Consider the following 56,231-nt stretch of genomic DNA (forward strand, 5'->3'; position numbering starts at 1 on the left):
TGCAGAGCGAGGGATTTGGCGTGCTGGACATGCTGCAGACGGTTGCCCGCGACGACGGCGTTTCTGTACGCACCACGCGCTCGCCGGTTCGTATTGACGGGCAGCGGCCAAAATTCGAACGTGCAGCCCCGCATGTCGGCGAGCATAATGCGGCGATCTGGGAAGAGTTCGGCCTCGGGTGAGTGTCGGAGAGATCGCCCGACGGAATTAGAAGGAGTTTTCCCATGACGCGCATCACCAACCTCCGCGTATTCGATCTGCGCTTTCCGACTTCGCAGAGCCTCGACGGCTCCGATGCGATGAATCCCGATCCGGATTATTCGGCTGCCTACGTGATCCTCGATACCGACAAGCCGGGCCTCGAAGGTCACGGCCTTACCTTTACCATCGGTCGCGGCAACGACATCTGCTGCATGGCGATCGAGGCGATGCGCCATCTGGTCGTCGGCACGGAGCTTGCCGGCGTGTTGGAAAATCCCGGCAAATACTGGCGGCATCTGACCAGCGACAGCCAGCTTCGCTGGATCGGCCCGGAGAAGGGCGCGATGCATCTGGCCACCGGCGCCGTCGTAAACGCTGTCTGGGACCTGCTCGCCAAGGAGGCTGGCAAGCCGGTCTGGCGGCTGGTGGCGGAGATGGATGCGGAGCACATTGCCGATATCGTCGATTACCGCTACCTGACCGACGTTTTAACCCGCGACGAAGCCGTCGCTATCCTGAAGAAGGCCGAGGCCGGCAAGGCGGAGCGTATCGCCACCCTGGAGCGTGAAGGTTATGCCTGCTACACGACCTCGGCCGGCTGGCTCGGCTATGATGACGCCAAGCTGCGCCGTCTTTGCCAGGAGGCAATCGATGCCGGTTTCAATCATGTGAAGATGAAGGTCGGCCGCGATCTTGCGGACGATATCCGGCGTCTCACCATCGCCCGCGAAGTGATCGGTCCCGATCGCTATTTGATGATCGATGCCAACCAGGTCTGGGAAGTGGGCCAGGCGATTGATTGGGTGCAAAAGCTCGCCTTTGCGAAGCCCTTCTTCATCGAGGAGCCGACCAGCCCCGATGATGTTGCCGGCCATCGCAAGATCCGCCAGGCGATCGGGCCGGTAAAGGTCGCGACCGGCGAGATGTGCCAGAACCGCATCATGTTCAAGCAGTTCATCGCCGAAGGCGCCATCGACATCGTGCAGATCGATTCTTGCCGCATGGGCGGGCTGAACGAAGTCCTGTCCGTGCTTCTCGTTGCCGCGAAATACGGCCTGCCTGTCTGGCCGCATGCCGGCGGCGTCGGCCTCTGCGAATATGTGCAGCACCTGTCGATGATCGACTACGTCGCCGTCTCCGGCACCAAGGATGGTCGCGTGATCGAATATGTCGACCACCTGCATGAACATTTCATCGACCCTTGCGTGATCCGCGACGCCGCCTACATGCCGCCAAGTCTGCCTGGCTTCTCGATCGAGATGAAGCCTGAGTCGATCGCCGCCTATACGTTCAAGGGGTGATCCGTCACCTGAAGGTTCCAATTACAAGAGTTGAAGCGCTCAGTTCGAGCGCTTCAACCATGCCTGGATGATCGGCACATCCGCGTCTGTCAATTCGTGGCCGTAGGGGATCGTTTGCTGGTTCATCGTCGCGCCGCCGGCATTAAGCCGTTCGGCGAGCGGTTGCGCGTGGTGTCCATAGTCGTCCTTCTCGCCAGCGATGATCAGTACATCGGCGTTCGACATGTCCGCCGGCGGCGGATCGGTCAGCGCGGCCATGGAGCGTAGCAGCACAGCGCGGCGGATGAGATGCGGCTGCAGCGACAGCATGGCATTGATGAGGTTCGCGCCGTTCGAATAGCCGATATAGACGATACGCTCGGGATCGAGGTCGTAGGCGCGGATCGCGCCATCGATGAAGGCGGCGAAGGCTTCGGCTTCGCTGGCGATGTCGGCCTGATCGAAGGAGAAGGGCGTGATGCGGCGGAACCAGCGCGGCGAGCCTTCCTCGAGCGCGCGGCCACGCACGCCGAGCAACGTTGCCCGCGGGTCGATCTTATGGGCAATCGGCATCAGTGACGTTTCGCTGGCGCCCGAGCCATGCAGCAAGATGAAGACGGTACCGTCCGGCTCCTCCGGCGTGAAGAAGCGATGCACGAACGGCAGATCGCGATAGATGACGCGCGGCTCGCCGGGCATTGAGAATTGCGGCAGGATCACGCTCAGCTCCGCCAGCCGTTCCGGTTTGTCATCGGGGGCGAACAGGCGCGTGCCGAGTGTTGCCTCGTCTTCGTCGATCAGCATGCCCGGCGCATCGGTTGCGAGTTCGAACAGGATGCGGCCGGGTTCCCGGACATAGAGCGAGCGGAAATATTTGCGATCATGCATCGCTGTCGGCCAGGAATTGATCGCCTGCAGCGCCGTACGCACCGCTTGCAGTTCGGCATCGTCGGAGGCACGAAACGCCACGTGGTCGACCGTGCCGGTTCCCGGCGCACTTGCCCAGAAACCACGGGCATCGCGGATGTCGATGATATCACCGGGTTCGGAAATGAGGCGGCTGATCGCCCCATCGACCGCTTGCAGCCGGTAGCCGAAATGCTCCAAGAGAAGCTTTTGCGTCTCCTCGGGCGTCTCGCTGAATAGCGTCGCGCCGCGAATGCGCCGGATGGCATGTTCTGGCGGGATTTTGTCGCTTGCCCAAGGTGCGGCCGATTGTAATTCACCTACGCCGACAAGTTTGATGACAACGCCATCCGGGTCTTTCAGCCGTAGAACCGGTTCGCCGAATTCCTCGGAAGGGCCTTCGGGTTTCAGCCCTGCGCTCAAGGCGCGCGTCAGCCAGAAACCGATGCTCATGGGATCGATGGCCAGCGAGATTTCGCCGACTTGTCCGACGCCGGGACGTCCCGGAGAGCCGTCCTCCCAGACAAGGAAGGTCACCAGCGAGCCCGGCGATCCGATCGCGTCGCCATAGATGAGGTGCAACTGCGTGGCGTCTTCGAAGCCGCCGGTGCGTTTGACCAGCCGTAGGCCGAGAAAGCCGGCGTAGAAATCGACATTCGCCTGCACCTTGCGAGTGATGAGCGTGATGTGGTGAATGCCGGCGACCATGACGATGCTCCAGATGGATTGTGCAATTGGTCGCTATTTAGGGCGGAAGCCTCCGCCAGTTCAATGCGCAGTCCGTGGAGGCTGTGTTCACCAAAAGCGCAACGTCCGCCTCTGAACCGTGCCAGGCACGGATCAAGTTTTGCCTATTTGGCTGCCTTGGCCGTCTTTCGTTTGGCCTTTGTCTTCGGCTCCGGTGGCGGCTGAAGCGCCTCTTTCTCGAGGCGCAGTTCCCTCAGGCGTGCCGTTTTGCGTTCGCGGGTCATCTGTTCGCTGGCGATGATTTCCTTGACGGTGGAGTCGAGCTGGCTGGACTTGACCAGCGCTGCCTCTCTCTTGGACCCGAAAAGATTGTCTTTATTGGGCGGCGCCATCTTGGCCTCCAGGGTTTGTGTCGGCGTTGGCGTTTCCTGTGGGTTTGAGCGGGTAAGCATCCGCGCCCACAAGGAGGGAGATCCATCCTGTATCGGGTGGCATTCGTATTGCTGGGAATTCCAGCGCTCCCCGGAAATAAGGCGGAATTGCCGCAATGAAGCCGGGGGGACGTAAAAAGAAAAGTGCCGATGAATCTTATATAGGACGACGCAAAAAACTCGGAAATAGCTACAAAAAGACTATTCGAATTTGATCCTCGATAAACGATAGTTTTATGTCACGCGAGTCGATTTATGCGAAATATCTAGTCATTTTCGATATTTCTGATATTTCGCCTTGTGGGGTATCCAGCCCTCAGCTATAAGCTGTGCATCGATATTGGTGAACGAACTTTGCCTCGACGCACTCTGCGCGACATTGACGAACTTCCCTCTCAAAATCGGTCTACTGCACCAGACGGTTGTCTGGATGCGATCTCTACATGAGTGATTGAAAGGTCATTGTTATGAGCACAGGTACTGTAAAGTGGTTCAATGCTACCAAGGGTTTTGGTTTCATTCAGCCTGATGACGGCGCGACGGACGTCTTCGTGCATATTTCCGCGGTTGAACGCGCTGGAATGAGCACTCTTCGTGACGGCCAGAAGATTTCCTACGAGCTTGTCAAGGACAAGCGCTCGGGCAAGATGTCGGCTGACCAGCTCGAATCCCTGTAAGGCATTGCTTTCGGTCTTTGACCATGGATGTACTGGCAAAGATCGTTGAGGCGATGAAGGAAGAGGTCGGGTTAGCCCGGCCTTTTTTGTATCTTGTTCCTGGCGAGCTTTTCGACACTCGGGGAATCAGTGTCCCCCGAGTGAATCCTCGGGCGATTTCTTGCGGTGGCCACTGATCTCCGTGCCGGCGGTGCGCGAAAAGCTGGCGTTCCAGATCACCGCGAGCAGCGCAATGGCCGTGACGACGATGAAGGCGACGGAGAAGTCGATCATCTCGGCCTTCGCATGGCCGCCGAACTGCATCGAGCCATGCAGGGCAAGAGCGGCGACGCAGATGCCGAGCGAGAGCATCAACTGCTGGAAGGTCGAATAAAAGCTGGTCGCGATGCTCATCCGGTCACGTTCGATCTCGTCATAAGCGATCGTGTTGTAGGCCGTGAACTGGAACGACATGAAGAAGCCGCAGAAGAACAGGATCACGAAGATGACAGGCAACGGCCAATTCGGCTGGAAAATGGCGCACATTCCATAGCCGAGCGTGCCAATCAGACCGAAGACGATAAGGGCGGTGCGGAAGCCGAGCGTGCGCAGGATGCGGACCTGAAAAGGCTTCATGGCCATGGAGCCGAGCGCGGTCGCAATGGCGATCTGGCCGGCTGTAGCGGCCGAAAGACCGAAGCCGAGCTGCAGCATCAGCGGGATAAGGAAGGGATGGGCGCCCTGGCTGATGCGCGTCAGCGAGCCGGCGATGACCGAGGTGCGGAAAGTCGGCACCTTCATCAGCGAGAAATCCATGATCGGCGACGGATGCTTGCGGGCATGTCGCAGATAGGCGATGCCGAACAGTAGGCCAATCGAGATCAGGAAGACGGCCAGAAAGCCTTCGCCTTCGCGGCTCGACATTTCGAAACCGAAGAGCAGCGAGCCAAGCGAGATGCCTGACAGGATGAAGCCGGAAAGGTCGAAGCGGCCATTGCGCGGCCCTTTTACCTCTTCGATGAACATCGACACCAGGATAAAGCCGATAACGCCGATCGGCACGTTGATGTAGAAGATCCAGCGCCAGTCGAGATAGGTCACGAACATGCCGCCGACGGGCGGGCCGAGAATTGGACCGACAAGCGCCGGGATTAGCAGCCAGGACATGGCGTTGACCATGTCCTTGCGAGCGACGCTGCGCATCAATACGAGACGTCCGACCGGGAGCATCATCGCGCCGCCGAGACCCTGCAGCAATCGCGCGATCACGAGGAAGAACAGGTTCGGCGCCTGCGCGCACAGAAGCGAGCCGACAACGAAAACCGCGATGGCGGATCGGAAGACGGTGCGCGATCCGAAGCGGTCTGCAATGGCGCCGCTGGCGGGAATGAAGATCGCGAGGCTGAGCAGATAGGACGTGAGCGAAATACTCATCGCTGGCGCGCTGACGCCGAAGTCTCTCGCCATGGTCGGCAGCGCTGTGGCGAGCACGGTCGCGTCAAGCTGCTCCATGAACATGGCGCTTGCTACGATAAGCGCGATTACACGAAAATTAGGTACGGCCCGCCGGGTTGGGGCGGCCTGGAAAATCTGGTCCGACATTGTCGGGGATCGCTCTCGATGGCGCGGTGGGGTCCAAAGACAGAACCGCAAGTCTGGTGACGGCGCAAAGGCCGATTGGAACGGGGCCCGGTATACTCCCGCTCACGCGGGATGACTATATCCGAATTTGCAAATCTTATTGATCGAAATGGAAAAAACGTCGCAGCCGGGCAGGAATGTCACAGCCGATGAATGCCAGATGAACAGGTGATGGCGGCAGCGGCGGTTGCATCGATCACAGTCTGTTTTCCCGCGTAAGATGGTGTGTCTCGATTGTTGATTCTACGTCATGAATAAGCTGACATAACGGCACTTAAGTCATGAGCTATCCTATTGCATGATGTTTACGAAGCCAAAGCGGGGCCTGCCATGAACATTCTCAGGAAGTGTTGCATTCGTCGCCGCGCCGCGTGATGCGGGCGATTTTTGACGGCGTACCGGCCCGCCTGACTTCCAAAACCTAACAACATCTTCAAGGAGAAGATCATGTTTGCAATCACTGCCGTCACTGGCAAGGTCGGTGGTACGACCGCACGCGCGCTCATTAGCGCTGGGCATAGGGTCCGGGCCGTCCTTCGCGATCGGGCGAAGGGCGCGGAATGGGAAAAGCTCGGCGCTGAAGTCGCCGTCGCCACCTTCGATGATGCCGATGCGCTGGCGCGAGCTTTCGACGGTACCGAAGGCGTCTTCGTCATGGCCTCGCCGAATTTCGCGCCCGATCCGGGCTTCCCGAGCGCCCGCAGGGATGCGGCGGCGCAGGCGGCCGCCATCCAGCGCGCGCAGCCGGGCAAGGTCGTGATGTTGTCGTCGATCGGTGGCCAGCGTACCTCCGGCCTCGGGCTCATCACTCAGGTTCACATGCTGGAAGAGGCGCTGGCGCCACTGACCATGCCGGTTGCCACTCTGCGGCCGACCTGGTTCATGGAGAATTCATTGTGGGATATAGCGCCGGCGCGCGCGACCGGTGAAATGCCGAGCTATCTGGCACCGCTCGACAAGCCCTATCCGATGATCGCCACCGCCGATATCGGCGCCATCGCCGCCAGGACGATGGCCGAGAACTGGACCGACCGCCGGGTGATCGAGATCGAAGGGCCGAAGCGCTATAGCCAGATCGAAATCGCAACCCTGATCGGCCAGGCCATCGGTCGTCCGGTCGTTGCCAAGCCTGTCCCGCGCGCCGAGTGGGAAGAGCGTTTCAGGGCACAGGGGGGCTGCCTGGCCGGAGCCGCGCATCGAGATGATCGAAAACTTCAACTCCGGCTGGATCGATTTCGAGCCAGCAGGCGTCAACGAACATGTGGTTGCGCCGAGGCCCTTTGAAACTGTCCTGGCCGAACTCGCCAAGATCGCCTGAAGATCAGTACCCTTCAGCCAAGCCCGAGCCGGCGCGGCTATCCATTGCGCCGTTATAGCGCGCGCCGCCTCCCTCGGCGATTTGACCGAGGCTCTTGCCGCCGACGAGGATGCCGGCGGCCTGACCCCAGACCGGCCAATCGCCGCCGACCTGGACATTATAGCCCATGCCGGTCAGCAGTTTGATCGTGTCGGGAGACAGCGTGTAGGGCTCGGTATAGACCTTATCCGGCAGCCACTGATGATGTATCCGCGGTGCGTCGATCGCCTGCTGAATATCCATGCCGAAATCGATGACGTTGACGATCGCTTCGAGCGTAATGGTGATGATGCGCGCGCCGCCGGGGCTGCCGATCACCATGAAGGGCTTGCCGTCCTTGGCGACAATCGTCGGGCTCATGGAGGAAAGCGGTGTCTTCTTCGGCTGGACGGCGTTGGCCTCGCCTTGAACCAGACCGTAGAGGTTCGGTACACCCGGCTTGGCGGTGAAGTCGTCCATCTCGTTGTTGAGCAGGATGCCGGTGCCGGGTGCGACCACGCCGGCCCCGAAGGAGCCGTTCAGCGTATAGGTGACGGCAACCGCATTGCCGTCATTGTCGATGATCGAATAATGCGTCGTCTCATGGCTCTCGCCGAGGCCCTTCGGCATCAGATCCTTGGAGACGCCGGCGCGATAGGGATCGATGCTGTCGCGGATCTTCTTTGCGTAGTCCTTATCCAGCAGCTTGCTGACGGGATTGTCGACGAAATCGGGATCGCCGAGCGCGGAATTGCGATCGACGTAGGCATGGCGCATGGCCTCGACCATGAGATGCACGGTGTCAGCCGAAGCGTAGCCGGTAAAGGAAAGCGGATAGCCTTCCAGCACGTTGAGGATCTCGCAGATGATCACGCCGCCGGAAGAGGGCGGTGGTGAGGAGATGATCTCATAGCCCCGGTAATTGCATTTCACCGGGTCGAGTTCGCGGACCTTGTATTGCTCGAAATCCTCCTTGGCCAGGATGCCACCCTTATCGTGGCTGGCCTTGACGATCGCATCGGCGGTCGAGCCCTTATAGAAGCCATCAGGACCTTGTTCCGAAATGCTGGAGAGGGCCGCGCCAAGCTCCGGCTGGATCAATGTATCGCCGGTGGCGAAGGGTTTGCCGTCCCCTTTGACGAAGATTGCGGCGGTGGCCGGATCGCGCGCCAGCCATTTCTTGCCGTGGTTGAGCTCCGCGGCATCGGCCTGGTTCAGGGTAAAACCTTCCTTGGCATACCGGATTGCGGGCGCCATCAGTTCCTGGCGGGATTTCGTGCCATATTTCTCACGCGCGGTCTCGAAGCCCATGACGGAACCCGGCACGCCGACGGCGAGATAGCCGTCCGTGCTTGCGCCTTTGACGACATTGCCTTTGTCATCGAGATACATGGTCTTGGTCGCGGCGAGTGGCGCGCGCTCGCGGAAATCGAGGAAGGCTGTCTTGCCGTCCTTCAGCCGGATGGTCATGAAGCCACCGCCGCCGATATTGCCTGCGACCGGATAGACCACAGCCAAGGCATAGCCGACCGCAACTGCAGCATCCACGGCGTTGCCGCCGCTCTTCAGTACGTTGACGCCGACATCGGTCGCGAGATGCTGGGCAGTCACCACCATCCCATGCTCGGCTTCGACCGGCTGCGGTGCTGCGGCTTGAACGGTAGTAATGGAAAAGAGCCCGAAGGCAAAGATAGTGGCCGCGGATATTATCCGCTGGCGGAAATGGTACATGATGGTCCCTCCAAAATCATATTTTAGGTAAGAGAGCCTTTCGCTGCGTCTAGTGCCGCAGAGATAATTTCTGCTGCCGAATCCCGACTGGGTCGCGGCTCCGAAATCCGAACCGGGCGAAAGAAGGCAATCCGTATCGGGACGAGCAACTCGTGCTTCAGTCGATCCGGGCTAATCCGAAAGGATTAGAGTGAAGCTGTTTGTTCGATCTTTCGTATTAGCGCTTTGAAAATGTGCGGGATAAGTGCCTTCTCACGCTCGCAATAATTCTTTCATAAGGGCAGTCTACTTTAGGTAAGTCATAATCGAGGCGGAAAGTAATGAGTTGGGGGAAAATGATGGCCGTCACGAAGCTTGAGCAATGGAAGAACGAGCGCAACAGCAAACCTAAGCCGTTCGTCATTGCCCAAAAAACGCATGTCGTCGAAATCGAATGCGTCCATTGTCATCGCCATTTCTTTCGGTGGACATCGACAGCGCCGGCCTACTGGCGCTGCGAGGATTGCCCCACCAATCACTGATATCGTCCGGTCCTTTCGATCAAGCGATCAGGATGGCTCGGAAATCATTGACATTCGTTCCCGTCGGTCCGGGTACGAAGAGGTCACCGATCGCGTTGAACGCCGACCAGGCGTCGTTGTTTCTCAGCATTTCGGCGGGTACCAGCCCAGCCTTGCGCAGCCGCGCCACCGTGCTTGCATCAGCAAAGGCGCCGGCATTGTCCTCGCTGCCGTCGATGCCATCGGTATCGGCCGCCATGGCGTGGATGCCGGCGTGACTGTCGATGTCGATCGCGAGCGATAGCAGAAATTCAGAGTTTCGGCCGCCCTTGCCCTTGCCGGTCAGCGTTACCGTCGTCTCACCACCCGACAGCAACACGATCGGCTTGGTGAAAGGCCGGTTGCGATGCAGGATCTCGCGGGCGACGGCGGCATGTACATGCGCTGCCTCCCGCGCTTCACCTTCGATCGCATCGGACAGGATCGCTGCCTCGATGCCGGCCTCGCGCGCCGCTTTGGCCGCGGCTTCCAGCGAGACACCGGCCGAGGCGATGACATGCACCTCGTTGGCTGCAAAGCGCGGGTCATCTGGCCGCGGTGCATCAGCTTCCGGCTTTTCGATATGTGCCAGAACGGCGGCGGGCAGCTCGATGCGGTAGAGGCGGATGAGGTCGAGCGCTTCGGCGCGCGTGCCGGCGCCGGGAACGGTCGGACCGGAGGCGACGAGGGCCGGATCGTCGCCCGGAATGTCTGAGACCACCAGCGAGACGACCTTTGCCGGATAGGCCGATGCCGCGAGGCGGCCGCCCTTGATGGTCGATAGATGCTTGCGGATGACGTTCATCGCCGAAATCGGCGCGCCGGAGGCGAGCAGTGCCTTGTTGACGGCGATCTCGTCGGCAAGGGTAAGGGCGCCCGCCGGAGAGGGCAGCAGCGCCGAACCGCCGCCGGAGATCAGCGCAATCACCAGGTCATCCTCGGTCAATCCCTCAACCAGTTTCAACAGTCGACCGGAGGCGACGAGGCCGGCCTCGTCAGGCACGGGATGAGCGGCTTCGATGATTTCGATGTGGCGGCATGGGGTGGCGAAGCCATAACGCGTCACCACCAGCCCTTCCAGCGGTCCGTCCCAGCATTGCTCCAGGGCGGCTGCCATCTGCGCCGAGCCCTTGCCGGCACCGATGACGATCGTCCGCCCTTTCGGTTTTGCCGGTAGATGGGCGCGGATGCCGGTCAAGGGATCGGCGGCGCGGACGGCGGCATCGAAGAGGGAGGTGAGGAAGGCGCGGGGATCGGAAACGGTCATGTCGAAATCTGCCTGTCTGCGATGGGCTAGTAACCATTTGGTGACTCAACTGACGCGAACGCGCAAGGGCAGGGAACGCCAATTGTGTCCTGTGAGGGGAATCCCTATGTTTTGGGGAGCAGTTTCAACGATTATATCCGAGGGATTTTCAAGATGGCCGAACTGAAGGTGAAGACGAGACAGACCGGCGCGACGGCGACGGTCGGCCGCACCGGCCTTCCGCATGTGACGACGGTGACAGGCGGTGAGATCGATATCGTCACCTCGCCGTCGCAGCCGGGCTTCAATCCGCTCGACCTGCTTTATTCCTCTTTGTCCGCCTGCCTCGTGCTCAGCGCCCGTATGGCTGCGAGCAGCCTCGGCGTGCTCGACAAGCTGACGGAGGTCACCGCCGTCGTGACTGGCGAAAAGGCGACGGAAGGGCTGACGCGCGTCGAAAAATTCAACATCGCCTTCACCATCAAGGGCGATTTCGGCGACGAGATTCGTAACGCCATCGCGCATGCCGCCGAGGACGAGATCTGCACGGTCAGCAATACGATCCGGGGGAATCCCAAGTTCGAGACGGTGATTTCGGGGTGAGATTGGATTGAATGGCTTTTCGTTACTTCGAGGGTAGCTCAAATCCCTCCAAATACGGCCCAAGCTCCGGATCGATATCCACCTTCACCACATTGTTGTAGATCGCGGTGGCGATCATGATGCCGGCGAAAGCGACGAGGTTTGCGAGCGTGGGTTCGTCATAACGCGCCTTCAGCCGGTCCCATAATTCTTCCGGCACGGCGTTGGAATCCCTGACGATGGCCTTGCCGAAATCGATCAATAATGCCTCGTCTTCGGTGGGTACGATGGTTTCCGGCGCCAGGCCGGCATTGATCAGCGCACGGCGGAAAAAGCCGACCGGGATGATCGAGCGGCTTTCCAGCGAAATCGCATGGCAGAAAAGCCAGACCGCGCGGTCGTCCAGCGCCGGGCGGAGCTCTTCGCGCAGCGTGAACCATTCGGCATAGATGCGGTGTGCCACCGGCGAATGCAGCAGCGTCCGCTTCATATTGGTCATGCGGCCGCGCAGTTGCACTTCGCGGTCATGTTCTGCGCGGACGGCGTCGGAGGCGGTATCGTAATCGATTGGTGTGATATGGCTCATCGGCTGTTGTCTTTCACTGCGCCGCTTTGGAGAAGAACCGGTTCTGCGGGCGCGGCAAGCCGAGATGATCACGCAATGTCGTGCCCTCGTATTCGCGACGGAAGATACCGCGGCGCTGCAGTTCCGGAACGACACGCGTGGTCACGTCCTGCAGGCCCTGCGGCAGGAAGGGGAAGACGACATTGAAGCCGTCGGAGCCTTCCTCGTGCAGCCATTGTTCCATTTCATCGGCGATCGTCTGCGGCGTGCCGATGAAGGCGAGGCCGGCATAGCCGCCGAGACGCTGGGCAAGCTGGCGCACGGTCAGCTTCTCCTCCTCTGCCAATGCGATGACGCGCTCCCTGCCGCTTTTGCTGGCATTGGTTTCTGGGATTTCCGGTAGCGGGTCGTCTGGGTCGAAGCCCGAGGCGTCGTGGCCCAGAGCGATGGACAGCGAGGCGATGGCGCTTTCGTAATGGACGAGGCTGTCGAGCTTGGCACGTTTGGCCTTCGCCTCCTCGACCGTATCGCCGACGACGATGAAGGCGGCGGGGAGGATTTTCAGATGATCCGGATTGCGGCCGATGCGCCGCATCCGGCCCTTGATGTCGGCGAAGATCGCCTTGCCGTCGGCGAGGTTGCGGGGAGCGGCGAAAACCGCTTCCGCCGTTTCGGCGGCAAGCTGGCGGCCGGCATCCGATTGCCCGGCCTGGACGATCACCGGCCAGCCCTGGGGCGGGCGGGCAATGTTGAGCGGCCCGCGAACGCTCAGCTCCTCGCCCTTGTGGGCAAGCACATGCATCTTTTGCGGGTCGAAGAAGATGCCGCTTTCGGCATCGTGAAGGAACGCGTCGTCGGCAAAGCTGTCCCAAAGGCCGGTGACGACATCGTAGAACTCGCGGGCGCGGTGATAGCGCTCGCCATGCTCCATATGCTCTTCAAGGCCGAAATTCAGCGCCGCGTCCGGATTGGATGTGGTGACGATATTCCAGCCGGCGCGACCGCCGCTGATATGGTCGAGAGAGGCGAAACGGCGGGCGATGTGATAGGGCTGGTCGAAGGTGGTGGAAGCCGTGGCGACGAGGCCGATCTTTTCGGTGACGGCGGCAAGCGCAGACAGCAGCGTGAAGGGCTCGAAGGACGTCACGGTATGGCTGCGCTTCAACGCCTCGACGGGCATGTTCAGCACGGCAAGATGATCGGCCATGAAGAAGGCATCGAATTTTGCCTGTTCCAGCGCCTGCGCAAAACTCTTGATGTGCTTGAAATTGAAATTCGCATCCGGATAGGAGCCGGGATAGCGCCATGCGCCCGTATGCAGGCTGACGGGGCGCATGAAGGCCCCAAGCTTCAGTTGCTTCTGTTCAGTCATGGGTCCATCCCTCTCGAACATCACTGGTTCACGGCGGCCTAGCGCCAGCGAGAATATTCCTTCGGACGTAGGAGCCCTGTCGGCGCATTCAAAGAGCCGATTTCATTTATTTGATCGGTTCGAGGGAATATTCATCCGACCCCGCTTTCCGCGTCGCTCTGTCGGGCAAAAACCTTGACGAGCCAGTCGATGAAGACGCGTACGCGTGGGGAGAGTTGGCGGCTGCGGGGATAGAGCATGGAGACGGGTGTCTTCGTGAGTGGAAAGTCCTTGAGGACATGAACCAGCTCGCCGGATTTCAAGGCATGTTCGGCGTGATAGCGCGGCACCTGGATCAGGCCCAGGCCGAGCTTGGCCGCTGAAAAATAACTTTCGGCGGCATTGACCGAGACCGTTGCGGGCAGGGTAATGCCGCGCACCGCCCCGTCGACGATGAATTCCAGCGGCAGCAATCCACCCGTCGCCGAGGAGCGGAAGCCGACCATGCGGTGGCCGTCGAGAGCTTCTGGATGCAGAGGCATGCCGAAGCGCTCGATATAGGCAGGCGCGGCCAGGGTGATTTCCTCCAGCAGGGCGACGCGGCGGGCGATCATGTCGCTATCCTGTGGCGTGCCGACGCGCAGCACGCAATCGATGCCTTCGCGAACGAGGTCAACGAAGCGGTCGCCCTCGGTCATATAGAGCTCGATTTCCGGATAGGTCGCAAGGAAAGACGGCAGGTTCGGCAATACGAAATGCCGAGCCAGCGTGCCGTGCACATCGACGCGCAGGAGGCCCTTCGGCTTGGCGCCCGCAAAGGCACCCTCGGCATCTTCAATATCGGATAGAATGCGCAGGCAGCGTTGATAATAGGCCTCGCCATCGAGCGTGGGGCTGACATGCCGCGTGGTCCGCTGCAGCAGGCGAACGCCGAGCCGCGCCTCCAGTTGTTTGACGGCATCCGTCACCGTGGAGCGTGGCAGACCGGTGTCTTCGGCCGCCAGCGTGAAGCTGCGCCGCTCCACGACGCGGGAAAACACCCGCATGGCATCGAATCTGTCCATTTTTCTTTGTTCGGCAATTTCGGATAGTGATGCCGAATAATGGCTGATTATCCGCCGGCTGAAAAGAGGCATCTTCCTCTCATCGAAACGCGCTGCGGCGCACTCACAGCAAAGGATGAAGACAATGACCAACAATTCCAACAAGGTAGCTATCATTACCGGCGCATCCCGCGGCATCGGCGCCGCGATTGCGGAACGCCTCGCAAAGGACGGCTTCACCATTGTCATCAACTACTCCGGCAGCGAAGCCGCCGCCGAGGGGCTGGCTCGCAAGATCGAGGAGAAGGGCGGTAAGGCGCTGACCGCCAAGGCCGATGTTTCCGATGCCGAAGCCGTGCGTCGCATGTTCGATGCCGCCGAAGCCGCTTTTGGTGGCGTTGACGTCTTGGTCAACAATGCCGGCATCATGCAGCTTGCCAAGATCGCCGATGCCGACGACGCCCATTTCGACCGGCACATGGCTATCAATCTGAAGGGCACGTTCAATACGCTGCGCGAAGCCGGCAAGCGTCTGCGCGACGGCGGCCGCATCATCAATCTTTCCACCAGCATCGTCGGGCTCAAGCTCGAGACTTACGGTGTCTACGCCGCCACCAAGGCCGCCGTCGAAACGCTGACCGGCATCATGTCCAAGGAACTGCGCGGACGCTCGATTACCGTCAACGCCGTCGCTCCCGGCCCGACGGCCACCGACCTCTTCCTCAATGGCAAGAGTGACGAATTGATCGACCGCATGGCCAAGATGAACCCGCTGGAACGGCTGGGCACGCCGGAAGACATCGCCGCCGCCGTCTCCTTTCTTGCCGGTCCCGATGGCGGCTGGATCAACGGCCAGACGTTGCGCGCCAATGGCGGCATGATCTGAGCCTTCCCACTCGCAGCACAGCCACCTCGAAAGGAACAGGATCATGAGCAAGCAAGTTATCGTCATCACCGGTGCATCGAGCGGCTTCGGCGCGCTCACTGCCCGTGCCCTCGCCAAGGCTGGCCACACCGTCTATGCCAGTATGCGCGAAACAGAAGGGCGCAACGCGCCGCGAGTGGCCGAGGTCGCCGCCTTCGCCAAGGAGAATGGCATGGACCTCAAGGCGGTCGAACTCGACGTCGCCTCGGATGCCTCCGTCGAAGCTGGTATCGCTAGGGTTATTGAGCAAGAAGGCCGTATCGACGTCATCATTCACAATGCCGGCCATATGTCCTTCGGTCCAGCGGAAGCCTTCACGCCGGAACAGTTCGCCCAGCTCTACGACATCAATGTCCTGAGCACTCAGCGCGTCAATCGTGCGGCACTTCCCCATCTGCGCAAGCAGGGCAAGGGCCTGGTGGTCTGGGTTTCGTCGTCCAGCGCCCGCGGCGGCACTCCGCCGTATCTTTCGCCCTATTTCGCCGCCAAGGCCGCCATGGATTCGCTTGCCGTCTCCTACGCCTCCGAACTGACCCGCTGGGGCATCGAGACCGCCATCATCGTACCCGGCGCCTTTACCAAGGGCACCAATCACTTTGCCCATTCCGGCGCCCCGGCAGACAAGGCTCGCACCGCCGAATACGACAATGGTCCCTATGCCGGCGTTCCGGACCGCGCGCTGAAGGGTCTGGCTTCGCTGGAGCCCGCCGATGCGGATGCCGCCTCGGTCGCCACGGCCATCGTCGATGTCGTCAACATGCCCTTCGGGACGCGTCCTTTCCGCACCCATATCGATCCGTCCGAGGATGGCGCGGAAATCGTCAACGGCGTCGCGGACCGAGTCCGTGCCGAACTTTTCCGACGCATCGGATTGGAAGACCTGCTGAAGCCGGCCGCGAGAGCCTAAAAACTACGGGGCCGCATAAGTCCTGCGCGTCAAATCGCCGCTTCTGTTCCTCAGGAGCGGCGATCATTGTTTTCGGATGGACTATTTTGCGTTGTGCGGCATTCCAAGCCTGCCTATTTGGTATTAAAGCAAATCCTTCTGGGGTCGGGAGAGATATCCATGAACGACAAGGACATTGGCGAAATCGCCTCCTGGCTCATGCAGAGCGGCCTTAAAGGCATGGGGGAAGCCGACATCCTGGCAGGTTTCTGCGAGGGATGCCGCGAGCGTGGCCTCAACGTCGACCGAGCCATGGCGCTGATGGATACGCTGCACCCGGTCTATGAAGGCCGCGCCTTCCGCTGGGACGGCAACCAGGTGGTCGAACGCGAGTTCGAATATGGCCCGTCGCATCAGGGGATCGCCGCCGAGAATTGGCTACGCTCCTCCTTCTATCATTTGCTGACGACAGGCGGGGACGAGGTGCGTCGCCGCATCGGCTTCGGCGACCCGATCGATTTCTTCGGACTCGATACGCTGAAGACCGATGGTCATACCGACTACCTCGCTCTGGTGCACCGGTTCGAGGAAGGGGGCACCATCGGTGAGATGGATTGTTTTTATTCTCATTTCGCCACCACCGCCGGAGTGGGTTTCCCCGACGAGGACCTGCGCGTTCTGCGCAAGCTTACACCCGCGCTGGCCTTGGCGATCAAATGCACCGCCATGGGACGCATTGCCCGCACCATCGCCGAGGTCTATCTGGGCGAAGATGCCGCTCGGCATGTCCTCGAAGGCAAGATCACGCGCGGTAAGGCCGAGCGCATCTCGGCGGCGCTATGGTTTTCCGACCTCGCCAACTATACCCGCATTTCGGACACGGCCGAGCCCGACGAAATCATTCCGATGCTGAACGCGTATGCCGACGCGGTGATTTCCTCGATCCACGAGGCGGGCGGCAATGTGCTGAAACTGATCGGCGATGGCACGCTGGCGATCTTCAAGGCGCGCGATTCAGGCGATGCCTGCGCTGCGGCGCTGATGGCGGAATCGCTGCTGCGCCAGCGGCTGCGTGATCTCAATGCCCAGCGGCAGATTGAGGGCAGGCCGGTAACCGACGTCTATCTCGGCCTGCATATCGGCGATGTCTTCTACGGCAATATCGGCAGCATGGACCGGCTGGATTTCACCGTCATCGGCCCCGCCGTCAACGAGGTCAGCCGCATCGCCTCCATGTGCCGTTCGGCCGACCGCAACATCCTGATGTCGTCGAATTTCGTTGAGGCGCTGTCATCCAGCCAGAGCAACGATCTTGTCTCCGTCGGCCGCTATGCGCTACGCGGCGTCAACCGGCCGCAGGAGCTGTTCACGCTGCTCTCATCGGCGGCTTGATGATTTTCAGCGACGCCCAGCCGCGAACATCGGGCCGCCCTTGTGAGGCGGAAAGCCGTAGCCGTTGATCATCACCAGATCGATATCGCTGGCGCGGGCGGCGATCCCCTCGGCCAGGAGTGCATCGCCTTCATCCGCCATGGCCTTCAACAGCCGGGTGACGATCTCATCTGCGGTAAAGCTCTTTGGTGTTATGTCCTTTTCCGCGCGGGCGGCTTTGATCAGCGCCGTGACTTCGGCGTCCACCGTGCGCTTGCCATCCGGATAGCTGTACCAGCCGCGCCCAACCTTTTGGCCGAAGCGACCGGCTTCGCAGAGGCGATCGGCGATGACGACATAGCGGGCGGCGGGATCGCGCGTTGCCGCCTGGCGTTTGCGCCGCGCCCAGGCGATTTCGAGGCCGGCCATATCGTAGACGGCAAAGAGGCCCATGGGGAAGCCATAGACCTCCAGCGCCGCATCGATTTCATGCGGCAGCGCGCCGTCTTCGACCATGAATTCGGCCTCTCGGCGATAGGCGGAAAAAATGCGATTGCCGATGAAGCCTTCGGTGACGCCGCAGACGATGGGAAGTTTGCCAAGCCGCTTGGCGAAGGCCAGCGCGCTGGCGAGCACATCCGGCGCAGTCCTTTTGCAGTTCACGACCTCCAGCAGCCGCATGATGTTGGCGGGCGAGAAGAAGTGCAGGCCGACGACCCGCTCGGGATGGGCGGTTGCGGTGGCAATGGCATCAGGGTCGAGATAGCTTGTGTTGGTTGCAAGGATGGCGTCGGTGCGAAGGATACCGTCGAGGCGTTGGAAAAGCTCAGTCTTGACGGTCAGATCATCGAAGACGGCCTCGATGACCAGATCGGCTTGCGCGAGTTCTGCCGCATCGGCGGCGACCGTCAGCCGGCTCAGGCGATCGTCCCGGCCTGCCATAACGAGGCGGCCTGATTGCACGGCCTTGTCGAGGATGCCGGCTATGCGCTCACGGCCCTTTTCGGCCGCTTCGCGGGTTTGCTCGATGCCGATGACGCCATAGCCGGCGTTCAGCGCGGCCACCGCAATGCCGGACCCCATCAGGCCGGTACCGACGATACCTACGGTTTCGATTTTGCGCGGGGAGACCTTTTCCAGGCCGTCGACCTTGCCGGCGGCGCGTTCCGCAAAGAAGACGTGGCGTAGCGCCGCTGCCTCATCGCTGTTGCGAAGGGTGACGAACGTACGGCGCTCCTCGGCGAGCCCTTCCGCCAGCGACGTCGTTGCGGCGAGGCGAATAAGACGGACGGCTTCGGCGGGCGCTCGCTGACCACGCGCCTTGCGAAGCGCTTCCACGGCCGCTTTGTCGATGGCTTCCTGAGAGCCTGGCGGGACGGGCAATGTACCGGTACGTCTCAAGGGGACATCGGCTGCGCTTCTGGCGCTGACAATAGCTGAGGCGATCAGCGAGTTTTCGATCAGGCTATCGATGATACCGAGCTTGTGTGCTTCATTGGCCAAGACAATGCGGCCGTTGGCGATCAGTTCGATGGCTGCGGCGGTGCCGATCAGGCGCGGCAGGCGTTGCGTACCGCCGGCACCGGGAACGATGCCGAGCTTGACTTCCGGCAGGCCGATTTTCGCGGAGGGGGTGGCAATGCGCTCATGGCAGGCAAGCGCCACTTCCAGCCCGCCGCCCAAGGCTGCACCATTGATGGCGGCGATGACGGGTTTGGAGAAATTTTCGATGCGGGCGATAGCCTGCGGCAGCAGCGGCTCGATCGGCGGCTTGCCGAACTCCTTAATGTCGGCGCCGCCGATGAAGGTGTTGCCAGCTCCGGTCAATATGACGGCAACGACTGCACTATCCTTTTCGGCATGATCGAGTGCCGCCATCAAACCGGCGCGGACATCGGCCGAGAGCGCGTTGACGGGCGGATTGTCGATGGTGACGACGAGAACGTCATCGGTCAGCGTCGCCGAAACAGTATCCGAAAAGCGCGATGCCGACATGGTGAGCCCACCCTATTCCGGAATAACGGCGGTCGCCTGGATCTCGATCTTGGCGCGGTCCTCTACGAGGGCGACGACCTGCACGGCGGCCATGGCCGGAAAATGCCGGCCGATGATCTCGCGATAGACCTGGCCGATGCCCTTGAGATTGGCGAGATATTCGCTCTTGTCCGTGAAATACCAGGTCATCGAGGTGATGTGCTGCGGCTTGGCGCCGCCCTCGGCGAGAATGGCGACGACATTCTTCAGCGTCTGGCGCACCTGCTCGACGAAATCGTCACTTTCGAATTCGCACGCGGCGTTCCAGCCGACTTGGCCGCCGACGAACACCATGCGACCGGTTGCCGCCATGCCATTGGCATAGCCGATCGGCTTGGCCCAGCCTTCAGGTTGCAGGATGGTGTGCATCGGTCATCTCCAGATGAGAGGTCAGCGCAGCGCGGATATCGTCCGGCCACGCAAGCGATTGATGAGTGTCGAGGGAGGTGGAAACGACACGATGGCGGGCGGTCCATAGGACTTGACCATTCGCCGAAACCTGATGTTCCAGATCGAGCGAGGAACGACCGATGCCGCGCACCGCCACCATGAAATCAAGCTCATCGCCCTGAAAGCCAGGGCGCACGAAGGTCAAGTCGAGCCGTACGGTCGGCACGCCGATGCGGCGGTCGTTGACCAGCGCCTTCCAGGGAAAACCCAACGAGCCGAAAAAATCCTCCAGCACCCCGACGAGGATGTTCAGATACGACGGGAAATAGGCGATCCCCGAGGGATCGCAGTCTCCGAAGCGCAGGGGTCTGGTGGTTTTGAATGCCAAGGCCGGCCTCAGTTCGAAAAAGCGGCGATGCCGGTGATGGCACGGCCGAGGATGAGGGCGTGGATGTCGTGCGTGCCTTCGTAGGTGTTGACGACTTCGAGGTTGACGAGATGGCGGGCGATACCGAACTCGTCGGAAATGCCGTTGCCGCCGAGCATGTCGCGGGCGGCGCGGGCGATCTCGAGCGCCTTGCCACAGCTATTGCGCTTCAGGATCGAGGTTAGCTCCACCGGCGGATGGCCGTCTTCCTTCAAGCGGCCGAGCCTCAGGCAACCCTGCAGGCCGAGGGTGATCTCGGTCACCATGTCGGCAAGCTTCTTCTGGATGAGCTGGTTGGCAGCGAGCGGCCGGCCGAACTGTTTGCGGTCGAGCACATATTGCCGCGCCTTGGCGTAGCAATCCTCGGCCGCGCCGAGAGCGCCCCACGCAATGCCGAAGCGGGCCGAGTTCAGGCAGGTGAAGGGGCCTTTGAGGCCGGAAACGTTCGGCAGCAGGTTTTCTTCCGGCACGAAGACGTTGTCCATGACGACTTCGCCGGTGATGGAGGCGCGCAGGCCCACCTTGCCGTGGATTGCGGGGGCTGACAGGCCCTTCCAGCTCTTTTCCAGGATGAAACCTCTGATAACGCCGTCTTCAGTCTTGGCCCAGACGACGAAGACGTCGGCGATCGGTGCATTAGAAATCCAGGTCTTGGCACCGGTCAGGCTATAGCCGCCATCGACCTTTTTGGCGCGGGTCACCATCGAGCCGGGATCGGAGCCGTGGTTAGGTTCCGTGAGGCCGAAGCAGCCGATCCATTCGCCGGTGGCGAGCTTCGGCAGATACTTCTGCTTCTGTTCTTCTGAACCGAAGGCATTGATCGGCACCATGACGAGCGAGGATTGCACGCTCATCATCGAGCGGTAGCCGCTGTCGACGCGCTCGACCTCACGGGCGATCAGGCCATAGGCGACATAGCCAAGGCCGGCGCCGCCGTACTCCGGCGCGATCGTCGGACCGAGCAGGCCGAGTTCGCCCATTTCACGGAAGATCGACGGGTCGGTCTTCTCATGACGAAAAGCTTCAAGCACGCGAGGCGCCAGTTTCTCCTGCGCGTAGGAATGTGCGGTATCAAGCACCATGCGTTCGTCGTCGCTCAACTGCTCCGCCAGCCGGAACGGGTCGGCCCAGTCGAAAATCTCGCGGCTCATGCTCTCAATCTCCTATCAACTTGTCTTCAGAAGTTCGCGCGCAACGATCAGTTTCTGAACCTCCGTCGCACCTTCGTAAATACGAAGTGCGCGTATCTCCCGATAGAGTTTTTCCGTTATTTCTCCTGCCTTGACGCCTCGCCCGCCGAAAAGCTGGACGGCGCGGTCGATGACGGCTTGCGCGGTTTCCGTGGCCGTCATCTTGGCCATGGCCGCCTCGCGCGTCGTCGGCAGATGCTGCACGTCGCGACGCCAGGCCGCTCGATAGGTGAGCAAGGCCGCCGCGTCGATGCCGGTCGCCATATCGCCGAGGGCTGCCTGCGTCAACTGAAGGTCGCCGAGCGTCGCGCCGAACATCGGCCGCGTGCGGACATGCGCCAGCGACTCATCCAGCGCCCGCCGCGCAAAGCCAAGGCTGGCGGCGGCAACGGAAGCGCGAAAGATATCGAGCGTGCGCATGGCAATCTTGAAGCCTTCGCCCGGCGCGCCGAGACGCCGCGAAGCGGGAACGCGGCAGTTCTCGAAACGGATCGTCGCCAGCGGATGCGGCGCGATCACTTCGATGCGTTCGGCGATCGAGAAGCCCGCATCGTCGGCGAAGATAACGAAGGCGGAAATGCCGCGTGTGCCCGGCGCCTCGCCGGTGCGGGCAAACACGGTGTAGACGTCGGCGATGCCGCCATTGGAGATCCAGGTCTTTTCGCCGTCGAGAACATAGTGATCGCCATCGACGCGGGCCGCACAGCTCATCGCCGCAACATCCGAGCCGGCATCCTTTTCCGACAATGCGAAGGCGGAAAGCCAGTCGCCGGCGCGAACTTTCGGCAGCACGGCGGCACGCAGTTCCGGCGAGCCGGAAAGGCCGATTGCGCCGGTGCCGAGGCCCTGCATGGCGAAGGCGAAATCGGCAAGACCATCGTGCCATGCGAGCGTTTCGCGAGCGAGGCAGACGAGGCGGGAATCGATCAGCGGATCACTATCTGAGGTGCCGGTTGCTGCCGCGAGGAGGCCGGCACTGCCAAGCGCCTTGACCAGCTTGCGGCAAGCGCCGTCGACATCCCTGTGGTCGATGGCGGCCATAACCGGAGATTTGGCGAAAGCGTCCACTTCAGCCGCGAATTCACCGTGGCGTTCATCGAAGAACGGCCAATCCAGATGATCCCGGTTCGGACCGGAGAGGCTTGACGCGGCGGACATCGCCTTAATTCCCCTGGAATTCAGGTTTGCGCTTGGCGGCGAAGGCCTCGAAGGCGCGGCGGAAATCCTGAGTTGCCATGCAAACCGCTTGGGCTTGCGCCTCGGATTCGATCATCTCGTCGATACCCATTGCCCATTCCTGGTTCAGCATGGTCTTGGTCATGCCATGGGCGAACCATGGCCCATCGGCCAGCGAGCGGGCGAGCTTGACGGCTTCCTGCTCCAGATCGGCGCTCACATGCAGGCTGTTGTAAAAACCCCAGGCATGGCCCTCAGCCGATGTCATCGAGCGGCCGGTGAACAGCAGTTCGGCGGCACGGCCTTGGCCGATGATGCGGGGAAGGATGCCGCATGCGCCCATATCGGCGCCGGCGAGGCCGACGCGGGTGAAGAGGAAAGCCGTCTTGGCTTCGAACGTCGCCAGGCGCAAGTCGGAGGCCATGGCGAGGATAGCGCCTGCGCCTGCGCATATGCCGTCCACTGCCGAGATGATCGGCTGGGGGCATTTGCGCATGGCTCTGACAAGATCGCCGGTCATGCGGGTGAAGGCGAGAAGCTCGGGCATCGCCATGCGGGTGAGTGGTTCGATGATCTCGAAGACATCGCCGCCGGAAGAGAAATTGCCGCCCGCTCCGGTCAACACCACCGCACGGACGTCAGAGGCGTAGACGAGATCACGGAAGAGATCGCGCAGCTCGGCATAGCTGTCGAAGGTCAGCGGGTTTTTGCGTTCCGGCCGGTTCAGCCGGATCGTGGCGACGCGGCCGTCGTCACTGACCTCCCAGAGGAAATGTTGTGGCTTGTAATCTTTGAAGGGCTTGAGATGGCCCTGCATCGTCATGTCCCGATCGCTCATCCCGCTAAAACCTCCCCACCGGCAACCGCGATTGCCTGTCCATTGATCGATGCCGCCGCCGGCGATGCCAGCCATAGAACGGTGTCCGCAACCTCCTCGGGTTTGACGAGCCGTCCCTGCGGATTGGATTTGGTGAATTCCGCAAGCGCCTGTTCCGCCGTGCGTCCCGTCTTGGCGGCGATGGTGGCGATCGAGCGTTCGATGATCGGTGTATCGGTGAAACCGGGGCAGACGGCATTGACGGTGATGCCAGTCTTTGCAAGCTCCAGCGCCAGTGACCGCGTCAGGCCGACGACGCCGTGCTTGGCGGCAACATAGGCGGATACGTAGCCGTAGCCGGTCAGGCCCGCCGTCGAGGCAATGTTGATGATGCGCGCGCCGGCGCCATGCGCTTTGAGGTCCGGTAGGGCGGCCTGCGTCACCAGGAAAACGCCGGTGAGATCGACCGTCAGGACGTGGTTCCACATATCCAGGCTGGTTTTTTCGAAAGGCGCAGTCGGTGCTTCGCCGGCATTGTTGACGAGAATATCGACAGGACCGAATTTTTCGCGCGCAACGTTCAGCCTGCTGGCGATCGCTTCGACGCTGGTGATGTCGAAACCGTCGACGACGATGGCATTCCCGCCGATCTCGGCGGCGACGACCTCCAGCGGTTCCTTTCTTCGCCCAGCAAGCGTCACGCGTGCGCCCTCCGCCGCGAGCGCCCGCGCGATCGCCGCGCCGATGCCGCTGCCGGCGCCGGTGACGAGGGCGTGACGGTTCGCGAGTTTGCCAGACGTCGTCATTGGCTCCTCACTTCGCCGGCGCGGCGGCAGCCGCGCGGGCAAGATTGGTTTCATATTGCGTCTTGCCGGAGAGATATTGCTTCGGCCAGGGGATCGAGGTCAGGCCGATCTTGGCGGCTTCGTGCAGCGACCAGGCGGGATCGGCCAGATGCGCACGGGCGACGGCGCAGAGATCGGCGCGGCCGGCGGCGATGATCGAATTGGCATGATCGGCCTCCGAGATCGCGCCGACGGCAATGGTCGGAATGCCGATTTCGTTGCGGATTTTGTCGGAGAACGGCGTCTGGAACAGACGGCCATAGACCGGCTTTTCCTCCTTCGACACCTGACCGGATGAGCAATCGATCAGGTCGGCGCCCGCATCCTTGAACATGGCCGCGAAGATCGCCGCATCCTCCGGCGTGTTGCCGCCATCGGTCCAGTCATGGCAGGAAAGACGGATGGACATGGGCTTGTCCTCCGGCCAAATTGCACGCATGGCCCGGAAGATTTCCAGGGGGTAACGGGCGCGGTTTTCATGGCTGCCGCCATATTCATCTTCCCGCAGATTGGTGAGCGGCGACAGGAAGCTCGACAGGAGATAGCCGTGGGCGCAGTGCAGCTCCAGCCAGTCAGCGCCAGTGGTGATCGCTAGCTCCGTCGCGCGGACGAAATCGGCCTTGACGCGATCCATGTCGGCACGGTCCATGGCCTTCGGTGTCTGACTGTTCTTGAGGTAGGGGACAGCGGAGGCTGAGATCAGCGGCCATTCGCCTTCGGCGACCGGCTGATCGATCCCTTCCCAAGCCACTTTCGTTGCGCCTTTACGGCCGGCATGGCCGAGCTGGATGCCGATTTTGGCGGCGCTGTTTGAATGCACGAAATCGACAAGCCGCTTCCATTGTGCCGCCTGTTCTTCGTTCCAGAGGCCAAGGCAGCCGGGGGTGATGCGGGCATCCGGCGTGACGCAGGTCATTTCCGCAAAAACGAGGCCGGCGCCGCCGAGCGCCCGGGAGCCGAGATGGATGATGTGGAAATCGTTCATGACGCCGTTTTCCGCCGAATACATCGCCATCGGCGAGACGACGATGCGGTTGATGAGCGTCACGTCGCGTAGCTGATAGGGCGTGAACATCGGCGGCAGGCAGCGGTCGTTGCCGACGGGAAGGCCGGATTTCCTGGCGAACCAACGCTCGTAGCCTTCCAGCCAGCCCTTATCGCGCAGGCGCAGATTCTCGTGGCTGATGCGCTGGGAGCGGGTCAGCATCGAATACATGAACTGCTCCGGTTCGAGCCTATCGGCATAGCGCCGTCCGACCACTTCGAACCATTCCATCGCGTTGCGCGCCGCATTCTGGATGCGGGCGACATCGACGTGGCGGATCTCCTCATAGGTTTCGAGAACAGCCGGTATCTTGTCTTTGCTATGCCCGTGAATCTGGAATTGCCGGGTCAGCTCGATCGCGTCGTCAATGGCGAGTTTCGTGCCGGAGCCGATGGCGAAATGGGCGGTGTGGGCGGCGTCGCCCATTAGCACGACATGCGAATTGCCGTTGAAATGGCTCCACTTGCCGCAGATCAGACGGTTGAAGTTCAGCCAGGCCGAGCCGCGGATATGGCGGGCATTGGTCATCAGCGACGCGCCGTCGAGCACTTCGGAAAACAGATTTTCGCAGAAGGCGATCGAGCCGTCCTGCTCCATCTTGTCGAGACCGTGGGCGAGATAGGCTTCCTCGGTGGTTTCGACGATGAAGGTCGAGGTCTTGTCGTCGAATTTGTAGATATGCGCCTGGAACCAGCCATGCTCGCTCTTGCGGAAATCGAAGGTGAAGGCGTCGAAGAGCTTGTTGGTGCCGAGCCAGATATAGCGGTTCGGACGGGTGATCATGTCCGGCTGGAAAACGTCGGGATAGTGGTTGCGGATCTTCGAGTTCAGGCCGTCCGAACCAATGATCAGATCGGCGTCGGGGAAATCGAGGTCGGAGGTGACCTCCGTTTCGAAGATCAGCTCGACGCCGAGGGCTTCGCAGCGTTTCTGCAGGATATTCAACAGCTTCTTGCGGCCGATGCCGACGAAGCCGTGGCCGGAGGTGCGCTGGCGCGTGCCCTTGAACCAGACCTCGATATCGTCCCAATGATTGAAGGCGTCCTCGATTTCGGTGGCGCTTTCCGGATCCCATTCGCGCATCGACACCATGGTGGCATCGGAGAAGACGACGCCCCAGCCAAAGGTGTCGTAAGGACGGTTGCGCTCGACGACCTTGATCGAATGTTCGGGATGCAGCTTCTTCATCAGAAGCCCGAAATAGAGCCCCGCGGGTCCGCCGCCGATACAGACGATTTGCATCGCTTATCCCTCCTGTGACGCCGAAGTCGGGTCACTCGAATTATTTAAGTTTAAAATATCTTGTCGCCATCATTCGTCAAGAGTTGTCTTGCGGGATTTCCCGCACGAAATCCGATCCCGACGGTGCAATAAGATCGAAATATGCTTTGGAATCAATGCTCATTAGAAATTATTTTAGGCTTAAAATTTCTTGCTTGAACATTTGTGTCTTCGGTGCAATCATTTTCGACAATGCCGCACGCGCTGCCGGGAGATTGGGTGTTGGGTGGCAATTGGGTCGAGAGGAATGCGGGAGCGAACCATGCTTGGACCGACCGGTCATGCCGATACATTCACGCGGGACAGCCTGCCGCCGGCGGGGGAATGGCCGGAGCTGTTGCTGGATGGTTTCGACTATCCCGACTGGTTGAATGCGGGTGTCGAGCTCAGCGACCGCATGGTCGAGCGCGGTTTCGGCGATCACGTCGCGCTGATCGGCAACGGCCGCCGGCGTACCTACAAGGAACTGGCGGACTGGACCAATCGCATCGCTCATGCGCTCGTAGAGAATTTCGGTATCAAGCCCGGCAATCGCGTTCTGATCCGCTCGGGCAACAATCCGGCGATGATTGCCTGCTGGCTGGCGGTGACTAAGGTCGGCGCTGTCGCGGTCAATACCATGCCGATGCTGAGAGCAGGCGAACTCTCGAAGATCATCGACAAGGCGGAAATCTCCTTCGCTCTCTGCGACACGGGGTTGCTAGAAGAACTCGTTGCAGCGGCGAAGGACAGCCGGTTTCTGAAGCAGGTCGTCGGCTTCGACGGCACCGCCAATCACGATGCCGAGCTTGACCGTATCGCGCTCAACAAACCGGTGCGTTTCGAGGCGGCAAGGACAGGGCGGGACGATGTCGCACTGCTCGGTTTCACCTCGGGGTCGACGGGCGTTCCCAAGGCAACCATGCATTTCCATCGGGACATCCTTATCATCGCCGATGCCTATGCCAAAGAAGTCCTGCAGGTCACGCCAGAGGATGTTTTCATCGGCTCGCCGCCGATCGCCTTTACCTTCGGGCTTGGGGGTCTCGTCGTGTTCCCGTTGCGGTTCGGAGCGTCGACGGCGCTTCTCGAAAACGCCTCGCCGAAGAATATGATCGAGATTATTCAGGAATATGGCGCGACGATCAGCTTTACCGCGCCGACCGCCTATCGCGCCATGCTGACGGCGATGGAGGAGGGGGCGGACCTTTCCTCCCTCCGCATTGCGGTTTCCGCCGGCGAGACGCTGCCGGGGCCGATCTTCGAAGAATGGACGCGAAAGACCGGCAAGCCGATCCTCGACGGTATTGGCTCGACCGAGTTGCTGCATATTTTCATTTCCAACCGGGTCGACGACGCCAAGCCCAACTGCACGGGCAAGCCGCTCGCCGGCTATGAGGCGCGGGTCGTCGATGATGACATGAACGAGGTTCCGCGCGGCACGATCGGCAAGCTCGCGGTTCGTGGCCCGATCGGGTGCCGCTATCTCGCCGACGACCGGCAGGCCAATTATGTCAGGGATGGCTGGAACCTGACGGGCGACAGCTTCATCGAGGATGAAGGTGGCTATTTCCATTTCGCCGCACGCTCCGACGATATTATTCTTTCCGCCGGCTACAATATCGCCGGGCCGGAAGTGGAAGCGGCACTTCTTTCGCATGCCGACGTGCTGGAATGCGCCGTCATCGGCAAGCCGGACGAAGATCGTGGCCACATCGTTCAGGCACATGTGGTGTTGATGCCCGGCATCGCCGGCTCGGATTTGTTGGTGAAGACGCTGCAGGATCACGTCAAAGCAGTGATCGCGCCCTACAAATATCCACGGTCGATCGTCTTCGTGGACGCTTTACCGAAAACGGAATCGGGCAAGATCCAGCGCTTCCGGCTCAAATAGTGATTTAAGCCGCATCCTCCTGCGCGGTTTCGCGGCCGAGCCAGGTCGGGTCGATCTCCGGCAATGGTATGGCGTCGAGCAGCATGCGGGTGTAGCCAGAGGCTGGCGCCGCAAAGACACGTTCGCAATCTCCTTCCTCTACGACGCGGCCGCGGCGCATCACATAGACGCGATCGCAAACAGCGCGAATGACGGAGAGGTCGTGGCTGATAAAGGCCATGGACAGGCCGAGGTCGCGGGAAAGCTCCTTCAGCAGGTTCAGCACTTGCGCCTGCGTCGAGACATCGAGGCCTGAGACGATTTCGTCGGCAAGCACGAAATCCGGCTCGAGCAGGGCGGCGCGGGCGATCCCGATGCGCTGGCGCTGGCCGCCGGAAAGTTCATGCGGATTGCGGTCGAGACAGGCATGCGGCAGCGTCACCCGGTCGAGGATCGCCGCGACGCGGCGTTCGGCGGCCTGCCGGTCGGTTGCCAGTCCATGCAGCAGCAGCGGTTCGACCAGGATACGGCGGATCGTATGGCGCGGATTGAGCGACGCCATCGGGTCCTGGAAGATCATCTGCATGCGCCGGCGCAGCGGCCGCATCTCGGCATCCGGCATATGGGTGATGTCCTTGCTGTCGAAATGGATCGTGCCGGCGGAGGGGTCGACCAGCCGCAGCAGCGCCCGACCGAGCGTCGTCTTGCCGGAACCGCTTTCGCCGACGATACCGACGGTCTCGCCGCGGCGGATATCGATATCGACGCTGTGCAGCACCTTGTTGCCGCTGTCACCCGGGCCGAACAGATGGCGTTTGGCGCCGTAGGTGACGTCGAGGCCTTTTGCGGAAAGGAGGATGTCGGATTGACTCATCTTCCGCCCTCCTGAATGCCGATCTCACGGCGCAATTGTTCGAAGACCGCTTGCGGCACCGGCGTCAGCCCGGCATCGGGCCGATCATAGCGCGGGCCGGCGGCGATGAGGGATTTCGTATAGACGTGTTGCGGATTGCCGAGCACGTCGGCGGTGCGGCCTTCCTCGATGACCTTGCCGGCATAAAGCAGGGTGACGGTATCGCAGATCTGCGCGACGACACCGAGATCATGGGTGACGAAGATGACGGCGGTGCCGTGTGCCTCCTGCAGGCCACGGATCAGCCGCAGGATCTGTTTCTGCACCGTGACATCGAGGGCCGTAGTCGGCTCGTCGGCGACCACCAATTTCGGCTCCAGCGCGAAGGCGGCAGCGATCAATATGCGCTGGCGCATGCCGCCGGAAAGTTCGTGCGGATAGGCGCGCAACACGCGTTCGGGATCGCGGATATGCACCTCCTCCAGCAACTTTAGAGCCTTCAGCCTGGCATCGCGCGAAGACAGGCCGCGCTTCAGCCGCAAGCCGTCGGTCAGTTGTGCCTCGATGCGGCGGCCGGGATTGAGGGCGGTTTGCGGGTCCTGCGGGATCAGGGAAATCTCGTTGCCCATGATGTCGCGAAGGTCCCTCGCTGGCAGCTTCAGCAGATCGCGGCTTTCGAACAGAATGGAGCCATGGGTAACGCGCACGGTGCGCGGCAGGATGCCGAGCAGGGCCTTGGCGATCGTGGATTTGCCGGCACCGCTTTCGCCGACGAGGCCGCGGACTTCGCCGCGCTCCAATGTCAGCGAGACATTGCGCAGGATCGGTGCGCCGCCGTCGCGGTCGGAGATGGCGTTCAAGCCGGTGATGGAGAGGAGCGGTTCGGTCATCGGCGCATGACCGGATCAAGGGCGCGGCGCAGGCCGTCGCCGAGCTGGTTGAAGGCCAGCACCGTGGCAAAGAGGGCAATGAGCGGCACGACGAGCACCCACCAGCCGTCATAGATGATCTGCCTCCCTTGGGCGATCATGCCACCCCAGGTAGGCGTGTCTGACGAAACCGACAGGCCGACGAAGGAAAGGATGGCCTCGACGATGACGGCGATGCCCATCTCCAGGCTGACGAGGGCGATCAGCACCGGCGCGACATTCGGCAGGATTTCGCTGAACAGGATTTTTGCGCGCGAGAAGCCGATCGTGCGAGCGGCGGTGACATAGTCCATCTGTGCCTGAGCCTGGGTTTCTGAGCGTATGACGCGGCAGAAGCGCGTCCAGTCGATGATGACGATGGCAGCGATGACCGAATGCACGCCGGAGCCGAAGACCGCGACCAAGAGGATCGATAGCAACACCGGCGGAAAGGCCATCCAGATATCGACGAGGCGGGAAATCACCTTGTCGATCCAGCCGCCATACCAGCCGGCGACGAGGCCGAGCAGCGTGCCGATTAGGGCTGCCAAGCCCGCCGCAACGAAAGCGACGGTAAGGGCGACGCGCGAACCGAAGATGGCACGAGACAGCACGTCGCGGCCGAGATCGTCCGTGCCAAGGAGAAAGCCCGGATCGGAGCCATTGAGCCAAACGGGCGGCAGGGTGCCGGACATCAGATCCTGCTCCAGCGGGTCTTTCGGCGCGATATAGGGCGCGAAGATCGCAAGGATGATCAGGATCAGGATGAAGCCGCCGCCGAAGATCACCTTCGGTTCCGACAGCAGCGCGCGCAGCCGCATGGCGGTGCGCGACGGTTTGGAGGAGGCAGTCGCGGCGACATCAGCCATGGGCGAGCCTCGGATTGAACGCAGCCACCAACAGGTCGACGGCCAGATTGATGAGAATGAAGAGGGCGCCGAAGACCAGCACAAGACCTTGGATCAGCGGCAGGTCGCGATTGATGACGGCGTCGATCGCCATATTGCCGATGCCGGGATAGGCGAAGATGCGCTCGACGATGACGGTGCCGCCGATCAGGAAGGTGAATTGCACGCCGGTGAGTGCGATCGTCGGGCCAACAGCGTTGCGGAGCGCTTCTTGCAGCACCAGGCGCAGGTTCGACATGCCTTTGAGTTTGGCGAGCAGGATATAGTCCTGCACCATTGCCTCCGAGAGCGTTGCCTTCAGCACGCGGGCGATAATGGCGGCGAGCGGCAGGCCGAGCGCCAGCACCGGCATGACCATATGGGACGCGATATCGGCTGATATCTGGAAGCGGAAAGTCACCAGGCTTTCGATGAGATAGAAAGGTGTCGCGAATTGCGCATCGATACTCGGATCGATGCGGCCGGAGAGCGGGAAAAGCGGAAAGAGGACGCCGAGGACCAGCACGAGGGCGAGTGCCCAGACGAAATCCGGCACGGCGAGAAAGAGCCCGTTGAGGCTGTCGATGACGGGTTCCAGCGGCGTGCGCCGGACAAGTGTGCCTGTTATCGCCACGGCGCCGCCCAAGAGAACAGCAAGGATGAGGGCTGCAAAAGCAAGTTCCAGCGTCGCCGGCAGGCGTTCGCCGAGCAAGGAGAGAACGTCACGCTTCAAGGAGATCGAGGTGCCGAAATCGCCCGTCAGAACCGATTTCAGCCAGATGCCGAATTGCACCGGTAGGCTGGCGTCGAGGCCGTAATGGGCACGCAGGGCGGCGATATCGGCGGGACTTGCCCCCGGCGATATCATCATCGCAATCGGATCGCCCGGAACGACGCGCAGCAGTACGAAGACGATCAACGCCACGCCAAATAGCGTAGCTGCGGCCATGAGCAGGCGATTGAGAATGGAGACTGCTATCATGTGTTCAGGATTCCGATGGCATCCGCTGGTGGTGATGAGAGCCCCAAGCCCCTCATCCGCCCTGTCGGGCACCTTCTCCCCGTTCTGACGGGGAGAAGGGGAAGGAGGCACCCGCAGCCTAGCCCTAACGACGTGTTCACGCGAGGGAACCGGGGGTCGTTCCCTCTCCCAGTCATAACGGGGAGAGGGCTAGGGTGAGGGGCAGCGCCGCAAAAGCGGAGCCAAACATCAAGCCTTTGATACCAGCGTCGGCTGCAAGGCGCCGGAAACATTCGGCGTCACCTTCAGGCTCGACTTGTAGACGATCGGCTGGACATATTGCAGCAGCGGGATCACATAGCCCTGTTCGGCGATGTATTTGATCGCGGCCTTCCAGCCGGCGATGCGTTTGGCCTCATCCTTTTCCACCCAGAGCGGCCCCAGCATGTCGTCGACATCCTTGGTCTTCCAGGCCGAGTGCGGCGAGGGACCGAACATGGCGAAACCGGTCGAGGTCGTGGGATCGCCGATGGCATTGCCCCAATTATAGAAGGCGGCCGGGCCGAGCTTGTGGGCGGCACGTAGCTCGTAGTGCTTGGCGATTTCGTAGACTTCGATGTCGGCTTCGATGCCGACCTTGCGCCACATGCCGACGATCGCCTGGATCATCTCGTAATCCTTCGGCTTGAAGCCACGGGTGGTCTTGATGCCAAATTTGACGGGCTTTTCCGGCGAATAGCCGCTGGCTGCCAAGAGTTTCTTGGCCTGCGCAGGGTCATAGGGGATTTTGATGGAAGGATCGTAGGCGTCATATTCCGGCGCTTCCAGCGTCGAGAGCGGCTTGCCGTAGCCGCGCAGTAGTCGTTTGATGATCGCTTCCTTGTCGATCGCCATGTTGGCGGCAAGGCGGACATTTTTGTCCAACATCGGATCGACATTGCTGATGAAGATCATGCCGATATCGGAGATCGGCGTGGCGACGCCGGCAAGGCCGGATTTCTTTTTCAGGCGATCGAAATCCTCATAGGGGATTTCGAGCGTCACGTCGGAGGAGCCGGACTCGATCTCGGCGACCCGGCTAGTCGTATCGGGCACGAATTTAAAGATGACGGTATCGAAGGCCGGCTTGCCGCCGAAATAGTTCGGGTTTGCCTTCAGCCGCAGGTAGGAATTGCCTTCATAGGCGTCGACCATGTAGGGGCCGGTGCCGACAGGCTTCTTTTCGAAGCCTTCCGCGCCAACTTTGCTGTAGTAGTCCTTGGGCAGGACATAGCCAGTCAGGAAGGCCATCCATTTGAAATAGGTCGGCTCGAAACGGACGACATCGCCGGTGATGCGATTGCCCTCCACCTTGTAATTGTTGGCCGTCGACCAGATGAACTGGATCGGATTGCCGGTTTCCTGTTTGGCGGCGCGCTCCAGCGACCAGACGATGTCGTCGGGCGTGAATTTAGAGCCGTCGTGCCAGGTGACGCCTTCGCGAACATCCATCCAGACCTTGGTCTTGTCGTCGTTCCAGCCCCAGGCGGTGAGCAAGCCCGGCTGGAATTTCAGATCCGGGCCCTGGCCGATATATTGGTCGAAGACCGAGCGATAGATCGCCTGGATTGTGGGGTTGACCGCCGATGGACCGGTGGTCGGGTCGAAAGAGGGCAAATTGACGTTGAAGGCAATGGTCAGCGTGCCGGCTTCGGCGGCTTCCACGCTCGTCCTGCCCGCGAGAATTCCAGCAATAAAAGCGGCCGCGCCGAGGCTCAATGCCTCGCGCCGAGTAAGCGTTGTCATGGTCACTCCGTTCCCCTGTTAAGCGGCAGAAAAGCGTGACGCCCGCCTGCCGCTGGCGATTTATTTTCGGAATGTTTTAATCTTAAAATAAGCCTCCCGAACCGGCAAGCGCTTTCTCTGGGCATTCCGCAGATTCCGGCTTAGCTTTTTGAGCGATGATTTAGGCGGTGAAGCTCATAATTTATGCATACACATATATGTACGTTCGTCATTTATGACTTAAAATAGTATTTTTCCGAACCTCAACCCTATGTATGGCTCTGGCAATTAGGCGGGTTTTGGGGTTTCCCATTTGTTCATTGACAGCCAGACGGCGTTCAAAATATGATTTTGCAAATGATTTAAGAGCAAGCCCGATAGGGCAAAGGGGTAGCTTCGATGGCCGAACGGTCGTTTGTGCGCGAAGTCGAGGATCTGAAGCTCGGAGAAGGCGATATTTTCCGCGGCGAAGGCATTCTCGCGATCACCAAGGCGCTGTTGCAATCCGGTGTTTCCTATGTTGGTGGCTACCAGGGATCACCGATTTCCCATCTCATGGATGTGCTGGCGGATGCCAAGGACGTGATGGAGGACCTGGGTGTCCATTTCGAGACGTCCGCTTCGGAAGCTGCTGCCGCCGCTATGCTGTCGGCTTCGGTCATGTATCCGGTGCGCGGCGCCGTTACCTGGAAATCGACGGCGGGCACCAACGTAGCCTCCGATGCGCTCTCCAACCTCTCATCCGGCGGTGTCACCGGCGGCGCGCTGATCATCATCGGCGAAGACTATGGCGAAGGCTCCTCGATCATGCAGGAGCGCAGCCATGCCTACGCCATGAAGTCGCAGATGTGGCTGCTCAATCCACGCCCGAACCTGCCGTCGATCGTACAGGCGGTCGAAGAGGGCTTCGAATTGTCGGAAGCCTCCAACACGCCGGTCATGCTGCAGGTCGGCATCCGTAGCTGCCATGTTCACGGCCAGTTTGAAGCCAAGGACAACAAGCGGCCGAACTATACGCTCAAGCAGGCGCTGGAAAATCCCGTGCGTGATGTCAACCGCATCGTGCTGCCACCGGCTTCCTTCCTGCATGAGAAGGAGAAGCTGGAGAAGCGCTGGCCGGCGGCTGTCGACTTCATCAAGAAGCGCCAGCTCAACGAGTATTTCGGCCCGTCCGAAGGCGAAGTCGGCATCATCCTGCTTGGCGGCATGTATAATGGTGTCATGCGCGCGCTGCAGCAGCTCGGCCTCGCTGATGTCTACGGCAACTCCTCGGTGCCGCTTTATGTCCTCAATGTCGCCTATCCGCTGGTTGACGATCAGATGGCCGAATTCTGCGCGAACAAGAAGGCCGTGTTGATGGTCGAGGAGGGCGCGCCGGAATATATCGAGCAATCGCTCAACACCATCCTGCGCCGTCGCGACATTCAGACCAAGGTCTCTGGAAAGGATGTGTTGCCGATGGGCGGTGAATATACCCCGCCTGTGCTGGTGAAAGGCATCAAGAATTTCCTGGAAACGCATCAGCGCATCTTGCTCGGCAACCAGCCGCCATTGCCGGACCCGACGCCTGTTCTCAACGACCCGAAGGTCAAGGCGCTAACCGAAGTCGTGCCGCCGCGCCCGCCGGGTTTCTGCATCGGCTGTCCCGAGCGGCCGATTTTCGCGGCGATGAAGCTGGTCGAGAACGAACTCGGCCAACATCACATCTCCGGCGATATCGGTTGCCACCTGTTCTCGATCCTGCCGCCGTTCAATATCGGCAGCACCACAATGGGTTACGGCCTCGGCCCGGCGGCCGCCTCCGCCTTCAATGTCGCCGCCGATAAGCGCGCCATTTCCGTGATGGGCGACGGCGGTTTCTGGCATAACGGCCTGGCGACGTCGGTCGGCAATGCCGTTTTCAACAAACAGGATGGCGTCATCCTCGTCGTTGACAACTATTATTCGGCGGCGACCGGTGGCCAGGACATTCCATCTTCGCGCGCGCTGAACCCGCGCCGCAAGACCAACAATTCGATCGTCAACGCCGTCAAGGGCATCGGCGCCACCTGGGTCCGCCAAATCGACCGGACCTATGACGTCGGCAAGATGCGCGACACGTTGCGCGAGGCGCTGACGTCGAAGGAGCCAGGACCGAAGATCATCGTCGCCTCGTCGGAATGCATGCTGAATAAGCAGCGGCGCGTAAAGCCGCAATTCGCCAAGGCGGTGAAGGACGGCAAGCGTATGGTCAAGGAGCGCTTTGGCGTCGATGAGGATGTGTGCACGGGCGATCACGCTTGCATCCGTCTTTCCGGCTGTCCGTCACTGTCGGTCAAGCATACCGACGATCCACTGAAGGACGATCCGGTGGCGGCAGTCGACAATAATTGCGTCGGCTGTGGCAATTGCGGCGAAGTGGCGGAGGCGGCGGTGCTCTGTCCCTCCTTCTACCGCGCCGATATCATCCATAATCCAACCGGCTGGGATCGCTTCCTCGCCCGCATGCGTGCCGCCGTCATCGGCTGGCTGCAGGCCCGCCGCCAGGCCGGCCGCATCGTCTTTGCGGATTGAGGGATCGATATGAACGAGCATGTCAGCATGACCGACATAGGCACCCAACGTCTGTCGACCGACAAGCCGCTGTCGCTGGCCGTCCTTGCCATGGGCGGGCAGGGCGGCGGGGTCTTGGCCGACTGGATCGTCGGGCTTGCCGAAGCCGAAGGCTGGATGGCGCAGACCACCTCCGTTCCCGGCGTGGCGCAGCGCACGGGCGCGACGATCTACTATATCGAGATGTTGCCGGCCCGCGATGGTCACGCGCCGATCTTTTCGCTGATGCCGACGCCGGGCGATGTCGATGTCGTTATGGCTGCCGAGCTGATGGAAGCCGGCCGGTCCGTGCTGCGGGGTCTCGTCACGCCCGACAAGACCGTGCTGATCGCCTCGACGCATCGTTCCTTCGCCGTCGGCGAAAAGGAAAAGCCGGGCGATGGCATCGGCAATCCGGAAGTGGTAGTCGACGCCACGGATTTTGCTGCCAAGCGCACTATCGCCTTCGATATGGAGACGCTGGCGGTTAAGAACGGCAGCGTGATTTCCGCCTCGATGTTCGGTGCACTCGCAGCTTCCGGAGCATTGCCTTTCGCCAAGCAGGCTTTCGAGGCGATGATCCGCGCCGGGGGCAAAGGTATCGAACCCAGCCTGAAGGCCTTCAACGCCGCTTTCGATCGCGCCAAGGACAAGCCGCGCGATGCTGTTTCCGCGACGCCAACAAAGCATTTCGATGCCTTGCCGGAAACGGCCGGTCACCCGGCGCTCGACGGTCTGGTGCATCGCATCCGTTCCGAGTTTCCGGAGGAAGCCTGGCCGCTGTTGTTTGCCGGCATCAAGAAACTCACAGACTATCAGGACCCGGCCTATGCCGATGAATATCTGACCCGGGTCGCAGCGCTCTACGCGTTCGATCGTAAAGCCGGCGGTGAGGCGAAGGGTTTCGCTTTCACGGTGCAGGCGGCGAAATACACCGCGGTCGCCATGGCCTATGACGATGTCATCCGCGTCGCCGATTTGAAGGTGCGCGCTTCGCGCTTCGATCGCGTGCGCAAGGAAGTGGGCGCCAAGGACGACCAGATCGTCTATATGACCGAATATATGCATCCGCGCATGGAAGAGGTCTGCGGCACCCTGCCGAAACGTCTCGGCCTCTGGATCGAGAGCCGGCCCAAGCTTTTCGGTCGTCTCGATCGCATCGTCAACAAGGGCCGCCGTGTGCAGACGGGCACGCTGTTTTGGTTCCTCGGACTTTATGTCGTTTCAGCGCTGCGCCGCACGCGTCGAGGTACGCTTCGGCATGCGCGCGAAGTCGAGCATCGGGAGGCCTGGCTTTCCGTTGCCACCAATCTCCTCGGCACCAACTATGATCTCGCGGTCGAAGTGCTGAACAATCGCCGTCTGGTAAAGGGCTATTCGGACACGCATGCGCGCGGTCTGTCGAAATTCGATCGCGTGATGTCGGCGCTATCGATGCTGCGCGATCGTGACGACGGAGCTGCGTGGATGCGTCGGCTGAGACAGGCGGCGCTGATGGACGAGAAGGGGATTGCGTTGGACGGTGCGCTGAAGACGGTGGCGACGCTGTGATAGGTGTGTTTCAGCCACCCGCCCTCGTGTCGAGGCTCCGAGCCTTCGGTCCTCCGCACCTCACCATGAGGGCTAGCCTTCGCGCCAATTGCGAATTTCGCTCCGCCTCATCCTGAGGTGCATCTTAACGTGTAGCGGAAAGATGCCTCGAAGGACGGGGCGGCCACAGGCGTCACCCCTGCCTTGCCTCAAATCTCATGCTTGCGGATATTGTGCAGTACCTTGTGCAGCGTCGAGATGAACGCCCGGTATTCCGTTTCCTCCACGCCATCGAACATCTGCAGAAACAGATCGTACATGGTCGGCCAGACCTTTTCGAAGGCGGCGCGGCCTTCTTCGGTGATGGAGACGTCACGGATGCGCATGTCCTCGGTGCGGGGCTGGCGGCGAATGAAGCCCTGTTGCTCCAGGGAGTCCAGCGTGCGGCTCATTGTCGATTGTTCGGTAACGGCAAAGACGGAGAGTTCGTTGATGGTGACCGAGGAAGAGACGCTGAGAACGGCGAGCGCCCGCATTTTTGCGGTCGTCATGTCGTATTCGCGCAGCTCTTCCGACATGTTGATGTTCCAGCGGGCCATCAGCCGGTTCATCAGATAGGGAGCGAAATGATTGAGCCCTATTTCGCCCATGGTCGGACGCTTCTCGGTATTCTCTTGGCTACGCCGCAAAACGGTGCCTGAAAACCGCTCCTCCATTAGACGATATCTCCCTGTGGAATCCTGTTACTTTAATGATGACGCGAGCAGGAAACCCGAGCCGCCGCCAAGACCCGGGCCGGGATGCGTCGAAGCACCAATGTGGTATAGACCTGCTACGTGGGTGCGGTGGTTAACAGACGACTTGAAGGGACGCCAGAGGAAAAACTGGTCGATGCCGCAGTAGCCGCCATAGGGGTCGCCGCCAACGAGATTCATGTTCATGGCTTCGAGATCGGCGGGTGAATAGGAGCGCCGGGCGAGCTTTATGCCGGAGAAATTCTCGATATGGCTTTCGAGCAGCGACTCGATGCGATCGGCATAGCGCTCGCGCACCTTTTCCGTCCAGTGGCCGCCCGCCGGTATCTCGATCTCGCCCGCCGCATCGCCCTTGATATGCCGCGGCGCTTCGGGAAGCTGCAACCAGAGGATCGATTTACCCTCAGGCGCACGGCTGGGGTCGAAGGAGGTAGGCTGGCCGATGCAGACGGTCGGTTCAGCCGGCAGCAGCCCGCGTTCGCATTCGTTGGCGGCGCGCGAAACGCCGTCGAGACCGGGCGTTAAATGAAGAAGCGCGACCTTGCCAAGCTCGGCATCAGCCTTCCAGCGTGGCGGTTCGGATAGGGCGTAGTGTATCTGCATATTGCCTTTGCCGTAACGATAGCGGGCAACGCTGGTTTTGACGTCCGGAGGGAGGGGCGACGGCCAGTCCTTTATCAGCCGCTCGTAGAGCTGGTTTGGTGTCACGGAGCAGATGACGCCGGCATTGGCGTTCAGGGTTTCGCCACCGGCAAGTTTGACGCCGCCGGCGCGCCCACCCGGGCCGGGGGTGACACTTTCGACATCGGCACCCGTACGGATCTCCCCGCCATTGTCCTTGATCAGCCGTTCGAAGGCTGTCAGCAGCGCGCCCGCGCCGCCTTTGACGACGGGAGCGCCCGCCAGCTCTATGGCAAAGCCGATGACCTTCAGCATCTCGGCCGAATAGGCGCTTTCCGGCCCGAGGCCGCAATGCAGCACCCAGGGCGCCCAGAGCGCATGAATATCTTCCGAGCGATAGGTGGTTTCCAGATAGCTGCGGGCCGGCATCAGGGCGTTGCCGAACCAGGCGGCGAGTTTGCGCAAACCGCGGCCCCAGCCTTGTTTTACGACAGTCCTTAACGTGGAGCCTGACCAAAGTGCTCCACCGAGCAGCGCAAACAGGAAGGGAGCGTCGGCGGCAAGCGCATCCATCTCGCGCAAGAAAGTCTGGCCATCGCCGAGCGACAGCTCGTCGAAGGTGGCGATGTTGCGGCGTCGGTCCTTCGAGAAGATGACGTGCGAACCATCCGGCCTCAGCACGCCGGTGGGCAGATCGGCGTGGGCGAATTCGAGGCCGCGGGCCTCCAGATCCTTTCCGATGGCGCCATAGGCCGGCGACGTCAGGAACAGCACCATCGTCGTTGCCATGACATCATGGATGAAGCCCGGTTCGGTGATTTCCTCGCTACGCAGGCAACCGCCGATGCGATCGTTGCGCTCGAAGACGAGCACCTTGCGTCCCTTCTTGCCGAGTATGGCGGCCGCGACCAGCGCGTTGATGCCGCTGCCGACGATAATGTAGTCATGGTCGCTCATGCCGCCGCCCCAGGCAAAGAGGAGTTTCGAAGAAGAGGGTCAAAGCATCCCCACGCTTCGACCCTCCCAGTCCATCAGGCTATCAAGGCCAGCGCGCGCACCGGAGAGCCCGTGCCCTTGACGAATTTCAGCGGTGCGGCGATCAGCACGGCGCCCTTGGGCGGAAGCTGATCGAGGTTGGAGAGGCTGGCGAGGCCGTAGCGATTGTTCTTGTGCATCAGGTTATGGGCCGGGAAAGGCGGGTTCATGCCGCCCGCGGAGCCGGCGTCGGTGCCTATCGTTTCCGAACCCCAGCCGATGATGCCCTTCGTCAGTAGATATTCGATCGCCTCGGCGGTCGGGCCCGGCGAATGCGGGCCGTTTTCATCGGCATTGAGAAAGGCTTCGGTTGAGCCGTTGCGCTTGTACCAATCGGTGCGCAGGACCACCCAGGTGCCGGCTTCGATAGCGCCATGCTCGGCTTCCCATTCCTTGATGCTGTCGACCGTCAGCAGATAGTCCGGATTGGCCGCGGCTTCCTTCGAACGGTCGATGACGTTGACTGGAGCGACGAAGTTCTGCGGCGGGATGGTGTCGGTCGTATTGTTCGGATTGTCCTTGCCGGTGATCCAGTGGCAGGGCGCGTCGAAATGCGTGCCGGTGTGTTCGCCGAGTTCCAGCCAGTTCCAGGCCCAGAACGGACCGTCCTGATTATATTCGGAAATCTTGTGTACTTTGACCGACGGCGTGTTCTTGCCGAACTGCGGCGGCAGGTAAAGCACCGGCGTTTCGGGGCCGAGCGGCGCGGTCAGATCGACGACCTTGATAGAGCCCGAAACAAGGGCCGTGGCTAAGCTGGCAAGAGTATTGGTGGTCATGTTGGGTTCCCCTTGGTTTGGTATGGTCTTGTTCCGAAAACCCTGCTGGAGCCTTCGGTTCAGGACCAAGCTCGAAAGCCGTTGCCGCCGAGAGCGCGACCGCGTTCCTCACATCGCAAAGGCCGTCCAGCGGCGGCTGGATGATGGCGAGCCTATGTTACAATATATGATATTGCAAGCATTCCGCCGGTGGCTCAGGGACCAAAAACGGCATAGGTGAGCCGTCATCTGCAACGCACGCAATCGCCGGAAAATAAAGGCTATTTATGCGCTATTTTCCTGCGGAAACGACATTTGGTTGTGGTCGTTCACGGCAATTTTCCGTCGCCGGTACTTGAAGCTTAAAGCTCAAAATGTATGCATATGCCAATAATAATCACGACATAAGAGGGATCAAATCAATGAGCTATGATGCGATCATTGTGGGTGCCGGTCATAATGGCTTGGCGGCGGCGGTGCATCTGGCGGCGAAAGGCTGGAAGGTCGCCGTCATCGAGGGCAATGCCGAGCCGGGCGGTGCCGTGAAAACCCGCGAGGTGACGCTGCCGGGCTTTCGGCATGACCTCTGCGCCATGAATCTCTCGATGTTCGCCGGCTCCGCCTTTTTCGCGCAGTACAAGAACGAGTTGATCGCCGAGGGTCTCGGCTTTGTGCCGGCGGCCGATTGTTTTGCCAGCGTCTTCCGCGACGGCACCTATCTCGGTGTCAGCACCGATCTGGAAAAGACCACGGGTGCGATCGCCGATATTTCGCCGCAGGATGCTGCTGCCTGGCGGGCCATGCTGTCGGAATTCGGTTCGGATGCGCCCCATATTTTCGGCCTGCTAGGCGCACCGATGCCGTCGGCGGCTGCGGCAGGAGTCGTCTGGAAGGCGTGGCGGGCAAAGGGGGCCGGCTGGCTCTATGAGACCGCGCGGATGCTGTTTGCCTCGCCGCGCGATTTTCTCGATGCGCGATTCCAGAATGCCGAGCTCAAGACGATGATGGCCGCCTGGGGGCTGCATCTCGATTTCGCTCCCGATGTCGCCGGCGGTGCACTTTTTCCCTATCTTGAATCGATGGCCAACCAGGCATTCGGCATGGTGATCGGCAAAGGGGGTGCAGATACGATTGTCAAGGCGATGGTCGGCGTGCTCAAGGCCAAAGGTGGCGAGCTGATGTTAGGCACGCGCGTCGACAAGATCGTCACCAGCGGCGGCAAGGCGACTGGTGTCGTGCTTGCCGATGGGCGCCGTTATGAAGCCAAGCGCGCTGTCATCGCCAATGTCCATCCGCAGATCCTGTTCGGAAAGCTTCTCGATCAGGATGCTTCGCGCCAGGAGTTCGATCGCAGGCTTGCCCGCTTCCGCGCCGGACCCGGTACGATGATGATCCATCTGGCGCTGTCCGGCCTGCCGGATTGGACGGCGGGCAAGGAGCTCAAGACATTCGCCTATGTCCACATTGCGCCGGATCTGGAGATGATGTCGCGTGTCTATGCCGAGGCAATGGGCGGGCTTTTGCCGGTCGAGCCGGCATTGGTGGTGGGCCAGCCCACGGCGATCGATCCGTCGCGTGCGCCGGATGGACAGCATGTGCTCTGGGTACAGGTGCGTGTTCTGCCGGCGGAGTTCAGTCGCGATGCGGCTGGTGAGATCAATGGAGGAAATTGGGACGAGGTGAAGGACGCCTATGCCGAGCGTGTGCTCGACATCATCGAGCGCTATGCGCCGGGTTTGCGGACGAAAATATTGGGCCGGTCGGTGTTTTCGCCCCTCGATCTCGAACGTGAAAATCCCAATCTGATCGGCGGCGATAATCTTTCCGGCAGCCACCACCTCGACCAGAATTTCCTGTTTCGCCCGGTCGCCGGCTATTCGCGCTATAAGACGCCTGTCGGTTCCCTCTATATGTGCGGCGCGTCTACCTGGCCGGGCGCGGGTACGGGCGCCGGCTCCGGCTTCATGCTGGGGAAAATGCTGGCGAAATGACTGTCTTCGAGCTTGACGCGTAAACCTTTGACATTTGAAATATTGCTCCGTAGACCGTTCGTATATGAAATTGCAACGTGGTGATTTGAGCTGACATCATGGCTGAGTCCGAAAGTGAAACCGTCGATCTGGAAATCATCGTCCAGGGGACGCAAGAGGGCAAAAAGCAGGAGCTGCGGCTCTGGCTGCGCATGCTGTCGACCACAAAGCTGATATCGCAGGAAATCCGCCGCCGCCTTCGCAACGAGTTCGGCGCGACCTTGCCGCAATTCGACCTGATGGCCCAGCTCTATCGTGAGCGCGAGGGCCTGCGGCTTGGCGAACTTTCCAAGCGTACGATGGTCACCAACGGCAATGTGACGGGATTGGTCGAGCGGCTGGAAACGGATGGCCTGGTGCTGCGTGCGACGCCCGACGGTGACCGACGCGTGACGGTCGCCAGGCTGACGAAGAAGGGCGAGGAGCTGTTCACCGCCATGGCCGCCGCCCATGAGGGCTGGTTGCGAGACATGATGGCCGATGTCGATCCCGCCATAATCGCCGAAGTCTGGAAGGATATTGGCGGGGTGAAGGCGTCCGTCAACAATCACCTTTCCGGTGCTGCCTTCGATTGACGGCTGTTACGGCCTACCGGTTCAGCTTTTCACGGAATTGCAGAACCGCTCTATCTCTTTGTTCTTTCGCAATTCCGGACGGAAAACCGCTACGCACTTTTCCTGGAATTGCTCTACCGCACCTTCTCGCTCTTGAATCTCTTTTCGAGCACGCTCACAAGCCGCACCATCGGCCAGAGCAGGATGATATAGATCAGCGCGGCCATGATCAGCGGCGAGGGGTTGGCATAGAAGCCCTGCGCATTCTGTCCCTCCTTCAAGAGTTCCGGCAAAGCCACGGTCGAAGCGAGCGACGTATCCTTGAACATCGAGACGCAGTTGCTGGTGGTCGGCGGAATGACGATGCGGATCGCCTGCGGCAGCACGACCTTATAGAGCGTTACCAGGAAGGGAATGCCGAGAGCGGCGGCCGCTTCAAACTGGCCGCGCGGCACGCTTTCGATGCCGGAACGGAAGACTTCTGCGGAATAGGCGGCCAGCACGATCGAGAAGCCTAGGATCGCAGACCACCAGGCCGAGAAGCTGATGCCGACAAAGGGCAGGGCGTAGTAGATCAGGATCAGCACCACCAGCATCGGCATGGCGCGCATGATGTCGATATACGCGACCGTCAGCAGCCGGAAGGGCTTCGGCGCATAGAGGCGGATCAGGCTGACGACGAGCCCGCCGGAAACGCCGATGAGGATGCTGACCACGCCGAGCGCCAGCGTCATCCAGAGACCGCGCAGCAATTGGGGGAAGGCCGAAATCATGACGTCGGAATTGAAGAAAGTATCGACGAGCGACATTGGCACTCCCATCAGGCGAACAGAATGAAGGTCTAGCACAATTACGCCGGCCGAGAGGGCCGGCGTAGAGATTTCAACGAAAATGATCTTTTGATCACGCCTTGGGGATAGGCATTTCGGTGACGGTGGAGGAGCCGGCGGGCGCCTTGCTGCCAAACCACTTTTCGTGGATCTTTTCGAGCGTACCGTCCTTCTTCATCGCAGTGATGGCGTCGTTGATCTTGGCGACGAGCGGCGAATCCTTGGTCATCATCAGGCCGTATTGTTCGCCGGTCTTGATGCGATCCTTGATGGCAAAGCCCTTGGTCTTGACGAAGAGATATTGCATGCCGGGAATGTCGCTGACGACGGCATCGATGCGGCCGGCGCCGAGATCGAGGAACATATCTTGCTGGGCGTTGTAACCCTTGACGTCGGCGAAGCCGTTGGCGGCCTTGTTGTCGTTCACCCACTTCTCGCCGGTCGAGCCGGAAAGGACGCCGATGGTCTTGCCCTTGAGATCGGCGAGCCCTTTGATCGCGCTACCGTCCTTGGTGGCGATACCCATGTCGGAATCGTAATAGGGCTGGGTGAAGGACTGGGACTTCAGGCGTTCCGGCGTGATGGTGATCGAAGAGATCGCCACATCGATGCGCTTGGAGCTGGTCGCGGCGAACAGGGCCTGGAAGCCGTAGTCGGCAATATTGGTGGTCATGCCGGCGCGCTTGGCGGCTTCGTTGACGATATCGACCTCGAAGCCCTCGAAGGTCCCGCTGTCAGTCTTGTATTCGAATGGCGGGTTGTTCGGATAGGAGCCGACATTCAGCACGTCGGCGGCATAGGCGAAGTGGCTGCCGCCGGCCATGCCGACAACGGTCGCCAGGACCAGTAGATTACGACGGGTAAAATTCATTTGATTGTCTCCCTCTGGTTATGACCGCCGGCGCCATCTGCCCGCGGGTATTGCCGGTCCGCCGCTATGGGCGGGGCCGTCATTTCATGGCGTCGACCATGCGATCGAGTGCGACACGCATCTGTTCGGTGTCACGGAATGTGCACATGCGCAGGAATGCGCGCGAGGATTCCCCGAAGTGATAGCCGGGCGCGAGGCCAACGCGCGCTGTTTCGAGAATGCGCTCGCAGACTGCCGTCGCATCGGCTTCGCCTTCAAGCGCGAAGAAAGCATACATGCCGCCGCGCGGCTTTTCCGGCAGGATGATGCCAGGTATCTGCGGCAGCTTTTCATAGGCGAGATCGAGGCCGGCTTTGATCCTGGCGCGGATTTCGGCGATCAGCGGCTCGCCTTCGCGTATCGCCGCGACGCCGCCCGCCTGGATCATCGCCGATGTGCCGCTGTTGACATACTGCGTCATGGCGCCGAGCTGATCGGCGATATCCGACGGGTGCGTGAGCCAGCCGATGCGCCAGCCAGTCATCGCCCATGCCTTGGAGAAACTGTTGACGGCAATCACCCGGTCGCCATCTTCGGCCACCTGAAGGATCGACGGTGCGATCTCTCCGTGGAAATAGAGGCGGGCATAGACTTCATCGGAGATGATCCAGATGCCGGTACGGCGGCTAAAATCGAGCAGCGCCTGCATCTCCTCGCGTGTTGCCGTCCATCCGGTTGGATTGGCAGGCGTCGACAGAAAGATGGCGCGGGTGCGGGCATCGCAGCGCGCGAAGAGCTTGTCGATGTCGAGCCGCCAATCTGTGTCGAAATCGAGCGACACCGGGCGTGGCTCACCGCCGATTAGATGGATGGCATTGTGGATATTCGGCCATTGCGGCGCGACATAGACGACATTGGTGCCGACATCGACCAGCAGCTCCAGGGCCATGTAGAGCGCCTGCATGCCGCCGGGCGCGACGGTGGTGCGCTCGATCGGGATGGGGCGGCCATGCCATTGGGTCTGATAGTCGCAGAAGGCTTCGTTCAGGGCCGGAAGGCCGCGCATGTTCGGCACGTAGAAGGTCTGGCCCTCGTCCAGCGCCTTCTTGGCTGCGTCGCGGATGAAGGCTGGTGTCACCATGTCGCTTTCGCCGAACCATAGCGGAATAACACCGCCGAGCTCGCGAGCGCGCTTGGCAAGCACGGCGATATTGTCGGTTCGCAGATCACGGATCTGGGCGCGAATGCCTTCGAAGGCGCTTCGGTTGCGTGCGGTTTCGGACAAGCTGTGCGATGGCGGAGGAGACAAAGAACTTTTCCTGAAATCCTGATGTCAACGGGTCGTTCCGTCGCGAATGACGGCGCTCGGATTTGCCCTTCATCGTGGGATGGTTATCCAAAACGAGACGTATTTCAAGGAAAAAGTTTTAAGCTTAAAAAATCTGTCAGAATGTCGAAAACAGCTCGTGACAGGCTGTTTTCGACAAGGATTTCACGTCGATGGATATTTCTGAGGCATTCAAAGAATGCCTCTCTCGACCGCGCGGCGCAGCGGTTTGCGGGACTTGTCATCCGAAGCCATGATGCGGCGCTCGAGGAAGCGATCCGCGGAGAGTGTGCCGGCACCCGTCGTGACCAGAACGAACATGCCGCCGGCGATGGCTAGGTCCTTTTCGAAATGCAGGATTTCGTTGTGGTTGGCGAAATCCGTATGGAACATCAGCGCTGTCGACAGGCAGAACAGCCCGAGCGACAAGGCGCCGAGGCGAGTCAGCAAGCCGAGCGCGATCGAAAGGCCCGCGCCAAGCTGCAACGCGATTACGGCAACCACCAGCAGCTCGAAAACACCAAGCTTCGCCATGGCGATGACAGCGGCGTCGAAATTGAGCGCCAACGCCATGCCCTCATGTAGGAATATCCAGGCCATCAACAGCCGTCCGGCCAGCAGCGTCATGTCCATTGGATGTATGACATTTGCATTTTCCAAATGGTCCATCTCATCACCTCCAAATAGGCCTGCGAGGCATCGTTCGGCTTCGCAGGCACTGTTTTCTCGGGGTTAGTTGACAGTCTTGGTGTCGATCGCCTTTTGCAGGTCCTCGAGCTCTTCGCAGCCGCTTGGGCAAAGCTGCTTCAGCGTCGCCAGTTGTTCTTTTGCTTTGTCCATATTGCCGGTCTCGACATAGAGTTCGCCGAGATATTCGCGGGCGCCCTTGTGATTGGGCTGCAGTTCCAGCGCCTTAGTGTAGTAGGTCAGCGACGTCTGGAAATCGCCGGTCTTTCTGAGCGTGAAGCCCAGAAGATTGTAGACGTCCGCCTGCTGATGATCCTCGGCCAAGCCGCGGAGTTCGGCCAATGCGCCGGTATAGTCCTTCGCGTCGATCTTGGCGCGAACGGAGGTCAGGTCAGGTGCATCCGTGGTTTCCATGTTGTCGACGGCGAAAGCCGGAAGCGCGATGGCCGCGGGAAGGATGGTGGCGGCGCAAAGGCTGGCAGCGCCAAAAATTGTGTATTTGAACATGATAGATCTCCTTGAGTGTTCAGGCCTGTGTTGTCGGGGTAAAGCCGTAGGCGTTGCCGTCCTTCACGAAGGTGCCGGAGCCCGGGAAGGGGAAATGCGAGCCGCAGATCTTGATATTGTCGGCGATGACGCGATCGACCAGCTTGCGGCGCGTGACGACGGCTGCCGGCCCGTCCTGATCGTAGCTACCCTCCCATTCCGGGTGGGGAGCGAGCAGCGCCGGCACGTACATGACGTCGGCGGAGACGAGTAGCTGTTCCTTGCCCGAGGCGACAAGGAAGGTGGAATGGCCGGGCGTATGGCCGGGTGCGGCGACGAGGTGGACGCCGGGAGCCACTTCTGCGCCATCGCCGACCAATTTCCAGTTGTTCCATTTCGGAAAGACGGCGCCGATGCGTTTTCCGACGTCCTTGCGGCCCGGGGCTAGCTTGTCGACACGGTCGGGCGCAGTCCACCAATTGAATTCGTCGGCATTGGTAACGAGTTCGGCGTGGGCGAAAACCGGTTCATTCGTGCCTTTTTCCATCAGGCCCCAGACATGATCAGGATGGAAATGCGAGATGATCACCGTATCGATGTTCTTGTAGTCGATGCCGGCAGCGGCCATGTTGGCGGGCAAATGGGTCGCATTAGCCTGCCATTGGCCGACGCCGGAGCCGGCATCCATCATGACCAGCCGGTCGCCGATCTTCAGGACGACGACGGTGAGTGGAATGGGCATGAATTCTGTGGTCTGGCCGGCGGCGGCCAGCGCCTGTTTGGTATCCTCGACCGAGGCATTCTTGATGAAGGCGGGATCATGAGGCTTGCGCCATATGCCGTCATAAATGGCGGTGACTTCGACATCCCCGACCTTGTAGCGATAGAAACCGACCTCCGGTTCAAGCGGTGTTGCGGCCTTGGCTAGCGATGGGATGAATTCCAGCTTCGCCGACAGGCCGAAAGCGGCTGCTGCCGCGGCCGAGCTCAAAACAGTGCGGCGCGTCATGTTGAACATTGCCTTGTCTCCTCTTTGAGTGGCATCGCCACGCGAAGCGGAGGACAGGGGTCAATCAATGCCTCCGCTGTCGAAGGAGATCGCCGGTCTCGGCGAATTATTCTCGGCTCACGGAATATTTCTGATAAGCTTTTGATATGATTTATCTAATTCTGCTGGTGCGGCGGAATAAGCGGGTGCAGAGTGGGGCATGCTGCTGCAAGGCATTGTCGCCGACAAAAAATATTTGCGAGCGGCGAGAATAAAATGCCGCCCGAAACGATCTGGAGAGTGAAGAGCAATATTCGCATCAGAGACTAGCCCGACCGAAACCGACGCTGGAGCAATGCAGGGATCATGACGACGGATATCCATTTTGCCTTCTTCGCATTCGGCGACCGGCCTCCGCCGGGTTTCGTTTCTGTATTAATCCGGATGCATGCCGTTGCCGCCTTTGTCGGCCAATCCCTGGTGTCATTCGCGAAATTGCGCCCAGCCGTCGCCATCAATGCGGTTGGTCCGATGCTGCAATCGATGCACCGCGAAAATGTCGGGAGTCTTTCGCCGGCATCGCGTGATCTGATGTTGCGGTTTCAGAATACGATCGTTCCGCATCTGGATGCCGCCTATAATTTCGCACGCTTTCTCAGCCGGGATGCCGATGCGGCGCAGGACATCGTGCAGGAAGCGTTCCTGCGTGCCTATCGCAATTTCGAGAGCTACCGGGGCGGCGAGCCTCGGGCCTGGATGTTTGCCATCGTCCGGAACTGTTACTACGTCTGGCTGAGCGAAGGCCGGCGCAAGGCTCGTTTCGAGACGCCGATGACGGCAAACGATGTGGGGGACGAAGATCTGTCACACGGCGGTGCCCACGACGTTGCCTCTGAGGAGGACTCGCCCGAGGCCGCCTTGATCCGCAAGTCGGAGTCGCAGCGGGTCCGGCAAGTTATCAGCTCTCTTGCGGACCTGTCGCGGGAAGTGCTGGTGCTGCGGGAGCTGGAAAATCTGTCTTATCGCCAGATCGCCGATATAACCGACGTGCCGATCGGAACCGTGATGTCGCGGCTTGCCAGGGCGAGGCGTGAATTCTGCGAGGCATGGCAATTGGGCGAGAAAGGCGAGGCCGCATGATGAGCGAGAAAACCCCGGAAAGCTGCCCCGAATGGGAATCGATCCTTCATTGCTACGTGGATGATGAACTCGATGCGGTTCACACGATACAATTCGAACAGCATCTTGCGACATGCCCGCAATGCACCGCCGCCTTGGAAGGGCTCAAAGACATGAAGCGGGTCGTCGGCCGGGATGGTGTCAAATGGAAAGCGCCCGATGAGGTTCGCGCACGTATTATGACGGCCATTTCTCTTGAGGAAGCCAGGCGCCAGGCGCAGGCTCCGGGGACACGCCGCGAAAATGTGTGGTGGCGCGGCCTGCAGTTGTTTGGACAATGGAGCTTCATACCGTCGCTGGCTGCCTTAGCCGCCACCATCATGCTTGTGCTTGGCAATCCGCAGGTGAGCGTGCCCATTCAGAACGAGTTGCTGGCAAGCCATGTGCGCTCGATGCTCGCCAATCATCTCGTCGACGTGCAGACATCCGACCAGCATACGGTCAAGCCGTGGTTCAACGGCAAGATCGACTTTTCGCCGCCGGTGGTCGATCTTGCCGCGGACGGTTTTCCGCTGATCGGCGGCCGGGTGGATTATATCAATGGCCGGGTCGTAGCGGCGCTCGTCTACCGCCGCCATGGCCATGTCATCAATCTCTTCGTCTGGCCGGGCGCAAAGGTCGTGCAGAGCGCGACGATGCATGATGGCTATAACCTCACCGAATGGTCCGGCGGCGGGCTGGTCTTCTGGGCGGTTTCGGATGTCAGCGCGCCCGACCTTGCTGCTTTCCGCGACAATTTTTCACGAGCAGCCGGTCTCTAGAGCCGTGGCGATTCTATGATTTGGCCGCGCCCTGTTGACGTGCCTGGGCAACCCCATCAGCAATGCCAGCGCCCAGAAACATGGTGTCGCTGGCGAGTAGGAAGAAGCTAATGCCGGCGGAAAGCCAGGCGCCGATATCGTCTGGAGACGGTCGGAAGATGCCGACCGTGCGGTCGGCGGCGAGCGCGGTTTTCGTGATGGTTTCGATCGCGGCGTTGAGCTTGTCTTTCCCTGCAGGACCCATGGCATCGATCGAGACGGAGAGGTCGCCGGGGCCGATGAAGATGACGTCGACGCCATCGACGGCGGCGATCTCCGCAATATTGGCGAGCCCTTCCGCCGTCTCCACCTGAACGGCAAGCACGAGTTCGGCATTGGCCTTGGCGAGATAATCCGGAATGCGATAGCCGTAAGCGGCCGCCCGACCGGGACCAACGCCGCGTTCGCCGATCGGCGGATACCGGGTCGCCAGCACGGCAGCTTTTGCCTGCGCCGCCGTTGACACGCGCGGCACGAGAACGCCCGCCGCGCCTGCATCCAGCGCCGAGGCGATAGACTCCGGCGTATGGCCGGGCACGCGGACCATGGCGGGAACACGATGGACATCGGCGGCGCGGATCAGGTCCTCGATGCGCTCGCGGCCGATCTGCGAATGTTCCCAATCGATGCAGAGGAAATCGACGCCGGCCGCTGCCGTAACCTCGATGGCGACGGGATGCGGAATGGCGGCGAAGGTGCCGATGAGCAGGTTTTTCTCGATGCAGTTCTTGCGGAAATTGCCCATGGTTTTTCTGCCTCTCCAACGATCTCTGCGAAGAGGGATAGCCTCAAATCAAATCTCTGCGAAGCGACTATTTGTACCGCGCCATGACCTCTGTAAGCACTTTCTCGAACCGGGCGATTTCCTCGACCTTATTGTAATGCACGAGAGATACGCGGATGGCACCGGTTTCCATGGAGAGGCCGAGGCGTTTCATCAGGCGCGGGGCAAACATATGGCCGTCGCGCAGCCCGATACCCGCTTCGCCCATGTCCGCAGCGAATTCCTGCGGCGTGATCCCCGGCATGTTGAAGCAGATGGTCGGCACGCGCTGTTCGAGGCGGGCGTCGTCGGAAATACCATAGATGACGGCGCCGTGACGCTTCAGAACGGCGATCATCTCGCGCGAAAGCATCAGCTCGTATTCGCGGATGGCACCCATGGCAGCGGCGAGCGCCTCGCGGCGGGTGTGTTGGCCCGCTGGCAGGAAGCGGAGGCCGAGGGCTTCGAGATATTTGACAGCGGCGTTCATGCCCGCGACGTTTTCATAGGTGAAAGTGCCGACTTCGATCTTGTAGGGCGGCACGTCCGGGATGAAGTCTTCCTTGAAGGTCGGCAGCTTGACCAGCGCGTCGTAGCGGCCCCAAAGGAAGCCCATGTGCGGCGAGAAATTCTTGTAGCCCGAGCAGACGAGATAGTCGCAATTCCAGGCTTGCACGTCCATCAGGCCATGCGGGCCATAGTGGACGCAATCGAGGAAGACTTCGGCGCCGGCCGCATGCGCCAGCTTGCCCACCGTGGCGACATCGACGATCGTGCCGATGGAGTGGGCAGTCACGGTGCAGGCGACGAGGCGGGTCTTGTCGTTCAGCAGCGGCTTCAGGTCTTCGGTGTGCAGCGTGCCGTCTTCGCGCATGCGCCACCAGACGATCTTGGCGCCATCGGCCTCCAGCGTCAGCCAGGTGGCGATGTTGGCGTCATGGTCCATATCGGTAATGACGATCTCGTTGCGCTCGCCGAGCAGCTTGGCGATGCCGAGGCTTACCAGGCGGATGAACGACGTGGCATTTTGGCCGAAGGAGATTTCTTCGGGACGATAGGCGTTGACCAACATGGCAACGCTCTCGCGCGCCTCATCCAGATTGCGGTCGACGCCCTGGCTGTGCTGGTATTTCGCCATGCGCTGGACGTTGTAGTCGATCAGATGATTGGCCACCGCATCGACCACCGTCTGCGGCACTTGCGAGCCTCCGGCATTGTCGAGAAACACGAAATCGCCGGCCTTCTGAATAGCCGGAAACATGGCGCGGATTTCATCGACCGGAAAGCTGTTATGGCCAGAAAATTTCGATGGCGAAGGGGAAACGCTCATGAGGATCTCGCTCACAGAAAGGGATTGAAAATGTCGTTATGATCATTTGATCACAAAATATTTGAGGGTTCAACTAAATTCCTCGCCCTATATCGGACGGTTCACCGCCGCAGCGCTGAGGCCGGTCCCTTGGCGCGAGGTTCGTCTTCTGTAGGGCAATAGTCGCGCAGGATCTCATGGGTGCGACGGATATCAGCGACGACGCCATCCCGGGCGCGGGCGAAATCGCCGGCCTTTAGCGCTTCGATGATCGGGAAATGCGGGCCTGCGGGATCGATCTCGCCGCTGCGCATCAGCGGCTCGACGGAGGCCGACAACATTCGCATATAGGGGCCGAAACGCAGCCACAGCGTTTCGATCAGTTGTAGCAGCACCTCCGAGCCGGAGGCGCGGTAGATGGTGAAATGGAACTGCTGGTTCCTCGCCATGAGTTCGTAGACATTGCTGCTGCGGCCGATGGCGTGCTGTTCGGCGGCGATGCGCTCCAATGTCTGGATATCGGTGGCCGTCAGACGGGGAATGCCAAGCTCGGCGGCCAATCCTTCAACGGCAATGCGGGCGCGGCAAAGATCGTCGAGGCGGGCAAGCGTCACGATTGGGATGCGGGCAGAGCCATTCGGCGCGACCTCCAGCGCATTTTCCGCCGCAAGCCTCCGCAAGGCTTCGCGCACGGGCATGTTGCTGGTGCCGAATGTTTCGGCGAGCGAGGCGATGGTCAGCGTCTGGCCGGGATCGAAATTGCCGGCCATCAGCGCATTGCGCAACTGTTGGTAAACGCCCTCCTGGATGGTCGTTCTCGAAGACACCGGTTCCAAGGCTATGCGCACACTCGTTTCCTTCTTGCTCGGGCGACTCCCGTCGCATCGTTCATCGTAGAACGAAGGACGGCCCGATGAAAAGAGTTTCGACACGAAGACCGGGCTGTCAGACTTCCTCCGTCTCCCAAGCAGCTTGATCCGCGCCCGGCTCTGTCTCGCCCTTGGCGATCTTCGCCTGCCGGAGGCCAAGCCCGACGCCGATGAGAGCGAGCGCGCCGCCAATAGCATGATAGGCGTATAGCTGCTCGTGTAGGATTGCCCAGGCGAGGACCGCCACGATGATCGGCAGGAGATTGATGAGCAGTGAGGTGCGGGCGGCTCCAAGTTTCTGGATGCCGATCATCCAGCAGAGCGGTGCGACCAGCGATGTCGGAATGGCCGCATAGAGGACCAGCGGCAGATTGGCCGAGGTGATCGGCGAGATGTCGCCCATCAGGAAAACCGGAATCAACAGAATGGTCGAAAAGCCGATCTGCCAGAATAATTGCTGCCACATGGAAATTGGCATCGCCCAGCGTTTCAACATCACGCCATAGAGCGAATTGGAGAGCACGGCAACGATCATCAGGCCGTCGCCGATATGGAAGCCGCCACTCAGTAGGGTCACCGGATGCCCCTGGGATGTCAGATAGATCAGGCCGATCAGCGAGATGGCTCCGCCTGCGAGGTTGGCAGCCGTCAGCTTTTCGCCGGCGAGTGCGCTGGCAAGCAGCGTCGACAGCAGCGGCATCAGCGCCACAATGACGCCCATGTTGACCGCCGAGGTAGTCTTGGCGGCCTCATAGGCAAGGCTTTGATAGATGACCATCCCGAGTGCGCCGAGGGTGGCGAGCTTCAGCCAGTATTGCTTGAGGACGGTACGGTTCTGCCATGCGGCCCGGCCAACGAAGGGCAGGAGAACGAGAAAGGCCAGCAGCCAGCGATAGAAGGAGATCGAGCCGGGCGAGATGACGCCGGATGCTGCCTTGGTGACGATGGTATTGCCGGACCAGATGAGCACGGTGCAAAGCGGCGCAAGCGCGGCGCTCGTCATGATGGAGGTCGTGCTATTGGCCGGAGGGGTCGTGCTGCTGCTCATGGCGGTCCTCCTGTCGGATGGTCGGCCTGGCCGGATCGGTCGAGATTATGGTGAAGCCACTTTTATGCTCTGTCTGATTACTGGTATATAGCGAGTTTCAGACATCGGTAGCGGATTACGGACATGAGTGCGCGCGAACCACGTATCCAGGGAGACCCGCCGCAGCCGGTCTCCTTCCGGACGGAGAATTACAAGGGCGGCACGATCTTTCCCGCCAAACGCCAGACCTGGGGCGAGCTGAATTATGCGCTCGCCGGCGTCGTCGATTTCGATATTCAGGGCGTACGCTATCTGTCGCCGCCGCATTATGCCATCTGGATTCCGCCTGATGTGCTGCATGAGGCATGGAACCAGTACGATGTTCGCTATGTCACCGTCTATGTCGAGCGCTCGCTCTGCGCCAATCTTCCGGCGGCGCCGGCAACGCTTGGCCTCAGCCCGCTTCTGAAGGCGATCCTTGCCGACTTTGCCGCTCGCGACATCACCGTGCCGAAGAGCGAGGAAGACCTGCGGCTGGCGCAGGTGCTGGTCGATCAGATACGTCAGGCGCCGCGCAGCGAGAGCTATTTGCCGCTATCAGACGACGCGTTGCTCGGACCGGTTCTGAGGGCACTGCAGGCCGATCCTGGCGACCGCCATTCCCTGGCGGAATGGGCGCATCGGATGAAAACGACCGAGCGGACGCTTTCCCGTCGCTGCCACGATCAACTCGGCATTTCCTTCAACGAGTGGCGCCAGCGGCTGAAGCTGGTTGCGGCGCTGGCGATGATCGAAGCCGGCCAGCCGGTACATCGGATTGCGGCGCAACTGGGTTACGGCAACGCCTCCGCTTTCATCGCGATGTTCCGCCGGCTGACGGGGACGAGCCCGACGCAGATGCGCTGACACCGTCACCGATCGATGACCAGCACATCGAGATTACGCAGTTGCTCGGGATCGGCCATCGCCTCGATGCTGACAATACGGCCGCCATCGGCAACGGCAAAACGGAGCGCGATGCGCAATTTTCCGCCGAGGACGACGACGGCGCCAACGGCGCCATCGATGACGGCGGGTAGGGCTCCTTGGGCACGGCCGCGGAAGGCTTCGGCCACCGCCGTCCGGCCGCGGATTTCCGGCAGCGAACCCATTTTCGTTGCCACCGCATCGGCGCGGAAGACGACGTCGGGATCGAGAGCGGCAAGAAGCGCATTCAGGTCGCCGCCGCGCGAGGCCGTCAGAAAGGCGTCGACCACATGGCGCTGGCGGCTCAGATCGGCTTCCGCAGCGACCGGCGCTCCCTGCACTCGGCGGCGGGCACGGCTGGCGAGCTGGCGTGTTGCGATCGTCGTGCGACCAACGATCAGCGCGATGTCGTCGAAGGGCATGTCGAACATGTCGTGCAGCACAAAGGCCAGCCGCTCGGCTGGGATCAGCTTTTCCAGTACCACCAGC

Annotated in this window: 52 protein-coding genes (2 of these 52 cut by a window edge); 16 read left to right on the top strand and 36 right to left on the bottom strand. The window is 60.8% G+C overall.

Annotated elements, in window-relative coordinates:
- On the top strand, positions 1-182 hold the end of the coding sequence (locus PH547_RS05265) for a CaiB/BaiF CoA transferase family protein (RefSeq protein ID WP_104824112.1). Its footprint begins 979 nt before the window's first position; only the last 182 of its 1,161 coding nucleotides appear in the window; its start codon lies beyond the left edge, outside the window; the stop codon is at positions 180-182.
- Positions 183-224: 42 nt separating this feature from the next.
- The gene (locus PH547_RS05270; RefSeq protein ID WP_104824111.1) at positions 225-1,502 is read left to right on the top strand and encodes an L-fuconate dehydratase; all 1,278 of its coding nucleotides are present in this window, start codon (positions 225-227) and stop codon (positions 1,500-1,502) included.
- A gap of 39 nt (positions 1,503-1,541) precedes the next feature.
- Here the strand turns inward: PH547_RS05270 and PH547_RS05275 are convergent, their stop codons facing one another.
- Together PH547_RS05275 and PH547_RS05280 are read right to left on the bottom strand one after the other, a co-directional pair.
- Positions 1,542-3,095: a VOC family protein gene (locus tag PH547_RS05275; protein ID WP_104824110.1), complete on the bottom strand. Its 1,554-nt coding sequence runs from the start codon at positions 3,093-3,095 to the stop codon at positions 1,542-1,544.
- A gap of 143 nt (positions 3,096-3,238) precedes the next feature.
- Entirely contained in the window at positions 3,239-3,466 is a 228-nt protein-coding gene (locus PH547_RS05280; protein WP_199773483.1) for a hypothetical protein, read from the bottom strand.
- Between the two features lie 506 nt (positions 3,467-3,972).
- On the opposite strand from PH547_RS05280, the gene PH547_RS05285 reads away from it, so the two are divergent.
- Positions 3,973-4,182: a cold-shock protein gene (locus PH547_RS05285; protein WP_104824108.1), complete on the top strand. Its 210-nt coding sequence runs from the start codon at positions 3,973-3,975 to the stop codon at positions 4,180-4,182.
- Positions 4,183-4,308: 126 nt separating this feature from the next.
- On the opposite strand, the gene PH547_RS05290 is transcribed toward PH547_RS05285, so the two are convergent.
- Complete coding sequence (locus tag PH547_RS05290) at positions 4,309-5,763, bottom strand: MFS transporter (RefSeq protein WP_104824107.1); 1,455 nt, start codon at positions 5,761-5,763, stop codon at positions 4,309-4,311.
- Positions 5,764-6,249: 486 nt separating this feature from the next.
- Between PH547_RS05290 and PH547_RS05295 the strand changes: the two genes are divergently transcribed.
- Complete coding sequence (locus tag PH547_RS05295; RefSeq protein ID WP_285167725.1) at positions 6,250-7,086, top strand: NmrA family NAD(P)-binding protein; 837 nt, start codon at positions 6,250-6,252, stop codon at positions 7,084-7,086.
- A 37-nt stretch (positions 7,087-7,123) separates the two neighbouring features.
- Here PH547_RS05295 and ggt read toward each other — a convergent pair whose 3' ends face one another.
- Both ggt and PH547_RS05305 read right to left on the bottom strand, forming a co-directional pair.
- Positions 7,124-8,869, bottom strand: a complete 1,746-nt coding sequence (gene ggt / locus PH547_RS05300; RefSeq protein ID WP_104824105.1) for a gamma-glutamyltransferase — start codon at positions 8,867-8,869, stop codon at positions 7,124-7,126.
- Between the two features lie 540 nt (positions 8,870-9,409).
- Positions 9,410-10,675: a glycerate kinase type-2 family protein gene (locus tag PH547_RS05305; protein WP_104824104.1), complete on the bottom strand. Its 1,266-nt coding sequence runs from the start codon at positions 10,673-10,675 to the stop codon at positions 9,410-9,412.
- Between the two features lie 153 nt (positions 10,676-10,828).
- Between PH547_RS05305 and PH547_RS05310 the strand changes: the two genes are divergently transcribed.
- On the top strand, positions 10,829-11,257 hold the full coding sequence (locus PH547_RS05310; protein WP_104824103.1) for an OsmC family protein: 429 nt from the start codon (positions 10,829-10,831) through the stop codon (positions 11,255-11,257).
- Between the two features lie 22 nt (positions 11,258-11,279).
- Here the strand turns inward: PH547_RS05310 and PH547_RS05315 are convergent, their stop codons facing one another.
- From PH547_RS05315 to PH547_RS05325, 3 genes are all read right to left on the bottom strand, one after another.
- Complete coding sequence (locus tag PH547_RS05315; protein WP_104824102.1) at positions 11,280-11,822, bottom strand: carboxymuconolactone decarboxylase family protein; 543 nt, start codon at positions 11,820-11,822, stop codon at positions 11,280-11,282.
- Positions 11,823-11,835: 13 nt separating this feature from the next.
- A complete protein-coding gene (locus PH547_RS05320) occupies positions 11,836-13,173 on the bottom strand; it encodes an LLM class flavin-dependent oxidoreductase (RefSeq protein ID WP_283047157.1) in 1,338 nt (445 codons plus the stop codon).
- A gap of 131 nt (positions 13,174-13,304) precedes the next feature.
- Positions 13,305-14,216 (bottom strand): LysR family transcriptional regulator, encoded by a 912-nt coding sequence (locus tag PH547_RS05325; RefSeq protein ID WP_283047155.1) that lies wholly within the window; start codon positions 14,214-14,216, stop codon positions 13,305-13,307.
- Positions 14,217-14,340: 124 nt separating this feature from the next.
- Between PH547_RS05325 and PH547_RS05330 the strand changes: the two genes are divergently transcribed.
- The 3 genes from PH547_RS05330 (at position 14,341) to PH547_RS05340 (ending at position 17,398) form a co-directional block, all read left to right on the top strand.
- Complete coding sequence (locus tag PH547_RS05330) at positions 14,341-15,081, top strand: SDR family oxidoreductase (RefSeq protein WP_283047153.1); 741 nt, start codon at positions 14,341-14,343, stop codon at positions 15,079-15,081.
- Between the two features lie 43 nt (positions 15,082-15,124).
- Positions 15,125-16,027, top strand: coding sequence for an SDR family oxidoreductase (locus tag PH547_RS05335; protein ID WP_285167726.1), 903 nt, complete (start codon positions 15,125-15,127; stop codon positions 16,025-16,027).
- 159 nt (positions 16,028-16,186) lie between these two features.
- On the top strand, positions 16,187-17,398 hold the full coding sequence (locus tag PH547_RS05340) for an adenylate/guanylate cyclase domain-containing protein (protein WP_285167727.1): 1,212 nt from the start codon (positions 16,187-16,189) through the stop codon (positions 17,396-17,398).
- A gap of 6 nt (positions 17,399-17,404) precedes the next feature.
- Here the strand turns inward: PH547_RS05340 and PH547_RS05345 are convergent, their stop codons facing one another.
- The 8 genes from PH547_RS05345 to PH547_RS05380 are packed head-to-tail and all read right to left on the bottom strand — an operon-like array spanning position 17,405 to position 26,543.
- Complete coding sequence (locus PH547_RS05345; RefSeq protein ID WP_285167728.1) at positions 17,405-19,372, bottom strand: 3-hydroxyacyl-CoA dehydrogenase NAD-binding domain-containing protein; 1,968 nt, start codon at positions 19,370-19,372, stop codon at positions 17,405-17,407.
- A gap of 12 nt (positions 19,373-19,384) precedes the next feature.
- Positions 19,385-19,780: a RidA family protein gene (locus PH547_RS05350; RefSeq protein ID WP_104824096.1), complete on the bottom strand. Its 396-nt coding sequence runs from the start codon at positions 19,778-19,780 to the stop codon at positions 19,385-19,387.
- Positions 19,758-20,189 carry an acyl-CoA thioesterase gene (locus PH547_RS05355; protein ID WP_104824095.1) on the bottom strand — a complete coding sequence of 144 codons (432 nt, stop codon included), beginning with the start codon at positions 20,187-20,189 and terminating at the stop codon, positions 19,758-19,760. Before PH547_RS05355 ends, PH547_RS05350 begins: the two co-directional genes overlap by 23 nt.
- Before the next feature lie 8 nt (positions 20,190-20,197).
- Positions 20,198-21,379, bottom strand: coding sequence for an acyl-CoA dehydrogenase (locus PH547_RS05360; RefSeq protein WP_283047145.1), 1,182 nt, complete (start codon positions 21,377-21,379; stop codon positions 20,198-20,200).
- A 15-nt stretch (positions 21,380-21,394) separates the two neighbouring features.
- Positions 21,395-22,576: an acyl-CoA dehydrogenase family protein gene (locus tag PH547_RS05365; RefSeq protein WP_285167729.1), complete on the bottom strand. Its 1,182-nt coding sequence runs from the start codon at positions 22,574-22,576 to the stop codon at positions 21,395-21,397.
- Between the two features lie 4 nt (positions 22,577-22,580).
- A complete protein-coding gene (locus PH547_RS05370; RefSeq protein ID WP_285167730.1) occupies positions 22,581-23,432 on the bottom strand; it encodes an enoyl-CoA hydratase family protein in 852 nt (283 codons plus the stop codon).
- Positions 23,429-24,217 carry an SDR family NAD(P)-dependent oxidoreductase gene (locus PH547_RS05375; RefSeq protein WP_285167731.1) on the bottom strand — a complete coding sequence of 263 codons (789 nt, stop codon included), beginning with the start codon at positions 24,215-24,217 and terminating at the stop codon, positions 23,429-23,431. The genes PH547_RS05370 and PH547_RS05375 overlap by 4 nt, the downstream gene beginning before the upstream one ends.
- A gap of 7 nt (positions 24,218-24,224) precedes the next feature.
- Positions 24,225-26,543: a bifunctional salicylyl-CoA 5-hydroxylase/oxidoreductase gene (locus tag PH547_RS05380; RefSeq protein WP_285167732.1), complete on the bottom strand. Its 2,319-nt coding sequence runs from the start codon at positions 26,541-26,543 to the stop codon at positions 24,225-24,227.
- Positions 26,544-26,844: 301 nt separating this feature from the next.
- Here PH547_RS05380 and PH547_RS05385 point away from each other — a divergent pair, with 301 nt between their 5' ends.
- Complete coding sequence (locus PH547_RS05385) at positions 26,845-28,455, top strand: AMP-binding protein (protein ID WP_285167733.1); 1,611 nt, start codon at positions 26,845-26,847, stop codon at positions 28,453-28,455.
- Between the two features lie 4 nt (positions 28,456-28,459).
- Here PH547_RS05385 and PH547_RS05390 read toward each other — a convergent pair whose 3' ends face one another.
- The 5 genes from PH547_RS05390 to PH547_RS05410 form a co-directional block, all read right to left on the bottom strand.
- Positions 28,460-29,308 carry an ATP-binding cassette domain-containing protein gene (locus PH547_RS05390; protein WP_285167734.1) on the bottom strand — a complete coding sequence of 283 codons (849 nt, stop codon included), beginning with the start codon at positions 29,306-29,308 and terminating at the stop codon, positions 28,460-28,462.
- Positions 29,305-30,177, bottom strand: coding sequence for an ABC transporter ATP-binding protein (locus tag PH547_RS05395; RefSeq protein WP_285167735.1), 873 nt, complete (start codon positions 30,175-30,177; stop codon positions 29,305-29,307). The genes PH547_RS05390 and PH547_RS05395 overlap by 4 nt, the downstream gene beginning before the upstream one ends.
- Entirely contained in the window at positions 30,174-31,016 is an 843-nt protein-coding gene (locus tag PH547_RS05400; RefSeq protein ID WP_483315531.1) for an ABC transporter permease, read from the bottom strand. The genes PH547_RS05395 and PH547_RS05400 overlap by 4 nt, the downstream gene beginning before the upstream one ends.
- A gap of 40 nt (positions 31,017-31,056) precedes the next feature.
- Complete coding sequence (locus tag PH547_RS05405) at positions 31,057-32,064, bottom strand: ABC transporter permease (RefSeq protein WP_104824086.1); 1,008 nt, start codon at positions 32,062-32,064, stop codon at positions 31,057-31,059.
- Positions 32,065-32,292: 228 nt separating this feature from the next.
- On the bottom strand, positions 32,293-33,828 hold the full coding sequence (locus PH547_RS05410; protein ID WP_104824085.1) for an ABC transporter substrate-binding protein: 1,536 nt from the start codon (positions 33,826-33,828) through the stop codon (positions 32,293-32,295).
- A gap of 378 nt (positions 33,829-34,206) precedes the next feature.
- Here PH547_RS05410 and PH547_RS05415 point away from each other — a divergent pair, with 378 nt between their 5' ends.
- Both PH547_RS05415 and PH547_RS05420 read left to right on the top strand, forming a co-directional pair.
- Entirely contained in the window at positions 34,207-36,360 is a 2,154-nt protein-coding gene (locus tag PH547_RS05415) for a thiamine pyrophosphate-dependent enzyme (RefSeq protein ID WP_104824084.1), read from the top strand.
- A 9-nt stretch (positions 36,361-36,369) separates the two neighbouring features.
- Positions 36,370-37,929: an indolepyruvate oxidoreductase subunit beta family protein gene (locus PH547_RS05420; protein ID WP_104824083.1), complete on the top strand. Its 1,560-nt coding sequence runs from the start codon at positions 36,370-36,372 to the stop codon at positions 37,927-37,929.
- A gap of 188 nt (positions 37,930-38,117) precedes the next feature.
- Here the strand turns inward: PH547_RS05420 and PH547_RS05425 are convergent, their stop codons facing one another.
- From PH547_RS05425 to PH547_RS05435, 3 genes are all read right to left on the bottom strand, one after another.
- Positions 38,118-38,624, bottom strand: coding sequence for a MarR family winged helix-turn-helix transcriptional regulator (locus tag PH547_RS05425; RefSeq protein ID WP_285167737.1), 507 nt, complete (start codon positions 38,622-38,624; stop codon positions 38,118-38,120).
- 27 nt (positions 38,625-38,651) lie between these two features.
- Complete coding sequence (locus tag PH547_RS05430; RefSeq protein ID WP_285167738.1) at positions 38,652-40,241, bottom strand: phytoene desaturase family protein; 1,590 nt, start codon at positions 40,239-40,241, stop codon at positions 38,652-38,654.
- A gap of 74 nt (positions 40,242-40,315) precedes the next feature.
- Entirely contained in the window at positions 40,316-41,098 is a 783-nt protein-coding gene (locus tag PH547_RS05435) for a cyclase family protein (protein WP_104824080.1), read from the bottom strand.
- Positions 41,099-41,499: 401 nt separating this feature from the next.
- Between PH547_RS05435 and PH547_RS05440 the strand changes: the two genes are divergently transcribed.
- Together PH547_RS05440 and PH547_RS05445 are read left to right on the top strand one after the other, a co-directional pair.
- Complete coding sequence (locus PH547_RS05440; RefSeq protein ID WP_285167739.1) at positions 41,500-43,068, top strand: phytoene desaturase family protein; 1,569 nt, start codon at positions 41,500-41,502, stop codon at positions 43,066-43,068.
- A 98-nt stretch (positions 43,069-43,166) separates the two neighbouring features.
- Positions 43,167-43,682, top strand: a complete 516-nt coding sequence (locus PH547_RS05445) for a MarR family winged helix-turn-helix transcriptional regulator (protein ID WP_104824078.1) — start codon at positions 43,167-43,169, stop codon at positions 43,680-43,682.
- A 113-nt stretch (positions 43,683-43,795) separates the two neighbouring features.
- On the opposite strand, the gene PH547_RS05450 is transcribed toward PH547_RS05445, so the two are convergent.
- The 7 genes from PH547_RS05450 to PH547_RS05480 form a co-directional block, all read right to left on the bottom strand.
- The gene (locus PH547_RS05450) at positions 43,796-44,470 is read right to left on the bottom strand and encodes an amino acid ABC transporter permease (RefSeq protein ID WP_285167740.1); all 675 of its coding nucleotides are present in this window, start codon (positions 44,468-44,470) and stop codon (positions 43,796-43,798) included.
- Between the two features lie 94 nt (positions 44,471-44,564).
- On the bottom strand, positions 44,565-45,362 hold the full coding sequence (locus PH547_RS05455; RefSeq protein WP_285167741.1) for an ABC transporter substrate-binding protein: 798 nt from the start codon (positions 45,360-45,362) through the stop codon (positions 44,565-44,567).
- 79 nt (positions 45,363-45,441) lie between these two features.
- Positions 45,442-46,650 carry a pyridoxal phosphate-dependent aminotransferase gene (locus PH547_RS05460; protein WP_285167742.1) on the bottom strand — a complete coding sequence of 403 codons (1,209 nt, stop codon included), beginning with the start codon at positions 46,648-46,650 and terminating at the stop codon, positions 45,442-45,444.
- A gap of 210 nt (positions 46,651-46,860) precedes the next feature.
- A complete protein-coding gene (locus PH547_RS05465; protein WP_104824074.1) occupies positions 46,861-47,337 on the bottom strand; it encodes a DoxX family protein in 477 nt (158 codons plus the stop codon).
- A 63-nt stretch (positions 47,338-47,400) separates the two neighbouring features.
- Positions 47,401-47,862: a tetratricopeptide repeat protein gene (locus PH547_RS05470; protein ID WP_285167743.1), complete on the bottom strand. Its 462-nt coding sequence runs from the start codon at positions 47,860-47,862 to the stop codon at positions 47,401-47,403.
- 19 nt (positions 47,863-47,881) lie between these two features.
- Positions 47,882-48,859 (bottom strand): MBL fold metallo-hydrolase, encoded by a 978-nt coding sequence (locus PH547_RS05475; protein ID WP_285167744.1) that lies wholly within the window; start codon positions 48,857-48,859, stop codon positions 47,882-47,884.
- Between the two features lie 108 nt (positions 48,860-48,967).
- Complete coding sequence (locus PH547_RS05480; RefSeq protein WP_285167745.1) at positions 48,968-49,213, bottom strand: hypothetical protein; 246 nt, start codon at positions 49,211-49,213, stop codon at positions 48,968-48,970.
- 60 nt (positions 49,214-49,273) lie between these two features.
- Between PH547_RS05480 and PH547_RS05485 the strand changes: the two genes are divergently transcribed.
- Complete coding sequence (locus PH547_RS05485; RefSeq protein WP_285167891.1) at positions 49,274-49,969, top strand: sigma-70 family RNA polymerase sigma factor; 696 nt, start codon at positions 49,274-49,276, stop codon at positions 49,967-49,969.
- Positions 49,969-50,769, top strand: coding sequence for an anti-sigma factor family protein (locus PH547_RS05490; protein ID WP_285167746.1), 801 nt, complete (start codon positions 49,969-49,971; stop codon positions 50,767-50,769). Before PH547_RS05485 ends, PH547_RS05490 begins: the two co-directional genes overlap by 1 nt.
- A gap of 13 nt (positions 50,770-50,782) precedes the next feature.
- Here the strand turns inward: PH547_RS05490 and PH547_RS05495 are convergent, their stop codons facing one another.
- From PH547_RS05495 to PH547_RS05510, 4 genes are all read right to left on the bottom strand, one after another.
- Positions 50,783-51,553 carry an HpcH/HpaI aldolase family protein gene (locus PH547_RS05495; RefSeq protein ID WP_104824071.1) on the bottom strand — a complete coding sequence of 257 codons (771 nt, stop codon included), beginning with the start codon at positions 51,551-51,553 and terminating at the stop codon, positions 50,783-50,785.
- 67 nt (positions 51,554-51,620) lie between these two features.
- Positions 51,621-52,901 (bottom strand): cysteine desulfurase-like protein, encoded by a 1,281-nt coding sequence (locus tag PH547_RS05500; RefSeq protein ID WP_285167747.1) that lies wholly within the window; start codon positions 52,899-52,901, stop codon positions 51,621-51,623.
- Positions 52,902-53,002: 101 nt separating this feature from the next.
- Entirely contained in the window at positions 53,003-53,728 is a 726-nt protein-coding gene (locus tag PH547_RS05505; RefSeq protein WP_283047105.1) for a GntR family transcriptional regulator, read from the bottom strand.
- 97 nt (positions 53,729-53,825) lie between these two features.
- Entirely contained in the window at positions 53,826-54,797 is a 972-nt protein-coding gene (locus PH547_RS05510) for a DMT family transporter (protein ID WP_285167748.1), read from the bottom strand.
- Positions 54,798-54,920: 123 nt separating this feature from the next.
- Between PH547_RS05510 and PH547_RS05515 the strand changes: the two genes are divergently transcribed.
- Positions 54,921-55,682 (top strand): AraC family transcriptional regulator, encoded by a 762-nt coding sequence (locus PH547_RS05515; RefSeq protein WP_285167749.1) that lies wholly within the window; start codon positions 54,921-54,923, stop codon positions 55,680-55,682.
- A gap of 5 nt (positions 55,683-55,687) precedes the next feature.
- On the opposite strand, the gene PH547_RS05520 is transcribed toward PH547_RS05515, so the two are convergent.
- On the bottom strand, positions 55,688-56,231 hold the 3' portion of the coding sequence (locus PH547_RS05520; RefSeq protein ID WP_285167750.1) for a sigma-70 family RNA polymerase sigma factor. 341 nt of this gene lie beyond the right edge of the window; 544 of the gene's 885 nt are visible here — the last part of the coding sequence; its start codon lies beyond the right edge, outside the window; it ends in the stop codon at positions 55,688-55,690.

Origin of the sequence: Rhizobium cerradonense (assembly GCF_030182455.1) — a bacterium.
Classification (GTDB): domain Bacteria; phylum Pseudomonadota; class Alphaproteobacteria; order Rhizobiales; family Rhizobiaceae; genus Rhizobium.

Coding starts and splice junctions, on each gene's coding strand:
- PH547_RS05270 (WP_104824111.1), top strand. CDS start 225: ATGACGCGCATCACCAACCTCCGCGTATTCGATCTGCGCTTTCCGACT.
- PH547_RS05275 (WP_104824110.1), bottom strand. CDS start 3,095: ATGGTCGCCGGCATTCACCACATCACGCTCATCACTCGCAAGGTGCAG.
- PH547_RS05280 (WP_199773483.1), bottom strand. CDS start 3,466: ATGGCGCCGCCCAATAAAGACAATCTTTTCGGGTCCAAGAGAGAGGCA.
- PH547_RS05285 (WP_104824108.1), top strand. CDS start 3,973: ATGAGCACAGGTACTGTAAAGTGGTTCAATGCTACCAAGGGTTTTGGT.
- PH547_RS05290 (WP_104824107.1), bottom strand. CDS start 5,763: ATGTCGGACCAGATTTTCCAGGCCGCCCCAACCCGGCGGGCCGTACCT.
- PH547_RS05295 (WP_285167725.1), top strand. CDS start 6,250: ATGTTTGCAATCACTGCCGTCACTGGCAAGGTCGGTGGTACGACCGCA.
- ggt (WP_104824105.1), bottom strand. CDS start 8,869: ATGTACCATTTCCGCCAGCGGATAATATCCGCGGCCACTATCTTTGCC.
- PH547_RS05305 (WP_104824104.1), bottom strand. CDS start 10,675: ATGACCGTTTCCGATCCCCGCGCCTTCCTCACCTCCCTCTTCGATGCC.
- PH547_RS05310 (WP_104824103.1), top strand. CDS start 10,829: ATGGCCGAACTGAAGGTGAAGACGAGACAGACCGGCGCGACGGCGACG.
- PH547_RS05315 (WP_104824102.1), bottom strand. CDS start 11,822: ATGAGCCATATCACACCAATCGATTACGATACCGCCTCCGACGCCGTC.
- PH547_RS05320 (WP_283047157.1), bottom strand. CDS start 13,173: ATGACTGAACAGAAGCAACTGAAGCTTGGGGCCTTCATGCGCCCCGTC.
- PH547_RS05325 (WP_283047155.1), bottom strand. CDS start 14,216: ATGGACAGATTCGATGCCATGCGGGTGTTTTCCCGCGTCGTGGAGCGG.
- PH547_RS05330 (WP_283047153.1), top strand. CDS start 14,341: ATGACCAACAATTCCAACAAGGTAGCTATCATTACCGGCGCATCCCGC.
- PH547_RS05335 (WP_285167726.1), top strand. CDS start 15,125: ATGAGCAAGCAAGTTATCGTCATCACCGGTGCATCGAGCGGCTTCGGC.
- PH547_RS05340 (WP_285167727.1), top strand. CDS start 16,187: ATGAACGACAAGGACATTGGCGAAATCGCCTCCTGGCTCATGCAGAGC.
- PH547_RS05345 (WP_285167728.1), bottom strand. CDS start 19,372: ATGTCGGCATCGCGCTTTTCGGATACTGTTTCGGCGACGCTGACCGAT.
- PH547_RS05350 (WP_104824096.1), bottom strand. CDS start 19,780: ATGCACACCATCCTGCAACCTGAAGGCTGGGCCAAGCCGATCGGCTAT.
- PH547_RS05360 (WP_283047145.1), bottom strand. CDS start 21,379: ATGAGCCGCGAGATTTTCGACTGGGCCGACCCGTTCCGGCTGGCGGAG.
- PH547_RS05365 (WP_285167729.1), bottom strand. CDS start 22,576: ATGTCCGCCGCGTCAAGCCTCTCCGGTCCGAACCGGGATCATCTGGAT.
- PH547_RS05370 (WP_285167730.1), bottom strand. CDS start 23,432: ATGAGCGATCGGGACATGACGATGCAGGGCCATCTCAAGCCCTTCAAA.
- PH547_RS05375 (WP_285167731.1), bottom strand. CDS start 24,217: ATGACGACGTCTGGCAAACTCGCGAACCGTCACGCCCTCGTCACCGGC.
- PH547_RS05380 (WP_285167732.1), bottom strand. CDS start 26,543: ATGCAAATCGTCTGTATCGGCGGCGGACCCGCGGGGCTCTATTTCGGG.
- PH547_RS05385 (WP_285167733.1), top strand. CDS start 26,845: ATGCTTGGACCGACCGGTCATGCCGATACATTCACGCGGGACAGCCTG.
- PH547_RS05390 (WP_285167734.1), bottom strand. CDS start 29,308: ATGAGTCAATCCGACATCCTCCTTTCCGCAAAAGGCCTCGACGTCACC.
- PH547_RS05395 (WP_285167735.1), bottom strand. CDS start 30,177: ATGACCGAACCGCTCCTCTCCATCACCGGCTTGAACGCCATCTCCGAC.
- PH547_RS05400 (WP_483315531.1), bottom strand. CDS start 31,016: ATGCGGCTGCGCGCGCTGCTGTCGGAACCGAAGGTGATCTTCGGCGGC.
- PH547_RS05405 (WP_104824086.1), bottom strand. CDS start 32,064: ATGATAGCAGTCTCCATTCTCAATCGCCTGCTCATGGCCGCAGCTACG.
- PH547_RS05410 (WP_104824085.1), bottom strand. CDS start 33,828: ATGACAACGCTTACTCGGCGCGAGGCATTGAGCCTCGGCGCGGCCGCT.
- PH547_RS05415 (WP_104824084.1), top strand. CDS start 34,207: ATGGCCGAACGGTCGTTTGTGCGCGAAGTCGAGGATCTGAAGCTCGGA.
- PH547_RS05420 (WP_104824083.1), top strand. CDS start 36,370: ATGAACGAGCATGTCAGCATGACCGACATAGGCACCCAACGTCTGTCG.
- PH547_RS05425 (WP_285167737.1), bottom strand. CDS start 38,624: ATGGAGGAGCGGTTTTCAGGCACCGTTTTGCGGCGTAGCCAAGAGAAT.
- PH547_RS05430 (WP_285167738.1), bottom strand. CDS start 40,241: ATGAGCGACCATGACTACATTATCGTCGGCAGCGGCATCAACGCGCTG.
- PH547_RS05435 (WP_104824080.1), bottom strand. CDS start 41,098: ATGACCACCAATACTCTTGCCAGCTTAGCCACGGCCCTTGTTTCGGGC.
- PH547_RS05440 (WP_285167739.1), top strand. CDS start 41,500: ATGAGCTATGATGCGATCATTGTGGGTGCCGGTCATAATGGCTTGGCG.
- PH547_RS05445 (WP_104824078.1), top strand. CDS start 43,167: ATGGCTGAGTCCGAAAGTGAAACCGTCGATCTGGAAATCATCGTCCAG.
- PH547_RS05450 (WP_285167740.1), bottom strand. CDS start 44,470: ATGTCGCTCGTCGATACTTTCTTCAATTCCGACGTCATGATTTCGGCC.
- PH547_RS05455 (WP_285167741.1), bottom strand. CDS start 45,362: ATGAATTTTACCCGTCGTAATCTACTGGTCCTGGCGACCGTTGTCGGC.
- PH547_RS05465 (WP_104824074.1), bottom strand. CDS start 47,337: ATGGACCATTTGGAAAATGCAAATGTCATACATCCAATGGACATGACG.
- PH547_RS05470 (WP_285167743.1), bottom strand. CDS start 47,862: ATGTTCAAATACACAATTTTTGGCGCTGCCAGCCTTTGCGCCGCCACC.
- PH547_RS05475 (WP_285167744.1), bottom strand. CDS start 48,859: ATGTTCAACATGACGCGCCGCACTGTTTTGAGCTCGGCCGCGGCAGCA.
- PH547_RS05480 (WP_285167745.1), bottom strand. CDS start 49,213: ATGGATATCCGTCGTCATGATCCCTGCATTGCTCCAGCGTCGGTTTCG.
- PH547_RS05485 (WP_285167891.1), top strand. CDS start 49,274: ATGCATGCCGTTGCCGCCTTTGTCGGCCAATCCCTGGTGTCATTCGCG.
- PH547_RS05490 (WP_285167746.1), top strand. CDS start 49,969: ATGAGCGAGAAAACCCCGGAAAGCTGCCCCGAATGGGAATCGATCCTT.
- PH547_RS05495 (WP_104824071.1), bottom strand. CDS start 51,553: ATGGGCAATTTCCGCAAGAACTGCATCGAGAAAAACCTGCTCATCGGC.
- PH547_RS05500 (WP_285167747.1), bottom strand. CDS start 52,901: ATGAGCGTTTCCCCTTCGCCATCGAAATTTTCTGGCCATAACAGCTTT.
- PH547_RS05510 (WP_285167748.1), bottom strand. CDS start 54,797: ATGAGCAGCAGCACGACCCCTCCGGCCAATAGCACGACCTCCATCATG.
- PH547_RS05515 (WP_285167749.1), top strand. CDS start 54,921: ATGAGTGCGCGCGAACCACGTATCCAGGGAGACCCGCCGCAGCCGGTC.